The organism is Arthrobacter sp. ZGTC412 (assembly GCF_002929215.1).
Lineage (GTDB): Bacteria > Actinomycetota > Actinomycetes > Actinomycetales > Micrococcaceae > Arthrobacter.
This window is the reverse complement of the sequence record NZ_PJII01000014.1, coordinates 1-55,632: the sequence shown is the minus strand read 5'-3', so window position 1 is coordinate 55,632 and position 55,632 is coordinate 1. Positions and strand designations below refer to the sequence as shown.

At 65.1% G+C, this 55,632-nt stretch carries 55 protein-coding genes and 2 pseudogenes (1 of these 57 only partly in view); 19 read left to right on the top strand and 38 right to left on the bottom strand.

Features of this window, described 5'->3' with window-relative positions; all coding sequences use genetic code 11:
• Both CXQ88_RS15260 and CXQ88_RS15255 read right to left on the bottom strand, forming a co-directional pair.
• Positions 1-438: the 5' portion of a pentapeptide repeat-containing protein gene (locus CXQ88_RS15260; RefSeq protein WP_104044996.1), read on the bottom strand. 240 nt of this gene lie to the left of the window's left edge; 438 of the gene's 678 nt are visible here — the first part of the coding sequence; the start codon lies at positions 436-438; its stop codon lies off the left edge, out of view.
• Positions 438-899, bottom strand: a complete 462-nt coding sequence (locus CXQ88_RS15255; protein ID WP_104044995.1) for an SRPBCC family protein — start codon at positions 897-899, stop codon at positions 438-440. Before CXQ88_RS15255 ends, CXQ88_RS15260 begins: the two co-directional genes overlap by 1 nt.
• A gap of 140 nt (positions 900-1,039) precedes the next feature.
• Between CXQ88_RS15255 and CXQ88_RS15250 the strand changes: the two genes are divergently transcribed.
• Positions 1,040-1,216, top strand: a complete 177-nt coding sequence (locus CXQ88_RS15250; RefSeq protein WP_104044994.1) for a CsbD family protein — start codon at positions 1,040-1,042, stop codon at positions 1,214-1,216.
• Positions 1,217-1,350: 134 nt separating this feature from the next.
• Here the strand turns inward: CXQ88_RS15250 and CXQ88_RS15245 are convergent, their stop codons facing one another.
• The 6 genes from CXQ88_RS15245 to CXQ88_RS15220 all read right to left on the bottom strand — a co-directional run bounded on the left by CXQ88_RS15245 (position 1,351) and on the right by CXQ88_RS15220 (position 8,751).
• Positions 1,351-2,421 carry a DNA polymerase IV gene (locus CXQ88_RS15245; protein ID WP_441296484.1) on the bottom strand — a complete coding sequence of 357 codons (1,071 nt, stop codon included), beginning with the start codon at positions 2,419-2,421 and terminating at the stop codon, positions 1,351-1,353.
• Positions 2,422-2,596: 175 nt separating this feature from the next.
• The gene (locus CXQ88_RS15240) at positions 2,597-4,057 is read right to left on the bottom strand and encodes an amino acid permease (RefSeq protein WP_104044993.1); all 1,461 of its coding nucleotides are present in this window, start codon (positions 4,055-4,057) and stop codon (positions 2,597-2,599) included.
• Between the two features lie 194 nt (positions 4,058-4,251).
• The gene (locus CXQ88_RS15235; RefSeq protein ID WP_104044992.1) at positions 4,252-5,946 is read right to left on the bottom strand and encodes an ABC-F family ATP-binding cassette domain-containing protein; all 1,695 of its coding nucleotides are present in this window, start codon (positions 5,944-5,946) and stop codon (positions 4,252-4,254) included.
• Between the two features lie 149 nt (positions 5,947-6,095).
• The gene (locus CXQ88_RS15230; RefSeq protein ID WP_104044991.1) at positions 6,096-6,965 is read right to left on the bottom strand and encodes a metal ABC transporter permease; all 870 of its coding nucleotides are present in this window, start codon (positions 6,963-6,965) and stop codon (positions 6,096-6,098) included.
• Positions 6,965-7,768 carry a metal ABC transporter ATP-binding protein gene (locus CXQ88_RS15225; protein WP_104044990.1) on the bottom strand — a complete coding sequence of 268 codons (804 nt, stop codon included), beginning with the start codon at positions 7,766-7,768 and terminating at the stop codon, positions 6,965-6,967. Before CXQ88_RS15225 ends, CXQ88_RS15230 begins: the two co-directional genes overlap by 1 nt.
• Positions 7,765-8,751, bottom strand: coding sequence for a metal ABC transporter substrate-binding protein (locus CXQ88_RS15220; protein ID WP_104044989.1), 987 nt, complete (start codon positions 8,749-8,751; stop codon positions 7,765-7,767). Before CXQ88_RS15220 ends, CXQ88_RS15225 begins: the two co-directional genes overlap by 4 nt.
• A gap of 76 nt (positions 8,752-8,827) precedes the next feature.
• Between CXQ88_RS15220 and CXQ88_RS15215 the strand changes: the two genes are divergently transcribed.
• The 5 genes from CXQ88_RS15215 to CXQ88_RS15195 all read left to right on the top strand — a co-directional run bounded on the left by CXQ88_RS15215 (position 8,828) and on the right by CXQ88_RS15195 (position 13,277).
• Positions 8,828-9,589: a CPBP family intramembrane glutamic endopeptidase gene (locus tag CXQ88_RS15215; protein WP_104044988.1), complete on the top strand. Its 762-nt coding sequence runs from the start codon at positions 8,828-8,830 to the stop codon at positions 9,587-9,589.
• 63 nt (positions 9,590-9,652) lie between these two features.
• Complete coding sequence (locus CXQ88_RS15210; protein WP_104044987.1) at positions 9,653-10,093, top strand: VOC family protein; 441 nt, start codon at positions 9,653-9,655, stop codon at positions 10,091-10,093.
• Positions 10,094-10,115: 22 nt separating this feature from the next.
• A complete protein-coding gene (locus CXQ88_RS15205) occupies positions 10,116-11,069 on the top strand; it encodes a 1,4-dihydroxy-2-naphthoyl-CoA synthase (protein WP_104044986.1) in 954 nt (317 codons plus the stop codon).
• A gap of 13 nt (positions 11,070-11,082) precedes the next feature.
• The gene (locus CXQ88_RS15200; protein ID WP_104044985.1) at positions 11,083-12,327 is read left to right on the top strand and encodes an AMP-binding protein; all 1,245 of its coding nucleotides are present in this window, start codon (positions 11,083-11,085) and stop codon (positions 12,325-12,327) included.
• A 68-nt stretch (positions 12,328-12,395) separates the two neighbouring features.
• A complete protein-coding gene (locus CXQ88_RS15195; protein ID WP_104044984.1) occupies positions 12,396-13,277 on the top strand; it encodes a 1,4-dihydroxy-2-naphthoate polyprenyltransferase in 882 nt (293 codons plus the stop codon).
• Here CXQ88_RS15195 and CXQ88_RS15190 read toward each other — a convergent pair.
• The gene (locus tag CXQ88_RS15190; RefSeq protein WP_181037549.1) at positions 13,274-13,585 is read right to left on the bottom strand and encodes a DUF4229 domain-containing protein; all 312 of its coding nucleotides are present in this window, start codon (positions 13,583-13,585) and stop codon (positions 13,274-13,276) included. The genes CXQ88_RS15195 and CXQ88_RS15190 overlap by 4 nt on opposite strands.
• A 62-nt stretch (positions 13,586-13,647) precedes the next feature.
• On the opposite strand from CXQ88_RS15190, the gene CXQ88_RS15185 reads away from it, so the two are divergent.
• Entirely contained in the window at positions 13,648-14,049 is a 402-nt protein-coding gene (locus CXQ88_RS15185) for a PLD nuclease N-terminal domain-containing protein (RefSeq protein WP_104044982.1), read from the top strand.
• A 6-nt stretch (positions 14,050-14,055) separates the two neighbouring features.
• Positions 14,056-14,664, top strand: a complete 609-nt coding sequence (locus CXQ88_RS15180; RefSeq protein WP_258061911.1) for a hypothetical protein — start codon at positions 14,056-14,058, stop codon at positions 14,662-14,664.
• Between the two features lie 23 nt (positions 14,665-14,687).
• Here CXQ88_RS15180 and CXQ88_RS15175 read toward each other — a convergent pair whose 3' ends face one another.
• The 10 genes from CXQ88_RS15175 to CXQ88_RS15130 form a co-directional block, all read right to left on the bottom strand.
• Positions 14,688-16,178, bottom strand: a complete 1,491-nt coding sequence (locus CXQ88_RS15175; RefSeq protein ID WP_104044981.1) for a dynamin family protein — start codon at positions 16,176-16,178, stop codon at positions 14,688-14,690.
• Complete coding sequence (locus CXQ88_RS15170; RefSeq protein WP_104044980.1) at positions 16,175-18,061, bottom strand: dynamin family protein; 1,887 nt, start codon at positions 18,059-18,061, stop codon at positions 16,175-16,177. Before CXQ88_RS15170 ends, CXQ88_RS15175 begins: the two co-directional genes overlap by 4 nt.
• Before the next feature lie 108 nt (positions 18,062-18,169).
• On the bottom strand, positions 18,170-19,267 hold the full coding sequence (locus CXQ88_RS15165; protein WP_104044979.1) for an IniB N-terminal domain-containing protein: 1,098 nt from the start codon (positions 19,265-19,267) through the stop codon (positions 18,170-18,172).
• A gap of 165 nt (positions 19,268-19,432) precedes the next feature.
• Positions 19,433-21,505, bottom strand: coding sequence for a LuxR C-terminal-related transcriptional regulator (locus CXQ88_RS15160; RefSeq protein ID WP_104044978.1), 2,073 nt, complete (start codon positions 21,503-21,505; stop codon positions 19,433-19,435).
• A gap of 1 nt (position 21,506) precedes the next feature.
• Positions 21,507-23,570 carry an Hsp70 family protein gene (locus CXQ88_RS15155; RefSeq protein WP_104044977.1) on the bottom strand — a complete coding sequence of 688 codons (2,064 nt, stop codon included), beginning with the start codon at positions 23,568-23,570 and terminating at the stop codon, positions 21,507-21,509.
• A 153-nt stretch (positions 23,571-23,723) separates the two neighbouring features.
• Positions 23,724-24,809 carry a c-type cytochrome biogenesis protein CcsB gene (gene ccsB, locus CXQ88_RS15150; protein WP_104044976.1) on the bottom strand — a complete coding sequence of 362 codons (1,086 nt, stop codon included), beginning with the start codon at positions 24,807-24,809 and terminating at the stop codon, positions 23,724-23,726.
• On the bottom strand, positions 24,809-26,578 hold the full coding sequence (gene resB, locus CXQ88_RS15145; protein ID WP_104044975.1) for a cytochrome c biogenesis protein ResB: 1,770 nt from the start codon (positions 26,576-26,578) through the stop codon (positions 24,809-24,811). The genes ccsB and resB overlap by 1 nt, the downstream gene beginning before the upstream one ends.
• Positions 26,578-27,333, bottom strand: coding sequence for a cytochrome c biogenesis CcdA family protein (locus CXQ88_RS15140; protein WP_104044974.1), 756 nt, complete (start codon positions 27,331-27,333; stop codon positions 26,578-26,580). Before CXQ88_RS15140 ends, resB begins: the two co-directional genes overlap by 1 nt.
• A 10-nt stretch (positions 27,334-27,343) precedes the next feature.
• The gene (locus tag CXQ88_RS15135; protein WP_373637772.1) at positions 27,344-27,982 is read right to left on the bottom strand and encodes a TlpA family protein disulfide reductase; all 639 of its coding nucleotides are present in this window, start codon (positions 27,980-27,982) and stop codon (positions 27,344-27,346) included.
• A 2-nt stretch (positions 27,983-27,984) separates the two neighbouring features.
• Positions 27,985-28,665, bottom strand: a complete 681-nt coding sequence (locus CXQ88_RS15130) for a histidine phosphatase family protein (RefSeq protein WP_104044973.1) — start codon at positions 28,663-28,665, stop codon at positions 27,985-27,987.
• Positions 28,666-28,866: 201 nt separating this feature from the next.
• Here CXQ88_RS15130 and CXQ88_RS15125 point away from each other — a divergent pair, with 201 nt between their 5' ends.
• The 3 genes from CXQ88_RS15125 (at position 28,867) to CXQ88_RS15115 (ending at position 30,900) form a co-directional block, all read left to right on the top strand.
• Positions 28,867-29,415 carry a YceI family protein gene (locus tag CXQ88_RS15125; protein ID WP_104044972.1) on the top strand — a complete coding sequence of 183 codons (549 nt, stop codon included), beginning with the start codon at positions 28,867-28,869 and terminating at the stop codon, positions 29,413-29,415.
• Between the two features lie 70 nt (positions 29,416-29,485).
• Positions 29,486-29,986 (top strand): hypothetical protein, encoded by a 501-nt coding sequence (locus CXQ88_RS15120; protein WP_258061909.1) that lies wholly within the window; start codon positions 29,486-29,488, stop codon positions 29,984-29,986.
• A 152-nt stretch (positions 29,987-30,138) separates the two neighbouring features.
• A complete protein-coding gene (locus CXQ88_RS15115) occupies positions 30,139-30,900 on the top strand; it encodes a hypothetical protein (RefSeq protein ID WP_104044971.1) in 762 nt (253 codons plus the stop codon).
• A gap of 50 nt (positions 30,901-30,950) precedes the next feature.
• Here the strand turns inward: CXQ88_RS15115 and CXQ88_RS15110 are convergent, their stop codons facing one another.
• Together CXQ88_RS15110 and CXQ88_RS15105 are read right to left on the bottom strand one after the other, a co-directional pair.
• Complete coding sequence (locus tag CXQ88_RS15110; protein ID WP_104044970.1) at positions 30,951-31,655, bottom strand: redox-sensing transcriptional repressor Rex; 705 nt, start codon at positions 31,653-31,655, stop codon at positions 30,951-30,953.
• A 104-nt stretch (positions 31,656-31,759) separates the two neighbouring features.
• Positions 31,760-32,014 carry a glutaredoxin family protein gene (locus tag CXQ88_RS15105; protein WP_104044969.1) on the bottom strand — a complete coding sequence of 85 codons (255 nt, stop codon included), beginning with the start codon at positions 32,012-32,014 and terminating at the stop codon, positions 31,760-31,762.
• Positions 32,015-32,091: 77 nt separating this feature from the next.
• Between CXQ88_RS15105 and CXQ88_RS15100 the strand changes: the two genes are divergently transcribed.
• Positions 32,092-32,910 (top strand): HAD family hydrolase, encoded by an 819-nt coding sequence (locus CXQ88_RS15100; protein WP_104044968.1) that lies wholly within the window; start codon positions 32,092-32,094, stop codon positions 32,908-32,910.
• Positions 32,911-33,012: 102 nt separating this feature from the next.
• Here the strand turns inward: CXQ88_RS15100 and CXQ88_RS15095 are convergent, their stop codons facing one another.
• From CXQ88_RS15095 to CXQ88_RS15055, 9 genes are all read right to left on the bottom strand, one after another.
• A complete protein-coding gene (locus CXQ88_RS15095) occupies positions 33,013-33,111 on the bottom strand; it encodes a 30S ribosomal protein bS22 (protein WP_003792170.1) in 99 nt (32 codons plus the stop codon).
• A 190-nt stretch (positions 33,112-33,301) separates the two neighbouring features.
• Positions 33,302-33,514: a helix-turn-helix domain-containing protein gene (locus CXQ88_RS15090; protein WP_104044967.1), complete on the bottom strand. Its 213-nt coding sequence runs from the start codon at positions 33,512-33,514 to the stop codon at positions 33,302-33,304.
• A 155-nt stretch (positions 33,515-33,669) separates the two neighbouring features.
• Positions 33,670-34,815: a 3-deoxy-7-phosphoheptulonate synthase gene (locus CXQ88_RS15085; protein WP_104044966.1), complete on the bottom strand. Its 1,146-nt coding sequence runs from the start codon at positions 34,813-34,815 to the stop codon at positions 33,670-33,672.
• 212 nt (positions 34,816-35,027) lie between these two features.
• A complete protein-coding gene (locus tag CXQ88_RS15080) occupies positions 35,028-36,356 on the bottom strand; it encodes a glycoside-pentoside-hexuronide (GPH):cation symporter (RefSeq protein ID WP_104044965.1) in 1,329 nt (442 codons plus the stop codon).
• 56 nt (positions 36,357-36,412) lie between these two features.
• Positions 36,413-36,610 (bottom strand): hypothetical protein, encoded by a 198-nt coding sequence (locus tag CXQ88_RS15075; protein WP_306736966.1) that lies wholly within the window; start codon positions 36,608-36,610, stop codon positions 36,413-36,415.
• 125 nt (positions 36,611-36,735) lie between these two features.
• Positions 36,736-38,190 carry a rhamnulokinase gene (locus CXQ88_RS15070; protein WP_104044964.1) on the bottom strand — a complete coding sequence of 485 codons (1,455 nt, stop codon included), beginning with the start codon at positions 38,188-38,190 and terminating at the stop codon, positions 36,736-36,738.
• Entirely contained in the window at positions 38,187-40,223 is a 2,037-nt protein-coding gene (locus CXQ88_RS15065; protein ID WP_104044963.1) for a bifunctional aldolase/short-chain dehydrogenase, read from the bottom strand. Before CXQ88_RS15065 ends, CXQ88_RS15070 begins: the two co-directional genes overlap by 4 nt.
• 5 nt (positions 40,224-40,228) lie before the next feature.
• Positions 40,229-41,395, bottom strand: a complete 1,167-nt coding sequence (gene rhaI, locus CXQ88_RS15060; protein WP_104044962.1) for an L-rhamnose isomerase — start codon at positions 41,393-41,395, stop codon at positions 40,229-40,231.
• A 94-nt stretch (positions 41,396-41,489) separates the two neighbouring features.
• Positions 41,490-41,837 (bottom strand): L-rhamnose mutarotase, encoded by a 348-nt coding sequence (locus tag CXQ88_RS15055; protein WP_104044961.1) that lies wholly within the window; start codon positions 41,835-41,837, stop codon positions 41,490-41,492.
• Between the two features lie 150 nt (positions 41,838-41,987).
• Between CXQ88_RS15055 and CXQ88_RS15050 the strand changes: the two genes are divergently transcribed.
• Positions 41,988-43,010, top strand: a complete 1,023-nt coding sequence (locus CXQ88_RS15050) for a LacI family DNA-binding transcriptional regulator (RefSeq protein ID WP_104044960.1) — start codon at positions 41,988-41,990, stop codon at positions 43,008-43,010.
• A 20-nt stretch (positions 43,011-43,030) separates the two neighbouring features.
• Here the strand turns inward: CXQ88_RS15050 and CXQ88_RS15045 are convergent, their stop codons facing one another.
• Entirely contained in the window at positions 43,031-43,405 is a 375-nt protein-coding gene (locus CXQ88_RS15045; protein WP_104044959.1) for a DUF7793 family protein, read from the bottom strand.
• Between the two features lie 131 nt (positions 43,406-43,536).
• On the opposite strand from CXQ88_RS15045, the gene CXQ88_RS15040 reads away from it, so the two are divergent.
• Positions 43,537-44,151, top strand: a complete 615-nt coding sequence (locus CXQ88_RS15040; RefSeq protein ID WP_104044958.1) for an AAA family ATPase — start codon at positions 43,537-43,539, stop codon at positions 44,149-44,151.
• Positions 44,152-44,228: 77 nt separating this feature from the next.
• On the top strand, positions 44,229-44,438 hold the full coding sequence (locus tag CXQ88_RS15035; RefSeq protein WP_104044957.1) for a hypothetical protein: 210 nt from the start codon (positions 44,229-44,231) through the stop codon (positions 44,436-44,438).
• Positions 44,439-44,576: 138 nt separating this feature from the next.
• On the opposite strand, the gene CXQ88_RS21610 is transcribed toward CXQ88_RS15035, so the two are convergent.
• On the bottom strand, positions 44,577-44,852 hold the full coding sequence (locus CXQ88_RS21610) for a YesU family protein (RefSeq protein WP_258061907.1): 276 nt from the start codon (positions 44,850-44,852) through the stop codon (positions 44,577-44,579).
• A gap of 127 nt (positions 44,853-44,979) precedes the next feature.
• Between CXQ88_RS21610 and CXQ88_RS15025 the strand changes: the two genes are divergently transcribed.
• Together CXQ88_RS15025 and CXQ88_RS22850 are read left to right on the top strand one after the other, a co-directional pair.
• The gene (locus CXQ88_RS15025) at positions 44,980-46,248 is read left to right on the top strand and encodes a Gfo/Idh/MocA family protein (RefSeq protein ID WP_104044956.1); all 1,269 of its coding nucleotides are present in this window, start codon (positions 44,980-44,982) and stop codon (positions 46,246-46,248) included.
• A 95-nt stretch (positions 46,249-46,343) separates the two neighbouring features.
• Positions 46,344-46,547: pseudogene (locus CXQ88_RS22850) on the top strand (hypothetical protein); the annotation flags it as partial.
• A gap of 191 nt (positions 46,548-46,738) precedes the next feature.
• On the opposite strand, the gene CXQ88_RS21605 reads toward CXQ88_RS22850, so the two are convergent.
• The 6 genes from CXQ88_RS21605 to CXQ88_RS14995 form a co-directional block, all read right to left on the bottom strand.
• Entirely contained in the window at positions 46,739-47,014 is a 276-nt protein-coding gene (locus CXQ88_RS21605; RefSeq protein ID WP_146069226.1) for a hypothetical protein, read from the bottom strand.
• Positions 47,015-47,078: 64 nt separating this feature from the next.
• Positions 47,079-48,341: an MFS transporter gene (locus tag CXQ88_RS15015; RefSeq protein ID WP_104044954.1), complete on the bottom strand. Its 1,263-nt coding sequence runs from the start codon at positions 48,339-48,341 to the stop codon at positions 47,079-47,081.
• A gap of 103 nt (positions 48,342-48,444) precedes the next feature.
• A complete protein-coding gene (locus CXQ88_RS15010; protein ID WP_104044953.1) occupies positions 48,445-49,074 on the bottom strand; it encodes a Poxvirus protein I5 in 630 nt (209 codons plus the stop codon).
• A 19-nt stretch (positions 49,075-49,093) separates the two neighbouring features.
• Positions 49,094-50,011 carry a carbohydrate ABC transporter permease gene (locus CXQ88_RS15005; protein ID WP_104044952.1) on the bottom strand — a complete coding sequence of 306 codons (918 nt, stop codon included), beginning with the start codon at positions 50,009-50,011 and terminating at the stop codon, positions 49,094-49,096.
• The gene (locus tag CXQ88_RS15000) at positions 50,008-50,961 is read right to left on the bottom strand and encodes a carbohydrate ABC transporter permease (RefSeq protein ID WP_104044951.1); all 954 of its coding nucleotides are present in this window, start codon (positions 50,959-50,961) and stop codon (positions 50,008-50,010) included. The genes CXQ88_RS15005 and CXQ88_RS15000 overlap by 4 nt, the downstream gene beginning before the upstream one ends.
• Before the next feature lie 31 nt (positions 50,962-50,992).
• On the bottom strand, positions 50,993-52,285 hold the full coding sequence (locus CXQ88_RS14995) for an ABC transporter substrate-binding protein (protein WP_104044950.1): 1,293 nt from the start codon (positions 52,283-52,285) through the stop codon (positions 50,993-50,995).
• A 177-nt stretch (positions 52,286-52,462) separates the two neighbouring features.
• Here CXQ88_RS14995 and CXQ88_RS14990 point away from each other — a divergent pair, with 177 nt between their 5' ends.
• Both CXQ88_RS14990 and CXQ88_RS14985 read left to right on the top strand, forming a co-directional pair.
• Entirely contained in the window at positions 52,463-54,478 is a 2,016-nt protein-coding gene (locus CXQ88_RS14990) for a beta-galactosidase (RefSeq protein ID WP_104044949.1), read from the top strand.
• Between the two features lie 160 nt (positions 54,479-54,638).
• Positions 54,639-55,632, top strand: a pseudogene (locus CXQ88_RS14985) (HNH endonuclease signature motif containing protein); the annotation flags it as partial.

The window sequence follows — 55,632 nt, the reverse complement described above, 5'->3', positions numbered from 1 at the left end:
GGTGATCAGTACGTCGGCGAGTCTGGCGCCGCGCAGGTTGAGGAAGTCCAGCTTGCCGCCGTCGATGCGGACCGACTGCCAGCCGCTTTCATAAAGCTCGGCCGAACCCAGCCGCGGATTCCGCAACTCAACGTCCCGCCAGGTGGACCGGGCCGCCTTGAACACCGGCGCGTACAGCTCCCCCAGGATGCAGTCGCGGAACGAGGAGCCGCGGAGCTGGGTTTCATTGAAGGAGACCCCTTGGAACTCGCACTCCGCGAAGTCTGTGCCGCTCAATTCGAGGCCGTCGGCCTCAGCACGGCTGTACCGGCCGCCGTCGTACCGTTCGCCGCGGCGGAAATCCGACGACGGCTGGTCCGTCAGGTTCTCCAGCCGGACCGGCGTTAGCCTGGGCGCAGTTACTTTCGCAGCACCGGCTTTGGGAGGACGCCCGGCCACTACGGAAGCGACTCTGCTTTGGCCGCGATTTCCGCGAGGTCCTTTGTCAGGGCCTTGCGGGTGGCGGCCATGCCCATCCTGCCGAACAGAAGCATCATGAGGCGGCTCGCGAACGTCGGCTTGATGACCTCGGCACCGAAGGTGAGGGTGAGGTCAGTGCCGCCGTCGCGCGGGGCCAGGCCGAAGCGCGTGGTGTAGTCCGCGCCGCCCTGGACAGCCTTGACGGTTGTACTGCTGCGCTGGTCGGCTTCGGCCACCCACATCTCCACGGTTTCGGATTTGCCCAGCATTTTCCGGGTCTCCTTCCACCGCGTTCCCTCCCCATAAGGGCCGTCGGTGAGGAGCTGCACGGAGTCGACTCCGGACAACGTTGCCGCCGAGCCAGGGATGTCCGTAATGACGGACCAGACCCTTTCCGGGGACGCGTTGATGTGCTGGGTGAGGCTGATGCTGTGGTCCATGTTTCGAGCCTAGCCGCGGGCACGGACAATCAACAGGCGCCCCTCCCGGGCGGAAATACCGGACTTGAATTAGTAAGCAAGCTTCGTGTTAGTGTGAAAAAGCACTGTTTGATCAACGGAAACGAAAGGAGGCCACCACCATGGGCCTCGGAGACAAGATCAGTAACGCAGCAGAAGATTTCGGCGGCAAGGCCAAGGAAGCCACCGGCAACGCCACCGACAATGACCGCCTCAAGGCCGAAGGCCAGACCGACCAGGTCAAGGCCGACGCCAAGAAGGTCGGCGAAAGCGTCAAAGACGAGTTCAAGCGCGACTAGCCTCTTCCGGCGGCAGTCCTGCTGTTCCAGGCGGGCTGTAACAGAGCGAAACGGCGGCGGATCCCAAGGGATCCGCCGCCGTTCTTTTTGTCATCGAAACCTTGGCGGCAGCCCCGCGAGCCCACTGGGGCGAATCACCAGCCGCTGCGGGTGGGGGTATGCCCCTGCCGGGAGTCGTCGGGCATGGTCATTTCGGCCCGCAGCCCCAGGAGCCGGATGGGGCGATCCGGTTCAATCTTGGCCACAAGCTCAAGGGTCCGGGAGAGCACTTCCGCGGGATCCGAGGTCTCGGGGATCTTCCGGGCATACGTTTTGGTGAAAAACGGGGCGTAGCGGACTTTGAGCGTCAGCCCGATCACCGGCCGCCCCTCGGCCGCGACATCCTCCAGGACCCGCGCCGCCAACTCTTTGACGGCGTCGTCAATCTGCCCGGGCTCCGTCAGATCGCGCTGGAATGTAGTTTCCCGGCTGTGCCCGCGGGCAACCCAGGGCGTGTCATCGACGATCCGCGCGCCGTCTCCCCGCCCGAGCTGGGCATACCAGGGACCCATCTTCGGGCCGAACTCGGGGACCAGGTCATCAGGATTGGCCGCTGCGAGCTCGGCGACGGTCCCGATCCCGAGCTTTGCAAGGCGGCGCGACACCTTTGTTCCCACTCCCCACAGCTCGATCGTCGGCCGGCTGCCCATAACGTCGAGCCAGTTGTCTTCGGTGAGCCGGAAGACGCCGGCGGGCTTGCCGAACGACGTCGCCACCTTGGCCCGGACCAGCGTGTCCCCGACGCCGACACTGCAGTGCAGCCGGGTCTGCTCCAATACGGCGTGCTGCAGCTGGCGGGCGTAGGCCTCCGGATCCTTCGTCTGAACACCAACAAACGCTTCATCCCACCCGAGCACCTGCACCGTAGCGCCCGGCTGCGAGTGCAGCACCGACATGACTTCCTCGGACGCAGCGAGGTAGGCGTCCTGGTCGACGGGCAGGATGACGGCGTCAGGAACTTTCCGTGCGGCGATGCGCAGCGGCATTCCCGAGCCGACGCCGTACGCCCTGGCCTCGTAGGACGCCGTGGAAACCACCGCGCGCTCGGTCGGATCACCGCGGCCGCCAATAAGCACCGCCTTGCCCGCGAGTTCGGGCCGGCGCAGCACTTCCACGGCCGCGATGAACTGGTCCAGGTCCACATGCAGCACCCACGGTTCGCTCACACGCCCCAGTCTGCCCCGGCCGGGCGCTCCGCACCACCGTCTCCTCGGCTATCCGTTGCTCCGTAACTGCCGTTTTGAGACGCCAAAAGGGCGGTCACGGAGCAATCGATGGGGAACGCACAACGGCGGGAGTCCCCTTCGAGGGGATCCCGCCGTCGTCGTACTGCTTGGGTGATTAGCTGTAGAGCGCGTTCTTAGGCTCGTTGTTCTTTACCTTCTGCCAGCCCAGCCACAGGACCACGGCGAAGAACGGGATGGTGGCCAGGGTCCACAGGCCCAGGTAGAACACCTCGCCGGTCTTGCTGGTCATGGTGTCGAACCCGATCAGCACCGCGATGGCGAGCAGGGCGATCAGGCCCGCCCAGCTGGTCCACGGCGAACCGGGCATCGGCAGGCTGGAGGTAACGCCCTTCTTGTGGCGCAGCGCGATCTGGCTGGCGAAGATGGCACCCCAAGTGAAGATCACGCCGATGGAGGCCGTGTTGAGTGCCAGGTCGAACGCGTGGGAGCCGCCCAGCCAGATGTTCAGCATGATGCCCACCAGGTAGAACACCGCGATGGCGAGGATGGCCGCGTACGGGACGTGGCGGCGGGACATCCGGGTGAGCCACTGCGGGGCGTGGCCGTTGTTTGCCATGGTGCGGAACACGCGGCCGATCGAGTACAGGCCCGAGTTGCAGGAGGACAGGGCTGCGGTGATAACGATCATGTTCATTACGTCGCCCACCCAGGCCAGGCCCATCTGCCCGAAAACGGTGACGAACGGGGAGGTGCCCGCCACGTACTGGTCCGACGGCAGCAGCATCGCCAGCAGGGTCACGGAACCAACATAGAACACCACAATGCGGAGCACGACGGCGCGGATCGCCTTGGGCACTTCGCGTTGCGGGTTCTGCATCTCGCCGGCGGTGATGCCCACCAGTTCGATGCCGTTGTAGGCGAAGATCACGGCGTTGAGGACCAGGACCATTACCAGTGCGCCCTTGGGGAACATTCCGCCTTCGGCCGCGAAGAGGTTGGCCACCGAGGCGTTGCCATCGCCCACCTGGGCGTTGGTGACCACCATAAAGGTGCCCACCACCAGGAAGATCAGGATGGCACCGACCTTGAGGCAGGAGGCCCAGAACTCAAACTCGCCGAACGCCTTGACGCTCAGCAGGTTGACGGCCACCAGGAGGGCCAGGGCGGCAATGGCCGAGGCTTCCACGGGGACATTGGGGAAGAAGAACTGGAAGTAGAGGCCGATGGCGATCAGTTCGGCGATGCCGGTCATGCCCCAGTTGATGAAGTACATCCAGCCGGACAGGAAAGCGCCCTTCTTGCCGAACATCTCACCGGCGTAGCTCACGAACGAGCCGGAGGTCTGGCGGTACATGATGAGTTCGCCCAGCGCCCGCATCAGCAGGTAGGCGATGACGCCGGCGATGGCGTAGGAGAAGATCAGGGCCGGGCCGGTGGAGGCCAGGCGGCCGCCGGCACCCATGAACAGGCCGACGCCGATGGCGCCGCCCATGGCGATCATGGTGACGTGGCGCCTGCCCAGGGTCTTGCTGTAACCCTCGGCGCTGAGGGTGGGGTCGACGGCGGTGGATGGTGCCGTGTTGTTCTGCAGATCTGTGGGGGTACTTTGAGGCACAACGATTCCTTGTGGGTTGGGGGTTGGCCGCATCCGGAGCACTGATGCTTCCGCTCACAAATTCGGGGTTTTGCCCTATTGGGCAACCGAATGTGACCGGAATCTCTCGTGGCGCCGAAGCTTCGAGCGGCTCGTCTATCTTACAAGACGCAAAGGGGTGCTACGTGACGGGGGCTACACCGGGGTCTGCAGCGTCAGGCCGGCGCGAGCACGCCCTTGTCCATGGAGTAGCGGAGCCAGCGCCCGGAAACGGTGTTTCCGCCCGCATTTCCGCCGTCTTCCGCAGCCCTGCGGCAACGGGCAAACCATTCGCGGAGGGCACGGTCGTGGCTGACCATCACCAAGGTCCCGGCGAAGGCCGCGAGCGCCGCCTCAAGCTGCTCCACGAGTACGGGCGCCAGGTGGTTGGTGGGCTCGTCCACAATCAGTGTGCTGTAGCCGCCCAGGAGCAGGCGGGCAAGCGCAAGCCTGCGCTGCTGCCCCGCGGACAAGCTGCCGACGGGAACGTGGAACTCGCTGGTGCGGAACAGCCCCAAGCGCAGCAGGGCTTCAGCGTGCTCGTCGATGTTTCCGCCCAGCCCGGCCGCAAACGCCGGCAGCAGCCGCAGCGCCGGCCGTTGTGGCAGTTCCAGTTCCTGCTGCAGGTAGCCCACCCTTTCCGGCCGGGTCACCCGCCCCTGGGCGGGCGCCAGGGTTCCCGCCAGCACGGACAGCAGCGTGGACTTGCCGGCACCGTTCGGCCCGGTGATCAGGACTTTTTGGCCGGCGCCGGCCTGGAAGTCAGTGGGTTCAAGCCGGCCCGTAACACTCACGCCATGGACCGCCAGCAGCGCAGCCGGATCTCCGCCGGCAACGGCAGGCGCACCCTCGGAAGGCAAATATTCGGGCGCGGCAAGCCGCAAGGGCACGGGCGGCTGCTCCACCGGACTGGCTTCAAGCCGGCGCAGCCGTTCCTGTGCGTTCCGGACCTGGCTGCTGGCGGCTTTTTGCCAGGTTCCGGCCTTGAAGTCGAAGCCCATCTTGTCGCCGTCGCGCTTGCGGCCGTACCCCATGGTTCCGGCAACCGTCTCCGCCTGCCGCTTTTCGGCCTCCATGGCGTTCAGCCAGCCGTGGTATTGCTGGACCCAGCGCTGGCGTTCGGCTGCCTTCTCGCGGAGGTAGCCGTCGTACCCGTTGCCGTAGCGGTTGACCGCCCGGCGCTCGGCATCCACCTCGATGATGATGGCCGCCACTTTGCGGAGCAGCATGCGGTCGTGGGACACCACCACTAAAGTGCCGCGGTGGGCCGCCAGCCGGTCCTCCAGCCACGCTGTTCCGCGGGCGTCCAGGTGGTTGGTTGGTTCGTCGAGGAGCAGGATGTCCGCCGGGTCCGCCAGGACGCAGGCCAGCGCAACGCGCTCCTGCTCCCCGCCGGAAAGCGAACCCAGGGCACGGCTCCGGTCCAGGCCGCCCAGGCCCAACCGGTCCAGCGCAGCCTCCACCCGCGATTCGGCGGCGTAGCCTTCGCGCAACTGATACTCCGTCTGCAGCCTGCCGTAGGCTTCCAGGTCGCTGGCCTCCGCGTCAGCCAGGCCGGCCTCAAGCCGGTCCAGCTCCGCTTCGAGGGCCCGGAGCGACGCCAGGGATGCGTCAATCGCCCCGCCGACGGTGAAGGACTCGGGCAGGCCATGAGTCTGGGCGAGATAGCCCACACGGCCGCCTATGGTGGCAGACCCTTCGTGGGGCTGTTCGAGGCCGGCCAGGATCCTCAGCAACGTCGATTTGCCGGCGCCGTTTTCACCGACTACCGCTACATGCTCGCCCGCTGTGATGGTCAGCTTGACGCCGTCAAGCAGCAGGCGGTCGCCGTAGCCGTGGGAGACGTCCGAAAGGTTGATGTGTTCAGTCAAAGGAAGTCCTCGCATAAGTTCCGCAGTGTGGCTACCGGAGCTGTTGTTCGGTGCTCGACGGCGGCCCTGGATGTGGGGAACAGCCCGGCGTGGCCGGGCTGCCGGGCTAAGACTTCATCGCTCCAGCCTGCCCGCCGGGGGTCATGGCGTCAAGCAGCGGCGACGGCAACGGCCTTCCTGCGGCGGGCCATCGCCAGCCGGGTGCCGATCAGTCCTTGCCGCGGGCTGAACAGATAGACGACGGCGAACACCACTCCCTGAGCGAGGACCACCATGGCGCCGGAGGCCGTGTCCAGGTAGTAGCTGAGGTAGATGCCCGAGAGCGAACAGACGGCCGAGATCACGGGGGCGATGACCAGCATGCGCGAGAAGCGGTCGGTCAGCAGGTACGCCGTGGCTCCGGGGATGATCAGCATGGCCACCACCAGGACCACACCCACGGTCTGCAGTGCCACCACGGAGGTCAGGGCGAGCAGGCCGAGGAGCAGCGCGCCAAGCCGTTGAGGTGAGAGTCCGATGGCGTGCGCATGGGTGGGATCAAAGGCGTAGAGGGTGAGGTCCCGCCGTTTGAGGATGAGGATGACAAACGCCACCACACCCAGCACCAGGACCTGGATCAGGTCCGGAACACTGACGCCAAGCAGGTTGCCGAAAATGATGTGGTTCAGGTCTGTCTGGCTGGGCGTCACTGAGATCAGCACCAGGCCCAGGGCAAACAGCGAGGAAAACACGATGCCGATCGCGGCGTCCTCCTTCACGCGGCTGGTGTTGCGGACCACCCCGATCAAAGTCACGGCAATGAGGGCGAACACCAGCGCCCCCAACGCGAACGGGGCCCCAACGATGTAGGCCAGCACCACTCCGGGCAGCACGGCGTGGGACACCGCGTCGCCCATCAGGGACCAGCCGATCAGCACCAGCCAGCAGCTCAGCACGGCACAGACCACTGCGGCCAGGGCGGTGGTTACCAGTGCTCGGACCATAAAGTCATAGCCCAGCGGTTCGAGGAGTATCTCCATCAGTGGTTCACCCGCTTTCCGTCCAGAATCCCGCTGGGAACGTTGCCAGCGGGAGATTTAACCTCCGGCAGGTCCCGCTCCAGCACATCCAGGCCGAAAGCCATCGCCAGGTTCTCGGGCTGCAGCACCACTTCCGGCGGTCCATGCATCAGTACTTTGTGCATCAACAGGACGGCTTCGTCGCACAACTGCGGCAGCGCGTGCAGATCGTGGGTGGACACCAGGATGGTGCAGCCGTCCGAGGCGAGTTCCCGCAGTAGCCGGGTGATGGTGGCCTCGGACCGCTTGTCCACACCGGCGAAGGGTTCGTCCAGGAGCATGGTGGTGGCACCCTGCGCGATGCCGCGGGCCACGAAGGCACGCTTCTTCTGGCCGCCGGAAAGCTGGCCGATCTGGCGTCCGGCGTACGGTCCCAGTTCCACCCGGTCCAGTGCTTCATCGACGGCGGCGCGGTCCGCTTTGGACGCACGGCGGGTAAATCCCTGGTGGCCGTAGCGTCCCATCATCACCACGTCCCGCACGGACAGCGGAAACTGCCAGTCAACGTCCTCGCTCTGCGGCACGTAGCCGATGCCGCCCTGCTTGCGCGCCCTCGACGGTGACTGCCCGTTGATCCGCACCGTACCGGCGTCGGGCTTGATCATTCCCATGATCACCTTGAACAGCGTGGACTTACCGGACCCGTTCATGCCCACCAGCCCACAGATCCGGGCGGGCTCAAGGGTCAGGGTGGCTGCATCCAGTGCCCGAACCTCGCCGTAATGGACGGTGACGTTGTCCACGAGGATTGCCGGGGTGGTCATGATCCTGCTCCGGCGGTTGCGCCGGCGAGCGCCTTGGTGATGACTTCGGCATCGTGCCGGAGGAGGTCCAGGTAGGTGGGTACAGGCCCGTCCGCTTCAGAAAGCGAGTCGACATAGAGGGTGCCACCGAACTTGGCCCCGGTAGCGCCCACCACCTGCTGCATGGGCGCGTCGGAAACGGTTGATTCGCAGAAGACGGCCGGGACCTTGTTGGCTTTGACGTATTCGATGGCCCGGGTGATCTGTTGCGGGGTTGCCTGCTGCTCGGCATTGACAGCCCAGATGTAGACCTCTGTCAGTCCGGCATCCCGGGCCAGGTAGGAGAACGCACCTTCGCAGGTGACCAGGGCGCGCTGGGTCTCGGGAACTACGGCCAGGCTGGACTTCATGTGGTCCTGCACGGCCTGGAGCTCGGCCTTGTAGGCGTCACCGTTGACCTTGAAGGCCTCGGCATTGCCCGGGTCCAGTTCACTGAAGGCCTTCACCATGTTGTCCACATAGATCTGCACGTTAAGGGGCGACATCCACGCGTGCGGGTTCGGCTTGCCCTGGTAGGAGTCCTCGCTGATGGACATCACCTGCACGCCATCACTCACCACCGCGTGCGGCACGTCGAGGCCTTCGACGAACTGCCCGAACCAGGCTTCCAGGTTGAGCCCGTTGTCCAGGATGAGGTCCGCTTTGGCGGCTTTCCGGATATCGCCGGGGGTGGGTTCGTAGCCATGAATTTCGGCGCCGGGCTTAGTGATGGACTCAACCGTGAGCTTGTCCCCTGCGACATTCCGGGCGACGTCGGCCAACACCGTGAAGGTGGTCAGCACCACGGGCTTGCTGTCGCCTCCATTTCCGGCGGCGTCCCCTCCGCAGGCAGTCAGCAGCAGGGAGAGCACGACGGCGGCTGCCGCGGCGGCACGCAACGGCACCTGGCGGAGGGAGCTTCTTCGGGCGGCTACTTTGGCGCACCGAAACGAAAGTTTAGGCATACCGAATATTCTAGGCGACGCACAATTCCCCCGGCAACGTCGAACAGCCACCCCCACCCGGCGATAGGCTGAAAGTATGGCCACCGCACACCGAATACCACCCGCACCGCAGCCGCAGCTTTACAAGTTTTCGCCTCTGGATGGCGTGGCGGTCATCCTCTACGTGGCTCTTGCCGGGTTCTTCACCGTGGCCGGGGAATTGCTTGCCCCCTTCCTGCGCCAGGTTGCCCCCACGCCCGCGGCTGCCTCCTACGCGGTCAACCTGCTCTTCTATGCGTCCGTGGGCATACTCGCCATCGTAGCTGCCCGCCGAGTGATCTGGCGCGACCTCCGAGTGTTGGCCACCCGGCCGTGGTTCACGCTGCTGATGGTCCCGGCCGCCGTTATTGCCATGATGATTCTCTCCGCCGTCGCGGTGGCGGCCAGCGGCAACGTACAAACGTCGGAGAACCAGGCGGGACTGCAGGCGCTTATGCAGCAGGTTCCTGCGTGGCTGATGGTCCCGCTGCTGGTGGTGGTGGGCCCGTTCGTGGAGGAGTTCATCTTCCGCCACCTGCTGATCGGCAAGCTGAGCCGGCGGGTGAACATCTGGGTGTGCTGCCTGTTGTCGGTGGTCCTGTTCGCCGCCCTGCACATCGTGGGACAGGAAGAGGTGACACTCACCGTCCTGATGCCCTATCTGGCCATGGGCGCGACGCTGGTGTTTGTGTATGTCTGGACGGGCAGGAACCTGATGTTCTCCTACTTTGTCCACGCGGCGAAGAACCTGCTGGCAGTGGTGTTCATCTACGCCATCCCGCCGGAGTTCTACGAACAACTTCAGCAAGTTCCGGCCTGACGGCTGCCCCCGCGCTGCTGGCCGCACCTACCGCAGGAGCACCTGCCGCCGTACCTTGGTGGAATGGGACTTAACATCCAGATTGTCGTTGACTGCAGGGATCCGCACTACCTCGCCGAGTGGTGGGCCGAGTCTCTTGAGTGGACGGTGGAGCCTCAGGATGAGGGCTTTATCCGCTCCATGATCGAACAGGGTTTCGCCACCGAGGAACAGACAACCGTGCACAACGGCAAGTTGGTGTGGCGCGAAGGCTGTGCGATCCGGCCGCCCGAGGAACTCGAAGCAAAGGCACCGGAGCGGCGGCTCCTTTTCCAAACGGTGCCTGAGGGAAAAACAGTCAAGAACAGGGTGCACTGGGATGTAAACCTGGCGGGCCGGGATAAGGACGAGGTGCGCCGGGAACTTGAGGCCCGCGGCGCCACCTTCCTCTGGACGGCCAACCAGGGCCCGCATGTCTGGCACACGATGGCAGACCCCGAGGGCAACGAGTTCTGCATCAGCTGACCCCGATTACTAGACTTGGACGGTGAGCAACCAAATCCCCGCCTCGGTGTCCGACGTGTTCGATCCAACCCGCTGGCGTGTTGTGTCCGGCTTCGACGACTTCCAGGACATGACCTACCACCGGCAGGTGGAGCGGGATTCCGACGGCGGATGGGTGCGTGACCTGCCCACGGTGCGGATCGCTTTCAACCGCCCCGAAGTCCGCAACGCGTTCCGGCCTGGAACAGTGGATGAGCTGTACCGGGCCATGGACCACGCACGGATGTCCCCGGACGTTGCCACCGTGCTGCTCACCGGGAACGGCCCCTCCCCCAAGGACGGCGGCCACTCCTTCTGTTCCGGAGGAGACCAGCGGATCCGGGGCCGCGACGGTTACCGGTACGCAAACGGTGAGACCCAAGAGAGCATCGACCCTGCGCGGGCAGGCAGGCTGCACATCCTGGAAGTCCAGCGGCTCATGCGTACCATGCCCAAGGTGGTCGTCGCCGTCGTCAACGGCTGGGCGGCAGGCGGCGGGCACTCCCTGCACGTAGTCTCCGACCTCACCATCGCCTCCCGCCAGTACGGCAGGTTCAAGCAGACAGACGCCACCGTGGGCAGTTTCGACGCCGGCTACGGCTCGGCTCTGCTGGCCCGGCAGATCGGGCAGAAGGCCGCGCGGGAGATCTTCTTCCTGGCCCGCGAATATTCCGCGGAGGACATGGTTCGGATGGGCGCCGTTAACGAGGCAGTCGATCACGAACGCCTCGAAGAGGTCGCCCTGGAGTACGCCGCCGATATCGCACGGCAGTCCCCCCAGGCCATCCGGATGCTCAAGTTCGCCTTCAACCTTGCCGACGACGGCCTGGCGGGCCAGCAGGTATTTGCGGGCGAAGCCACCCGGCTGGCTTACATGACGGATGAAGCCGTGGAGGGCAAGGAAGCGTTCCTGGAAAAACGCGACCCCGACTGGTCCAGCTTCCCGCACTATTTCTAAGGCAGGACGGGCAATGAACACCGACCCCCAAGATACTGAATCGCAGAACAGCGAACCACTCGGAACTGGCTCAACCAACAGCGGCGTCCTCGATATCGATCCGGCACTGAAGGCGTTGGCCGCCGCCCTCCACGGCGAGGGCCCCGCCGTCGAACTTTCCGTGGATGAAGACGGCGCACTGGTAGTGGGCCATCTTGAAACGCCCGGCTGCGATGACGCAGTTGCCGTGGTGCGCACGTCCGGGTCCACTGGAACGCCCAAGGCCACGGTCCTGACGGTGGAATCCCTGGCCGCGTCCTCGATGGCCACTGCCCTGGCGCTGAAAGGCGAGGGCCAGTGGCTTCTGGCGCTGCCTGTGCAGTACGTGGCAGGCATCCAGGTCCTGGTGCGTTCGCTGTTTGCGGGCACCCGCCCCTGGGTGATGGACATGTCGGGCGGCTTTACGCCCGAAGCCTTCACCGCTGCGGCGCAGGAACTGACGGACAAGATCCGGTTCACCTCGTTGGTTCCCACGCAGCTTCGGCGCCTCCTGGATGCGCCGGCCCCGGAGACCCTGGCCGTGCTCCGCCGCTTTAATGCAGTCCTGCTGGGCGGCGCGCCCTCACCCGCCTCACTGCTGGCGGCCGCCAGGGATGCCGGCGTCCGGGTGATCACCACCTACGGTTCCGCCGAGTCCTGCGGCGGCTGCGTCTATGACGGTTTTCCGCTGGAAGGGGTGTCCGTCCGTGTGGAGGAGGACGGCCGCATCCTGCTGGGCGGCGACACCATCGCCGCCGGCTACCTGGAAGCGCCGGACGAGGCCGGCAGCACCTTCTTCGAGGAGGACGGCGTGCGCTGGTACCGCACCAGCGACCTCGGCAGCATCGACGACGACGGCCGGCTCACCGTTTTGGGCCGCGCGGATGACGTAATCATCACCGGCGGGATCAAGGTTTCCGCGGCGCATGTGCAGGAGGAGCTGGAAAAGTCCGACCACGTCGCCGCGGCCTTTGTGGCCGGCGTCCCGTCCGCGGAATGGGGCCAGGCCGTGGCAGCTTACGTGGCAGTGGCCGGTCCGCCGGGAGGCACAGCAGAGCCTGCAGGCCCTGCCGCAAGCGGGGAACACGGCGTCGTCCTTGAACAGGAATGGCACCGGACGCTGGGAATCCTTGCCCCCAAAACCGTGCTCGCGGCGTCTTCCCTGCTGATGCTGCCCAACGGCAAACCCGACCGCCTGGCCATGGCCGCCGAACTCAACGCCCTGCACCAGGGAAAGTAAAGTAGACCTGCACCACCCGGCAGGGCCCCATCCTGCCGCCTTCCCCAAAGTAACGCGAGGTACTGACCGTGGCTACAGCCGCACAATGGATCCAGGGCGCCCGACTCCGAACACTTCCGGCTGCGATTGCGCCGGTAGTGATCGGCTCCGCCGCTGCTTATGAAATGGATTCGTTCCTGCTCTTCAACGCCATCCTCGCGGCGCTGGTGGCCCTCCTGCTCCAGGTGGGCGTGAACTTCGCCAACGATTACTCGGACGGCATCCGTGGCACCGATGACGACCGTGTGGGCCCGCTCCGCCTGGTGGGTTCAGGAGCCGCCAGCCCGGAGCACGTGAAGCGGGCCGCGTTCGGTGCGTTTGCTGCCGCCATGGTCTTCGGGCTGATCCTGGTGGTGATCACCCAGAGCTGGTGGTTGATCCTGGTGGGCCTCGGCTGCGTCATGGCGGCCTGGGGCTACACCGGCGGCAAGAACCCCTACGGCTACATGGGCCTGGGCGACGTGTTTGTGTTTGTGTTCTTCGGGCTGGTGGCAACGCTGGGCACCACCTACACGCAGGCCGGGCAGATCAACCTGCCTGCCATTATCGGCGCTATAGGCACGGGGCTGATCGCCACCGCGCTGCTGATGGCCAACAACGTACGCGACATCCCCACCGACATGCAGGCCGGTAAAAAGACACTAGCTGTGCGGCTGGGTGACAAGCACGCCCGCGAGAGCTACGTGCTGATGCTCGCCGTGGCCATCATGCTGGTGGTAATCCTGGCCCCCGGACGGCCGTGGATGCTGATCGTCCTGCTGCTGATTCCGGCCTCCCTGATGCCAGCTTGGCTAATGATCAACGGCCGCAAGCGCAAAAGCTTGATCCCCGTACTGAAGCAGACCGGCCTGATCAACCTCGGCTACAGCCTGCTGTTCTCACTGGGCCTGGTGCTGAGCCACGGCTTCTAGGGGCGCTTGGGGTCCTTGGCATCGTTGCTGATGGTGATGTCCGGGTTGGCGTCCAGGAGCGTGTCCTCCGCGTGGGCGTCCTGGACTTCGTTGGCTGAACGGATCGGCGTGGCCTTGCCCGAGAAACGCTGGTGGATGGCCGCGGCCGCCTCATCCCGCTGCTTCTGGAAGAACAGGTAGCTCACGGCGAAAGCGATCAGTGCTGCGCAGATGACGGACATCAGCACGCCCAGTTGCAGGAGCATAAAAACCACAAACAGGGGCGCGAACAGAGCAAGGCGGATCAGGGAATATTTCAAAAAGGCCACTATTCCAGTTTAGCCGCCTCCCGCCCGAGGCCCCTGCGCCTCCTGACGATAGACTTGATGGCATGCTCCTCCGTGTGGCTTTGGCCGTCGCAGTCCTCGTCATCTTTGTGTATGGCCTCGTGGATGTGATCCGCACTGATGGACGCCTCACCCGAGGTATTTCCAAGCCGGCCTGGATCGTGGTCATGATTGTCCTGCCAGTGGTGGGCGCCATTCTTTGGCTCCTCATCGGCCGCCCTCGCAGCGCGTCCCCCCAACAGCAAAGCCAGCGCCATCCCGTCGCCCCTGATGACGATCCGGACTTCCTTCGCAACCTCGAGGCCCGCCGTCGCCACCAGGCCGAGGCGGAGCGGCTCAAGAAATTCAAGGATGACCTGGATGCCAAGCCGAAGGACGAAGGCCCCAAGGGCAGCGGCAAGGACAAGCACGAGACCGACGAGCACGATACCGACGGACTGAAGTAGGGGCGTATGGCTCAGGCACCTGACGGAGAAGAGCGGTTGCGGACCGCATCCCAGGGTGCCGCAGCCCCGCCTTCATCCTCAGGCCCGCCAGCGCCGCCGCCAAGGCCAGGGCTGTCCTATTCCGTACCGGCGCCCATCGCCGTCATTCCGGCAGCTCCTCGCAGCGTCCGGAATGCGCGGGCCCTCTGGCTCCTCGGGTTTGTGGCCGGTTTCGCCGTCCTGGTGGGGTCCTTCCTCACCCGGGATTGGCACCTTGAGCGGCTGCGCACGGTGGTGGACCAAATGGCCCCGGGCGGCGACGCCGAAGCAGTCACTACTGCCACGAACGTCGTCTTCTGGGGCAGCCTGGGTGCTGTCCTCCTGGTGATCCTGCTCGAGGCCGCGATGCTCGGCGTCGTGATGGGCCGGCAGGGTTGGGCACGCTGGGCCCTGCTGCCGCTCCTGGCCGGGCATGTCATCGTCCTGGCGGTAGCAGCGGCTTTTCTTGTGCCCGAAGGCGACGCCGGCAGTTACGTGGTGCTGCTGTGGGGACTCCAGCTCCTGCTGGCGTTCATTGGGCTGGTGCTGTTCTTTATGCCTTCAGCCAGCGCCTGGCTGAAATCGGGCCGGGACTAATTTTTTGGCAGCCTGCCGGCCCCTCACGCTGGCTGGTGGGCCAGCTGTACGGCACACTGGGCAACAACGCCCTCGCAGCTGCGGATAACCACCCGGCAGGCATCAAGGGCAGAGCGGTCGGTGAGCGGGTTTTCCGCCACTGCCCGCCACCGCTCCAGGTAGCGGCGGGCCCCGGCCGCCAGCTGTTCCGGACCCGCATCAGCTTCGAGGCCCAGACGGACGTGGGACGCGGCGCCCCATCCCCCAATGAGTCCCTCGGCTTCGTTGGCCAGTTCAGGGTCCAGGGATACGCCGGTGGTCCGAAGAGTTGCGAGCAGCAGCAGTTCACGGAACTCATGGGCGTTGACCTGCAGCCGTTCCAGGGCGGCCGCCAGATGCCCTGTCCCCTCCCGCGGTGATGTACGAAGAAGTGCTGCCACCCCCACCAAAGCGGTCCTGGCCTTCAGGGCCTCGGCGCGGGCCTGGAACTGCCGCCCCAGCATGTCGATCAGGGGATCCAATCCGCTGCGCCGGGCGAGTTCGTGCGCCAGGGGCGTGGGCTCGGCGAATCCATTGCGGATGAGAACCACTGCGAGGCGGATGCCGAACAAGCCAAACCTTTCGAGCAACGAGGCGCGGGCCGCCGTCGTCAGCTCTTCCGGCCCTGCAGCCCGCAGGAACCGGTCCGCCGAGAGCAGCAGCTTTTCCCGCTCTGCCCGTTCCATCGCGGCCAGCAGCTGCAGCGCCTCGAAGTCGGACTGGCGCAGGCTTCGGGCACTTTGCGCCAGCAGCCCGGCCACCGGGACCACCCCCAACGCCAGCTTCCGCAGGCTGTGGTCCCGGCGGTATCTTTCGGCGATCTCCCCCGCCGAGATGAGCGAATCAATCCGTCCCGCTCCCACTTCATCTGCACGGGAGAGGACTGCCAGGGCATTGACCGTGCCGGACCTCCCGGCCTCGGTGTCCTTGAACGATTCGAGGAACCGCAGATCGGAAGCGTGCATATGGCGCATCAGGTAGATGATGGCATCGGCCTCTGAAGGGGTGTCCTCCGGCGTCAGGAAACTTGTGGACCGGGCGGACACGTCTCCCGAGAGCGAGGCGATGCCGGGAGTATCGATCAGCGTCATGTCCCGCAGGCCCGGGGAGGGCCACTCCACGTCCAGCCGGTCTACCTCGTTGGACTGTACGTTGCCCAGCACGAACACCAGGCGCCCGTCCACACGTTTGACCGGAAGACGGCGCGGTTCGCCCTCCACGGGGTAAAGCGTGATCCGGGGGGTGTGGCCGTAGCGGTACCAGGTGACGATGCGCGTGCACTCCCCCGTGTCCGTGGGCGCTATCTCTTCACCGAGGATGGCGTTCAACAGGGTGGACTTTCCGGCTTTCACCATCCCGGCAACGGCAATCCGCAGTGGTTCGGCAAGCCGTTTGGCATAACCCTGCAGCGCTGCCACTGCTGCAGGATCCTCGCGGTAGACCTCCAGCGCCTCCTGGACCAGGTCCGCCGCTCCCGTAATTGTTGACGCTGTCATCCCACCGCCGCCACAGCCGACGGCGCCGCCACCATGCGGGCGGCAGCCACTGCTTCCGCGGCCTGGGACAGGGCATCCACATTTTTGAGTTCGGCCTTGATCTCGCGGATGCGGACGTCCTTTTTCAAAGCGTAGGTGGTGGCGGCTTTTTGGGCCGCGGCCACGGAATCCTGCAGGGAGCGGTGATGCTCGTCCGCGATCTCGGTGAAGTGGTCGCGGGTGGAGCGCTGCACCAGCCGCAGCCGGTCCTTCAACTGCTTGCCCACCTGGAAGGTAACGTCGTCCAGCTGCCGCCGGACAAGTGCCTTCGCTTCGTTTTGCCGACGCTTGAGCCGGGCCTCCTTGTCTTCCCGGTAGGCCTTGCGTCCCAGCAACAGTCCGGCGCCCACGGAGAGGGGGTTGATCAGGGCCATGCCGAAGATGCCTGTCAGGAGGCCAAACATCAGTACGCCGCCGTAGGACCCGCGCATGCCGATCAGCACCTTCTGCGCGGAGTTGATGCGTCCGTCGTCAAGCATGGGCATGTCGTCCACGGGGTCAAGGGCGTCTCCCGTGTCCGAGACGTGGAGAACGGGCAATGTCACTTCCTCCGCGGCAAAGTGCTCGGCAACCTGGGCTGCCAGCCACTGCGCACGCTCGTTGGTCCACACGAACGTGTCCGAGATGGCGGCAGCCGCGCATTCCTCAAGCCACTTGGAGAACTCGGGCCAGGCCGGCCCGGGATCGCCCTGGTCAATGGCGGCTTCGGCTTCGCGCTGTATCCGCCGCAGTCGGTCCCGGAGGTCATATTCCATGTCCGCGATGAGGTCGCTGATGCCGTCATTGAGCGTGATCTGCCAACGCGCGGAGCGTTTGCGGAGGTCGTCAGCTTCGGCCCGCGCCGCCTCGAGGCCGGCGATCATCTGCGGGGTCCGTTCCGGGTTTTCGAGTGCTTCAAGTTCGGACTGCAGCGACAGGCGGAGGTTCTCGCACACGGAGAGCAGGTCCTGGCTGACTGATCGCCGCTGGAGGCGCTCCGCCTTGCCCAGGATTTCGCTGCGGATGTAAGTCATCAACCCGGGGAAGCCGGACTCCGCGTTCAGTTCGCCGTCCTGCAGCCGTGCCGCTTCCAGCCGGAGGTCGGAAGAGACGGAAAACAGCGGGATGTCGGGAGCCACTTTGGCAAGGTGGCCCAGGTCGATCTCTTCGACACGCCGCCAGTCCGGATACAGGTCGGTCTTGGACAGGACACCCACGACGCTGGGGGTGATCCGCATGGCTTGGCGAAGGAAGCGCAGCTCCGGTTCCGTGTACTCCTGGGAGGCGTCGGAAACCAGCAGCATGGCGTCTGCGGTGGGGAGTGCAGTAAGGGTGGTGAGAGTGTGGGATGAGTTCAGTCCGCCAACGCCCGGGGAGTCGATGACAGTAAGACCGCCTGTGAGCATTTTCCGCGGGAGGTAAACCTCGCCCGCCACAAGTTTTTTGCTGTTTCCGGGGTTGCCCCGCTCGGAGACATAGTTTGCGAGGTCAGCTATGGGAACGGGTTGGCGCTCGACGCCGGCTTCGTCGCCGGCGTCAGCGTCGGCTTTGGGAACAAGGATGGCGGCGGAGGCGGGGTCTCCGTAGCGGACCACTGTGGGGACAGAGGTGGCAATGTCGTCATCGACAGGACATACCGAAGCGTTCACCAGCGCGTTGATGAGCTTGCTTTTGCCTTGCTTGAATTCGCCGACGACGATGACGCGGATGCTGGGGTCCTTCAGCCTACCCATCGCCTGGTCCAGGCGTTTGCGGAGATCGGCACGGTCTCCCGTGCCCACCAACTCGAGGGCTTGTTGCACCAGTCGTACGAGTTGGGCCGCCGTAATCGGTGTTGACGGCGATGCCAGTCCTGCTTCTGTCACAGCGTGTCCTCTACTCAGGTCTCGAAAGAACAGACGTTGGAGTGAGCCGCGAAGTGCCCGGCATGAGGGTTGCGCCTCCTGCCGTGCACTTGCGGTACACGGGACTGCTCAGCCGGCCGTAGCTTCTTCGCCGGCGACTGCGGTATTGACTTCGTCGATTGCCACGTCCGTATTGGTTTCCTGCGTGAAGGAGTCCTCGACTGTGAAGGAATCTTCGACCTTGATCGGGTTGAACGAATCCTCTACCTCGAGCTCGGTATTCGTTTCATTGAGGGAATCCTCCAACTCAACCTCGACCTTAGTTGTCTCCTCGTTGAAGGAGTCTTTGAAGTCAACGTTGTTCGTGGTCGCCTCTGTGTTGAAGGAATCCTCCAGTTCCACCTCCACGTCCACATCGGTGTTCGTGGACGAGTCCCTGTTGAAGGACTCATCGATCTCGACGCTCTTGTCGTTGAATGAATCGTCCACGTCGACATCCAGGTCGGTGTTCTTCGAGTGGTCGTCGTTGAACGAATCCCGGATGTTTGCGTCCACTTCAACCTCGTGGTTGAACGAGTCATCGGCATCAATGTCGGTGTTGCCAATGTTGACGTCCTCGCCGGCATTGATGGAGTTATCCTTCGAGTTATCCGAGGAGTTGTCCGTGTTGTAGGAATCCTTAATGTTGTTGGAATCCTCAACGTCCGCATCGTCACCGGCAGCAATTGCGCGGTCACCGGAAGCGACTACCGAGTCGTTGTCGAACAGCTGGTCAACATCACCCTCAGCCCAGATGTTCTGGTTGACGGACTGGTCAGTAATGGTGTCCCGGTCGTCCACGGTGGAGGTGTAGGAGTAGTTGTTTACTACGTGGTGGAGCTGCTGGACGGCGTGAGCATGGTCGTCGCCGCCGTGGTTTCCACCGCCTTGTCCGCCGCCATGGTGGCCGCCGCCGTGGTGGCCGCCGCCGGTGCTGCCGCCGCCGTTGTCATCAGTGCGGGCGCTGTTGCCGCCGGTGTTGTACTCCCGGTCAAACCGTGAGGCGTTGACGGTTACAGGTGCGAAGTCCAGGACAACCGGCAAAGCTGCATCAACATCAGCGGAGCAGACTCCGCCCAGGCCGTGGTCCTCAAGGGCCTTTTCCGGATCATTCAGGAAGTCTTGGGCGGCCTGGCGGTCCCCGAAGAGGTTCATCAGGAACTGGACGAGATCATTTGCGAGTGTCATTTGATGGTCCTCAGTCTTCTTCAAGTTTGCGGATCGCCCGGCGTCGTTACCGGGCTTGAATCAAACGTACTGTTCCCCTTGTGGACCGGGCATCGGGCCATTTCCCCGTACTGGGGGTTCCCGCGGTGGGACGTGGCAGGCCCTGCTGTTAGGGGTATTAGGGGATCACTCCTGTGGAGGGTCTTCGGGACCCAATGCCATGCGAAGCCTCGCCAGCAAGTCCGAACGGTTTTCCGCGCCGAGGCGCCGGCGCATTCGGGCAATGTGGTGCTCGGCAGTCCGGGGAGAGATGTAGATGGCCTCGCCAATTTCCCGGTACGTCTTGCCCTCCAGCACCAGCCGGGCCACTTCCTTTTCCCGTTCGCTCAGTCCCGAGTCATCCGGCTGCGTGCCGCTGGCCGCATCAGCCGCGGGGGCGCTCCGGGATTCCGGCACCCCTGAGGCTCCGTTCCCGGCCGAGCTACCTTGCGGGTGCAGGTCCCTGGCGCAGGACAGCAGGCGCACCATGTCCTTGCGTTCGGCAGCATGGGCAGCAGCGTGTCCGGCCAGCCTGGCACCTTCCCAGGGCATTCCCACCCTGCCGAGACCCCGCGCTGCCGCCTCAGCGTCGGCGGGAAGGGCCCTTCCTGCAAGTACCGACACCCAGGCCTTGCCTGCGGCTGCAAGCACCGCGGCCAGGTGGCTGTGCTGGGCGGCCCGCGCCAGCGCAGTAGCATGCGGTGCAAGATCAGATGGACTCTCACCGAGCAGTGCCGCCTGGACGGCCGCCCAGTGGAAGGGGACTGCCCAGAGCGGCGGATTATCAAGGCGTCCCAAAAGTTGTAGTGCCTCGTCGAGGTAATGCGCCACCCGCCGGGTTTCCCGCAGCCGTGCAGCCGTTATCATCAATTCGCCCCAGGGCAGCAAGCTGTAAAGGTCCACGGAAGTGTGCAGCATTGCTTCACGCGCCCGTTCCCAGGCCATAACCAGTTCGGCTATCTCGCCGTTCCGCCGGGCAAGGCCGACTTCCAGTGCTGCCCGCAGGAACTCATCCCTCGGTACCAAAGGCCAATGGTTGGCCTTTGACGCCTCATTGATCGCGAGCCTGGCGTCCTCGAGTTTGTCCTGCTGCATGGCTGACCACGCCTGAAGCAGGAAGAGCCGCGGCTTTGCGGCGTTACCGCCCTGCCCTGCGGCAGCGGCAGACCGGCACACGGTTTCCGCCAGATGCGGCTCCCCACTGTGCAGGGCAATCAGCCCGGCAAGGGCGGCCGGAGTATCCGGAAGAGGAATGGCGGCGCCGGTTGCGTTCAGCATGTCCGACGCATGAATCAGCAACGGGAGCGCCTGCTGCGGATCCTTCGCGAGTGACTCCAGAATCCCCTTTCCGGTCTGCGCCAGCGCAACGGCAAGCAGCGTGGGAGATGCCGGGGGAGCATTCGCCGGGAACAGCGATTCGGCCCCGGACCGGTTGCCGCAGCCGATCGCGGCGACGGCGGCCAGCGGCGCCGAGGGCCCCAATCTCGGGGCGCCCAACCACGTGTAGGCGTCGGCACTCCGGTCCAGCATTCCCCGCTGGGCCCACACCGCTGACGCTACGTCCACCCCGCGGCGAACGTCGGGTGGATCCGGACAGACCAGGAGGGTGTCAATCATGCGGGTGGCGGTGTCAAGGTCCCCGTCTGCTACCGCGGCCTGTGCACGGCGTGCGGCGGTTGCCATCTCGTCCGCTCCTGCCAGCAACGCTTCATCGTAGAGCTGGGCGGCCAGCGCGGGATCATGCTCCAGTGCCTTGTCGCCCGCATGCTCCAGCTCAGAAGCAACACGGGGATCTGCCAGGCCACCGCGGGCCAGCTCGCGGGCAAAGTCCCCCAGCGGCTGGCGATCTTCAACGTACAGCGTTACAAGTTCGCGCTGGAGTGAGTGCACCCTGGTTGTGGGGGCTGCGTTCAGCAGTGCATGCTGTGCCGGTCCGACGACACTTCCGTCCGGTGAGAGCAGACCGGCCGACTCTGCCCGTTCCACCAGGGCATCGACGCTCTCCACCTCGCCGCCGTCTATCTTCCGCTGCAGGTCTGCGGGCAACGGTCCGGGCAGCACGAACCCCACCGACAGTGCCAGCAGAAGTTCACGCACCGCGGCGTTCTCACCTTTGAGCTGCCGGGCCATCTGCTCGGCAACATGGGGGCTTTGGCCTTGGTGGTTCAGCTTCGGGTGCAGGAAACCTTGCACTTGCTCGCGCGTTTCATGGCCAGTCATCCTAGGCCGCCGGCTCGGAGGTGGTTAGCGGCGCAGAAGCGGGAACCGGGGCCGTCGGAGTCACGGGGTCCACGGACTGTGTCACGACCAGTGTCGGCTCCGGAGCAGGATCCACGGGCGCCGGCTCCGCAGGTGGCGGATCAGCAGGCGCCGGGTCCGCAGGTGGCGGATCAGCAGGTGGCGGATCAGCAGGCGCCGGATCAACAGCAGGCGCCGGGTCCGCAGGAGGCGGATCAACAGGAGGCGGAGTGCCTGGCACGGTACCGGGATCAGTAGTTCCAGGGACGGTCGGTTGGCCAGTCCCCGGATCAGTCCCGACAGGCGTCCCGGCGGGATCCTGGGTTCCGGGACCCGCTCCGCCGCCGGCTCCAGCACCAGGTGTGCTGCCACCGGCCCCGGCGGGTGCACCCGTGCCCGGGCCGGCAGCTGCGCCGCCATTGGTGCCGGCACCGGCTTGGCTCTTGCCTGGGACTGCGCTCGATGACGGCCGGCTGGTGGGCGAGGCCGCTACTTCGAGGCCCGCTCCGCCTGCGGGCGCAACGTTAGTGTCCAAGCCTGCTTCGATGCCTGCTACCGGAGCCCCGCCGGCTGCTGCGGCTCCCTGGCCAGGCCCGCTACCGCCGCCGCCGATACCACCCGGGGCGGATTCGGTGCCTGGGGCAGCTCCTGCCTCCGGCACAAGAATTGACGTGAGGCTGCTCAAGCCTCCCGGGCTCTGCGCGGCGGTGGCCGTGAGGACAGACACCACGGCTGCAGCGGCTGCTATGGCGGTCAGCCGTACGGCCGGCTTGGGAGCATGCGCGCCGCCGTGGCTGTGCCCGTGTCCGTGGGCTGCCCCGTCAACAGCACCAGCCGCCGTCGCGCTCTTGCGTGACCAGCTGGCCGGGCGGCCGGGAAAGTGCTCGGCAGCTGCAAGCCCCACGGCGGTGATGCCGGCTTCCGCGGGCGCCGCCGCCGTCGCTTCCTTGGCTTCGGGAACTTCCGCACGTGCCAAAACTGCTGAGACTGCTGCCCCCATGCAGATGGATGACTTCGGATCGGCGTCGACGGCTATGGGCCGGTCCAGCTGTTCCGATATCAACTGGGCAACGAGCGGAATCCGCGATGATCCACCGATGAGCAGCACGGCGGAAAGGTCCGCTGGCTTCAGTTCCATCCCGGCCAGTGATTGTTCCAGCGCGTCCACCGTGTCGCGGACTGGATCCCCGACCAGTGCTTCGAATTCCGAGCGGACCAGGCGGACCTGTTGCTGGACGCCGGGAAGAAGCACGGAAATGGTTGCCTCGCTGTCCCCGGAAAGCGCCTCCTTGGCTTCCACGCACTCCCGCCGCAGCCGGGCCAGCGCCGCGCGCACCCCTGCATCCGCCGGGTTGAGTTTTGACAGGACGTCTCCGGTGTGATCGGAGACGTAGCGGAACACTTCCGCATCAAAGTCGGCGCCGCCCAGGTTTTCGATGCCCTCCGGGCGCCCCACCAGCTCGAACCGGCGACTGCCGGCTTTCCTCAGGACAGCGGTGTCAAAGGTACCGCCGCCCAGGTCGTAGACCGCGATGGTGCTGCCGTCCTCCACTCTCACCTGGGAGGCGTAGTACAAGGCGGCCGCTTCGGGCTCGGAAATGAGAGTGACGTTTTCCAGGCCCCGTGCGGCCATGGCTGCAAGGATCACCGAGGTGCGGTGGCTGCCCCAGGCGGCAGGATGGGTGAGGACAACCTCCGACGGAGGCTCGCCCTCCCGCTCCTCGGCCCGGTGGGCCACCCAGCGTGCCATCGTGGCAAAAACGTCTTCCGGGGAAAGTGACAGCGCCCCCACTGCGATCGGTACGGAGTCGCCTACCCGGCGCTTAAATTCGCGCACCACCCGCGAGGGGAAATCGAGGCCACGGCGTTCTGCCGCCTCTCCCACCAGGATGGGACCATCCTCAGGAAAGTAAATGACGGAGGGCACAGATGTCCCGCGAAGGCCCAAGGGCAGGCTCTCGGGGGCGGGGGAAGATCCTTGGTCAAACCGGGCGATTGCAGCAGCAGTGAAACTTGTGCCGACATCAATGGCGAGCACGTAGCTCATGGGGACCTCGGTAAAACTGGTGTTTCGCCTGCAAGCTTCATTACGGACGGACTTCACCAAGGTAGCATCACCGCAGGACCGTCGAACAGCCCTGTTGCTACACCGAATTGTTATTGCCCGAAAGTATCCTTGCGAGCCACGCGTAAACCCCGTTTAGAGGCCTGAGTACGAATGCAGTCCGTTGAAAAATTGGTTGACAATGGTGAAGTTGAAGATGACACAGAGGTATCCCACGATTGACAGCCAAGCCGCCCTGGTGCCCGTCCAGCCGCGGGTTGCACGGGCGTGGAGGTAGCCTGCGTAGACAACCCAAATAACAAACGTCCACACTTCCTTGGTGTCCCAGCCCCAGAACCGGCCCCAGGCTTTTTCAGCCCAGATGGCACCGAACATCAGCGTGAAGGTCCACCCGATAAACGCGATGGCATTAATGCGGTAGGAAAGATTCTCGAGGCTCAGTGCGGACGGCACCAGGCGCATAAAGCCCAGTTTGTCCGCACCGCCGGCGGCGACGGCCTTCGACCGGCGTGCCTGGACGAGCTGCAGCGCGGACATCGCGAACGTCAGGGTGAACAGGGCGGAGGAGAGCACTGCGATGGACACGTGGATGATCAGCCAGTAGCTCTGCAGGGCGGGAACCAGGTGGCCCACGGGGGTCCAGTACGCCACAGAGGCGGCCACGAGCATGATGATGACCAGGCCCACCACGAACGTGCCGAGGAAGCGCAGATCGCGGCGGATCAGCACCAGCAGGAACACTGCGACGGCAACGAATGCACCGGTGGTGAGGAACTCATACATGTTGCCCCACGGCACGCGGCCCGCACCCAGCGCACGGGTCAGCACGCCGGCGCCGTGGATCAGCGCACCGAGGACGGTCAGGGCCACGGCCACCCGGGCGGGAGCGCGCCGCTCGCCGGCGTACCGCATGTCGGCGTCGGCGGTAACAACTCCCCCGGCCCCGTTGCCTGCTGCCTGGGCAGCTGACGACGACGGCCGTTCCGCCCTGCCCGCCGGCCCGGCGAGCTGGGACTCGCTGCGGTCCCCTGCACGGGCGCCTACCGGCACCCTGGCCGGTTCTTCGGCCTGCGCGGCCTTGAGGTCGATGGCGCGCAGGGCCTTGCTGCTCTTGGCCAGGTCCCAGGCGAATGCAATGAATGCCACCGTGTAGGTGCCCGCGGCCAGCAGCATAAAGAGCTCGCTGTACTGGCCCATCGTTTCGTTGATTCCGTAAGGCATTACTGGTCCTTTTCGGGCCCGGTGGGGCCTGCTGGGGTGGTGGCTGCGCCTGCAGTTGCGGCGGGGCCCGCGTTATTATCGCGCGCGCTGCTGGGAGTTTGTTGTGAGGGCCCGTCTGGGCCTGGCTCGGGGTCCAACTTCCATTCCTCCGACAGCAGCTTCCGCACTGCTGCGGCTTCAGCGGCGAGCCGGTGGTCCTCGCCGCGGGCCAGGAGGCCGTACTCCACCATGGTGCGGCCGTCGGCGTGGGTGCCGGTCCGGACCCAAACGCGGCGGCGGTTGACGTAGAGGGACAGAATAAGGCCGGCCACCGCGAGGAGCGCAAAGATGAGGGCGTAGAGCTGGCCCGGATTGTGGTGGATGTCCACGCCGATGTAGCGCTTCACGCCGTCGAAGCTGATGGTGCCTTTGCCGTCAGGAAGGGTGTAGCTGCTTCCGGGGGCAAGGGTGATGCCGCCGGCGTCCAGGTTCCTGGCGTTCAGGGGCGTCAGGTCCTGCACATCCAGTTCGAAGACGTTCTGCGGGGAGCCGTCGTCCAGGCCCAGGTCACCGTAGTAAGAGTTCAGGGTCAGCTGCGGGTTGAAGAGTTCGGGGTCGCCGCTGAAGGAAATCCCCTCGTTGGAGACGAAGGCCGTGGGCAGGAAAAAGCCTGCGAAGCCCAACTGCTCCGGCTTGGCATCGGGAACCTTGATCACCACGGAGGAGTAGTAGTTGTCACCCTGCAGCTTGGCCACCACCGGGCCCTGCATGGCGATGTTTCCCTCGCCGTCCCGGATGGTGACCACAGGCGCGTAGCCGTTGCCGGTGAGGTAGATGCTGGTGCCGCCCAGGGTGACGGGATCGTTGACCTTCAGGATTTCCTTTTGCGCGGGCGCATCCGGGTTTTCCTTGGTGGTCACTGCGGCGGAGAAGTCGATGGGTTGCCCCACCTTGCCCTCCGATTCGCGGTCGAAAGTGATGTCGAACTTGTCGAGCTGGACGGAGTACGGCTGGAGCTGGCCGGACTGGAAGTTGGTGCCGGGCGTGAACTGGTCGTAGCCCACCAGGGTGTTCACGAAAGTATCGCCCTCCACCAGGATCCGCTGGCCGCTGTAGCCGAACAAGCCGCCGATAGCCACGGACACCAGAACCCCGATCAGGGACGTGTGGAAAACCAGGTTCCCGACTTCCTTTGCGAAACCGCGCTCGGCGCCGAGTGAGGGACGCTCGCCGCCGCTGTCCCGGACCTCCACGCGGTAGCCGCGCTCCTTCAGCACCCCGGCGGCGCTGGAGATGGCGTCCGACGCCGGGATCCCGGCGTCGGACGGAATGACCAGGGTGCCGTACTCGGGGAGGCGGGACAGGCGCTTGGGGGTCCTCGGCGGCTGGGAGCGCATCGCCTTGTAGTGGGCGATCGCGCGGGGCACCACGCAGCCGATCAGGGAAATGAACAGCAGCAGGTAGATGGCGGAGAACCAGGCCGAGGAGTAGACGTCGTACAGCTGCAGGGTGTCCAGCAACTTGCCGTAGTCCGGGTTGTCCTTGATGTACTGGGTGACCACTGACGGGTTTGCCGGACGCTGCGGGAACAGCGAGCCCGGGACTGCCGCGACGGCGAGGAGCAGCAGCAGGAACAGCGCAGTGCGCATGCTGGTCAGCTGGGTCCAGGCCCAGCGGAGCATACCCATCGGACCCAGCGCCGGCAGCGCGGCTTCAGCCTTGGCCTCTGATACTTTGGCGCCGCCCACCGGGTCCGAAAAGTTCTTGTCTAGGTTCACACGCTCGCTCATCAGATCGGCAACTTCACATCGGTTTGGAACCAGTACTGCAGCCCGGTCACCCAGGCCCCCCAGATGCCGCTGGCCATCAACAGCCCAAGGACCACCAATATGCCGCCGCCGATGCGCTGGATGGCGAGGCGGTGCTTGCGGAAGAACGCCATAACACCCATCCCCCGTCGGAGCGCCAGGGCAATGAGCAGGAAGGGGATTCCCAGCCCGAGGCTGTAAACGAAGGCAAGGAACGCACCCTTGGCGGCGGACGAGCCACCGGAAAGGCTTAGCAGCTGGACGGCTGAGTAGGTGGGCCCGATGCACGGGGCCCAGCCAAGTCCGAACGTGAGGCCCAGGAGCGGCGCTCCCCACAGACCGGCCGGCGGTTTGGCGTGGATTTTGGCGTCGCGCTGCAACCAGCTGAAGCCACCCATGAACACGACGCCCATCACGATCACCAGGATGCCCAGGACCTGGGTGATCCAGGCATTCTGTGAGCCGGTGATGAGGGTGCCCAACTGGCCGAACGCGCCGCCGAGGAGGACAAAGATCACGGAGAAGCCCAGCACGAACAGCCCGATGCCCACCAGCATCCGGCCGCGCTTCTGGTTCTCCAGGTCCACGCCGCTTAGCCCGGTGACGTAACCCAGGTAGCCGGGAACCAGCGGCAGGACGCAGGGTGACAGGAAGGAGACCAGTCCGGCGAGCAGCGCCACCGGAATGGCAAGGAGGAGCGAGCCGTTGAGGATGGCTTCGGCGAAGGGGCTGTTCACGGGTCCGCCGCTACTCTGCCACAGCGGCAGCGATGAGGGCTTTCAGGGTGCCCTTTTGGATTTCGCCGAGGACGCGGGAGGCCACACGCCCCTGCTTGTCCAGAACCAGGGTGGTGGGGACGGCCCCGGGGGGAACCAGCCCGGAAACGGCCAGCAGGACGCCACCGTCCTTGTCGTCAAAGCTGGGGTAGGTCAGGTTGAAGGACTTGTCGAAGGCTTCCGCCGTGGCCTTCTCGTCCCGCAGGTTGACGCCGAAGAACTGCACGCCCTGGGGCTTGAATTCCTGGTGCAGCTCTTCGAGGAGGGGCGCTTCAACACGGCACGGGGCGCACGCGGCGAACCAGAAGTTCAGGACGGTGACCTTGCCCTGGAAGTCGGCGGGCGCTACTGCCTTGCCGCTGAACAGCGTGCCGTTGATCTGGACGGCGGACTTGCGGTCGCCCGCAGCGAACTCGGTGACGGAGCCGTCACCGGCCACATAGTTTTTGTTGTCCCCGGCCCTGGCCTGCTCGGCAAGGGCATCCTCCTGGGCACACGCCGAAAGGCCCAGCGTGAGCGCGGTCAGGGCGAGGCCGCCGGCAGCGAGCACGCTGCGGCGGGAGGTAACGGGCAGGCCGGGCCGGCCCTTATTGGTAAAACTGTCAGTCACTTCTAGGCTCCAGGGGTGCTGGCAGCACCGGGAAGAAGGGACGCCGCGGGCTCGCTGTAGGTGACGCGCACAAGTGCGCCGTCGTCGTCGAACACCAGCGACGTGATGGAGGTCAGCGTGCACTCACGCTTTCGCGGGTCGTGCCACAGGGGCTTGCCCTCCGCGCTGAGCCGGGTGGCCCAGATGGGGAGCTGGTGGCTGACCATGATCGCTTCCGGCCCCTCCGCCCCGAAGTCGCCGTCAGCCAGCTCGATGGCGCGGAGGCGGGCCTCCTGCGCAGCTTCCATAACCCTGGCAGCCTGCTGCTTATAGGGCTCGCCCCACGAGGGCCGCAGGGGGTTGACCAGCCGCGGCCAGTGCTTGGGCCTGCGGAGTTCAGCCTTGGAGACTTTCATGCCCTCGAAGTAATTCTCTGCCTCGATGATCCGCTGCTCCGTGTGAATTTGCAGGTGCAGGGCGTCCGACGTCGGCCGGGCAGTTTCCTGCGCCCGGTCCAGCGGGGAGGCGGCCAGGTAGGTGATGCGCGCGCCGCTTTCGGCACGCTGGCGGAAGTGCTCCGCGAGGGTCCGCGCCATCTCCTGCCCCAGCTCGGAGAGGTGGAATTCGGGCAGCCTTCCGTACAAAACGCCGTCGGGATTGTGGACCTCGCCGTGGCGGAGCAGATGGACAGTGGCTTGGGGCATGTTTACCAGTTTCTCAAAGATGGCGTGCGATCCGAAATCTTCTACATTCAGTAGAACTGAAGTTTTTGAAGAAATGTTCCGAAGCCGGGAACAAAAGATGCAAATGCATGTTTATACTGGATGCAGCAGTTAGTTGATACTTCAACAGATGAAGCTTCAACACGCACCCGACAAATAGGTAACACCCTAAGGAGCAACACCATGGCACTTCCCGCAGACGTCACCACCGGCACCTGGACCCTCGACAACTCCCACAGCGAGATCGGCTTCACCGTCCGCCACGCAGGCATCAGCAAGGTCCGCGGACAGTTCAAGGAAGCAGCAGCAACCCTGGAACTCGGCCAGGACGTCGCCGACTCCAGGATCAACGCCACCATCGAGACCGCAAGCTTCGATTCCGGCGACGCCAACCGCGACGGCCACGTCCGCGGCGAGGACTTCTTCGATGTTGAGAAGTTCCCCGAGATCTCCTTCGTCTCCAACGGCCTGGTGGCCAAGGGCAATAGCTACGAACTGATCGGCGACCTGACCATCAAGGGCGTCACCCGCCCCGTCACCCTGGAAACCGAGTTCAACGGCGTGGCCGTGGACCCGTTCGGCAACACCCGCGCCGGCGTTTCCGCCGAGACCACCATCAGCCGCAAGGACTTCGGCCTGACCTGGAACGCCGTCCTCGAAACCGGCGGCGTCCTGGTGAGCGACAAGGTTGCCATCAACCTCGAGCTCGCCTTCATCGCCCCCGCAGCGTAAATTCCTGCACACAGGATCCAGCGCACCCCGGCACCAGCTTAGGCCAGTGTTGGGGTGCAGCCTTTTAAGCATGTCCCCTGCAGACGGCAGGGCTACAGTGATGGCCATGAGCAACTTCGACAGCACCCGGCCCCGCAACGGCTTCACCGGCATGTTCTCGGTGGCGGGGCTTCCCACCGAGCTCAAGGTCGCGTTCTGGATCTGGTTCGTCGGCGGCATCCTCGGCCTTTTGGGAGGCATGCTGGGCATGCTTGCCTCGCTGGTGCTTTTTGCCGCGGCCCCCGGTGCGGCCGTGGGGGTTCTGCTGCTCATGCTGCTGGCGGCTGCCGTGGGCGCCGCGCAGATCGTCTTCGCGCTGAGGATGAAAGAGGGAAAGCAGTGGGCGCGGCTGGCCCTCACCGTCCTGACCGGCGTCACCCTTCTCCTGGCGCTTATCAATCTTGCGATGGGTGTTGGCCAAGGCGGGAACTGGGCGGGCTTCGTGATCAGCCTCGCAGCAACGATCCTGCTCTGGCTGCCCAACTCGCAGGCCTGGTTCGAAGCGGTAAGGAACAGAGGTAGCAAGGCATAGCGGGGCAACCGCCGGGCAGGGGCAGAATACCTCCCTGGAATGACTCGTATGCCGCCAGTCCGGGGGTACGGTGGACTTAAGCCATGCTGGGGGTAGGGCACAGGACCGAAACCCGGCAGCCTACCAAAACCCGCCACGCCAAAGGACAGCTCATGAGTAACCCTCCCGTCCCGCCTCCAGTGCCCAACGATCCGGAGCAGGGCAACCAGCAGCCGCGCTACGGGGACAATGCCCCGCAGTACGGACAGAACGCCCCCCAGTACGGACAGAACGCGCCTCAGTACGGCCAGTCCGGCGCCCCGCAGTACGGGGAAAATACTCCGCAGTATGGCCAGAACCCGCCGCAGGCACCGGGCTTCGGCGGCCAGCAGCCGTACGGGCAGCAGCCATACGGCCAGTCCCCTTACGCCCAGTACCCGTCGGAGCAGCCGCAGCCCACGGGCAGCAACGGCGTGCCGCAGCTGGTCAACATCTCGTTCTGGCTGCTGATCGCCTCCGCCGCGATCTTCGTCATCTCGATGCTTACCGGGCTCACCCAGCTGGACGACCCCGTATTCCGCCAGACCTTTGAGCAGCAGGTGGAGGGCACCGGAGCGGGCGTCTCCTACGAGGACATCAAGGGCGTCATCGCCGGCACCCTGGTGGTGTTTGCAATCCTCGGCGCAGGACTCTACCTGCTGGTTGCCTTCTTCGTCCGCAAGGGCAAGAACTGGGCACGTATCCTGGGGACCGTCTTCGCGGCGCTGTCCATCTTCGGCCTGTTCGGCGTCCCCAGCCTCGGAACCCTTGGCACCCTCCTGGGGATCGCCGCCATCGTCCTGCTCTACCTGCCGGCGGCTGCGCCCTACTTCCAGAAGCAGCAGCCTTTTGCCAACCCTTACGGCGGCGGCATGGGGAACCCCTACGGCCGGTAAACCATGCAATTCCCACCCTTGCGGGTGTGGGTCCCGGAACTGCCTGAAGCCTAGGCGGTCTGCCCCGGGGCCTGCGCCCGCTGTGCGTGGTAGGCCAGGATCTGCAGTTCAGTGGCCATGTCCACTTTGCGGAGGTTGACCCCCTCGGGCACCTGGAGCATCACGGGGGCGAAGCTCAGGACACTGCGTACACCCGCGGCAACCACACGGTCGCAGACATCCTGCGCCACGGCGGCCGGCAGCGCCAGCACCACCATGTTCGCTCCCGTCCGGTGCAGCACTGTTTCCAGGTCGGCCACGTCGCTGACGCGCAGCCACCCCACTTCGTTGCCCACCACCATCTGGTCAGCGTCAAAGATGGCAACGACGTCGAATCCCCGGGATTCGAAGCCGCCGTAGCGCGCCAGCGCCTTGCCCAGGTTGCCGGCACCGACGATGGCGACCTTCCAGTCATGCGTCAGACCCAGCGCCGCGGCAATGTGCCGGCTAAGGTACTGCACTTCGTAGCCAACGCCGCGGGTACCGTAGGAGCCCACGTGGGACAGGTCCTTGCGCAACGTGGCTGAACTGACACCGGAGGCTTCAGCGAGGGATTCGGAGGAGACGCGCTCCACTCCCTCGGCGAGCAGGGTGTTGAGGGCACGCAGATAGAGCGTCAGCCTGGCCACCGCTGCGGGCGGAATCTGTTTGGCCGGCGCACCCGTGGTGTCCGGAAGACCCGGGACAGCCTGGGGAGTTGGTTCCAGCGAAGCCACCAGCCCCTCCCTCGCATCGCGTTGTGACTCCACTCTAGAGCCCTCCGGCCGATGCCAACAAAGCAGCGGGCCACAAAACGTACGTGCTCACCGGCACTGCTCCCCTATTGGGCCATGGCCCGCTGCAGCACGCGTTCCAGCCGGATCTCATCGATCTTCCAGAAGTCGCGCTGCACGCCGTCCACCAGCACCACCGGGATCTCTTCGGCGTACCGGTCCTGCAGTTCCGGCTGGTGGTCCACCAACTCTTCCGTCCACTCAAGCCCCAGCGAGGCGGTAACCCGGCCCACGGCGTCGCGCGCTTCTTCGCAAAGGTGGCAGTCAGCTTTGGTGATCAGGACGACGCGCGGTGTGGCCATGACTTAACCGTAGCCCCGTTGACTGTGCCCCGCGACGCCGACGGTGTCCAGCGACTTGATTGACTAGACTCAGCCTTATGCCCGAGGAGAAATACGTCGCCGTAGTCACCAAGCCGGTTGCGGCGCCGCAGCCCGGCGAGGCGGCGTTCTTCGATGTGGACAATACCCTCATGCGCGGCGCCAGCCTCTTCCATGTTGCCCGCAAGATGCACCAGCGCGGTGCCTTCACAATTGCCCAGGCGGCCGGGTTCGCATGGAAGCAGTTCAAGTTTGTGGCCCGCGGCGAGAACATGGACGACGTCCATGCTGTCCGGGACTCCGCACTCACCCTCGCCGCCGGTATTACGGTCGACGACGTCAAGGCCCTCGGCGAGGAGGTCTACGACGAGATGATCGCCTCTCGGATCTGGCCCGGCGCAAAGGCCTTGGCCGAGCAGCACCTGCGGGTGGGCCGGCGGGTCTGGCTGGTGACTGCGACGCCGATCGAGGTTGCCACTGTGATCTCAACCCGGCTGGGACTCACCGGTGCGCTGGGTACGGTCGGGGAGATTTCGGAGGGCATGTACACCGGCCGCCTGGTGGGAGACATCCTGCACGGCTCCGCCAAGGCAGTGGCCGTCCAGGCCATTGCGGACGCCGAGGAACTGGACCTCAAACGCTGCTGGGCCTACAGCGACTCCTACAACGACATTCCGCTGCTCACCCTGGTGGGCCATCCGGTGGCCATCAACCCCGACGTCCGCCTCCGCCGCCACGCCCGCGACCACAACTGGCCGGTCTACGACTTCCGGGCCGGCCGCCGGGCAGCAACCTTCGGCCTCAAGGCAGCCACTGCCTGCGGCGCCGTCTACGGACTCTGGAAAGGCTTCGCCCGCATCCGAGGCCCCCGCGTCTAGGTAGCAAAACGACACCTACTGCTACCTAGTTGGGAGCCCAGGAAAACGAAATGCCCGCCGCCTCGGAAGGCGACGGGCATTTCTGCGCTGTTCGAAGTATCTCTACTTCTTGTTGCGGCGCTGGTGACGGGTCTTGCGAAGCAGCTTGCGGTGCTTCTTCTTGGCCATACGCTTGCGACGCTTCTTAATAACTGAACCCACGAAAGTTCCTCACAAACTAGATGCAGTACCTGTCTGATGGAAAGTGTTCGTGGACAGAGCTACGAACTGAACAACTGACAGATTCTTACAATGACGTAAAACGTTCCTTAACAGGGTACCGCTTATCGGGGCGGCTTCTGACCGGAGGGACTCCGACCGGCGGAAATACGGCGAATGCGACGGGGAAGGCTCAGGCTGTTTCCGTGTGGCCGTCCACTACGGCGCCTTTGAGGTACTGGTCCACGGCGGTTTCGGGGACCCGGTAGGAGCGGCCGAACCGCACTGCCGGCATCTCGCCGGAGTGGACCAGGCGGTAAACGGTCATTTTGGATACGCGCATGACCTGGGCTACTTCAGCCACGGTCAGGAACTTCGCGTTGGAGAAGTTCTGTTCTGCAGACATTTCCCTATTTTCCTTTGCTGACGGATGGACAACAGTCACCCCAGGTACGTGCCAATGCGGTGTTCCGATGCTGAGCCATCCACCAACCATCTCCTAGATACTCTAGATGTTCCTGTGGCAGAAGTGAAAGTAGTAACGTCCCCCTAATTGCTCCCCTATTTGGCCGTCCTGCGCTTGCGTGCGGACGCCGCCAGCTGGTCCAGCACCGGGACGGAAACGTCCCAGTCCATGCACGCATCCGTCACGCTCTGTCCGTAGACGAGCTCCAACCGGCCGGCAGCGTGCTCGGCAACATCGAGGTTCTGCGCGCCGCCCACCAGGAAGCTTTCGAGCATAACCCCGGCGATGGCATGCGCCGAAGCCCCGCCGTCCTCGAGCTGGGCACCGATCTCCAGTGCCACCTCGGCCTGGCGGTGGTGGCTCTTGCCGCTGTTCGCGTGGCTGGCGTCAACGATGAGGCGCGGGTTCAGCTGCTTGCCGGCGAGCTTGGCGGAGGCGTTTTCGACGTCGGCTGCGGAGTAGTTGGGCCCCTTGCGTCCGCCGCGGAGGATGACGTGGGTATCCGGGTTGCCGGCGGTGGCCACCAGCGCTGCCCGGCCGTCGCCGTCAATGCCGAGGAAAGCCTGGGCCGCCGCGGCGGCACCGCAGGCGTCGATGGCTACCTGGAGGTCGCCGTCGGTCCCGTTCTTGAAGCCGATGGGCATGGAAAGGCCGGACGCGAGCTGCCGGTGGATCTGGCTCTCGGTGGTGCGGGCCCCGATGGCACCCCACGAGATCAGGTCCGCCATGTACTGCGGGCTGATGGGCTCGAGGAATTCGGTGGCGGTGGGGAGTCCGAGCGCGGTGACCTGCTGCAGGAAGTGCCGTGCAGTCCGGAGTCCGGTGACCATGTCGTGGCTGCCGTCCAGGCGCGGATCGTTGATCAGGCCCTTCCATCCCACCGTGGTGCGGGGCTTCTCGAAGTAGGTCCGCATGACGATCAGCAGGTCTTCCTGGTGCTTCTCCGCCTGGCTGACCAGCCGCCGCGCGTACTCCAGCCCTGCCTCGGGATCGTGGATCGAGCAAGGGCCCACAATCACCAGCAGGCGGTCGTCCACGCCGTCCATGATGGCGCGGACTTCGTCGCGTCCGCGTTCGACGACGCCTGCCGCCCGGGCGTCCAACGGCAGTTCGGTGATGAGTTCCTGAGGGGTGGGCAGCGATGTGAATTCGCTGACGCGCAGGTTGGACGTCGACTTTGCGGTGGATTCCCTGCGGGAGTTGCCGGCGGTGATGACTGCGGGGGCTGTTGCGGTGCTCATGTTCGGGTCCTGTTCCAGATAGGAGCGGGCCCAGTCAGAACCCGCCGGAGAAACGGCGAAGGGCAGAGAATGATCTCTGCCCTGTTGGCTCTGAAGGAAAGTTGGATGCGTGTCAGTTAGACGCGGGCCCCTCCAGAGCCAACGAAAAATACGCATACCAACGGTTTGTCATGCCATGAACCATAACCGCAGCCCGCCGCGGCCGCAAAGTGTTACGTCGCGTCACGGGACATGCTGGCCACGAGCTCCGCGTGCTTTTGGTCCGTCAGTCGGTACCAGTGCATGATCCCGACGGATGCCAGCACCAGGGCCCCCGGCAGCAGTCCCGCCGCTGCCCTGATGGCGAGGGTGGCTGCGTCAGACTGCTCAGCCGTACCCGAGATGTAACCGCCCCAGGCCAGTGAGAAGGCAACCACGCCGGCCCCGAACCCCATGCCCAGTTTCCTGGTGGCAGCCAAAAGCGCGTAGTTGATGCCCTGGACCCGGACGCCGGTTTTCCACTCCCCGTATTCCACGGTGTCGGCGATCAGGGCCCACGTCACGATGCTGACCGAAGCAGAGGCAAGGAGCCCCAGGACGAGGCCCGCCAGGCCGAGCAGTGGTGCGTCCGCCGGGGCCAGGAAAACCAGCACGCCGCCCAGCGCCCCGAACGCTCCACCAACGCTGTATACCGCCCGCTTGCCCCAGCGGGCCACGGGACGCGGCATCAGCACAGCCAGCGTCAGGGTAATGACCACCTGTGCGGCGGCCATGACGGGGAACAGGTCCACCCGGGAGAGGACATCGCGGAGGTAGTAGAACTGGGAGGCGCCCGTCGCGGACGTTCCGGTGACGAATAGGACGGAACTGACACAGAGGATTACCAGCGGGGAATTTGCCTTCAGCGCTGCCATGCTCTGGCGAAGGGTGATTTTGGGGATGCTGCCGGAAACCTGCTCAACGCAGACGGTGCCCGTGAAGATGTAGAGCAGGGACCCGACGATGGCGAAAGCCAGGGTGAGCCAGGTGAAGATCTGCTGCATGTCCTGGCCGGCACCGAGGAGCGGTGCGATAAAGAAGCCAAGGGTGGCTCCCACCGACAACCCGCCAATGGTCCGCGCACCCCCGAGCCGCGCGCGGTCTTTGGCGTCCTGCGTCATGGCCCCCACCAGGCAGCCGTAAGGCACGTTGACCATGCTGTAGGTAATACACACCAGGCCATATGTGCAGGACGCGTATAGCAGCTTTATGGACGGGTCGACGTCCGGAACGTGGAACACCGCCACGCTCAGCAGCAGGGGAACGAACCCGAACATCAGGAACGGGCGGAACTTTCCCCACCGTTTGCTGTGGACCCGGTCCACGATGCGGCCCGCCGCCACATCAGTAAAGGCGTTAAAGACCCGTGCGACCAGCAGCAGGGTTCCTGCCGCCGCTGCGCCGATGCCCGCCACGTCCGTGTAGTACACAAGCAGGAACATGTTCCCGGTACTGATGATCATGCTGTTGGCTGCGTCGCCGGCGCCGTAGCCGAAAACGCTGAGCCTGCTGAGTTTCTTCATTGATTCCTTGTTCCCGCCGGGCCCGGAAACCGTTTTCTCAAGCCCACAAAAGGAACTTACCCCAAGATTTTGCGCAGAAACAGCAATTGCTTCATCCGATCGTGTTCCTGGCCGCCTTCGTGGTTGTTGAACCAGTACACCTCGATCTCCTTGGCCGCGCCCGTGCCGGATGAATCGGCAGCGCTTGCCTGTTCTCGATCGGTCTCCGGGTGGCTCTGTACCGCCTCCACCGCACGGTAGGCGTCCACGTACACCCGCCGGAATTAGTAGTCCTGCCGGCTGCCGGCACCCCGGGTCATCAGGCCCGCGTGTGCCACTTCTCCGGCGGAGGGGTGGGGATCGGCGGTCGGACGCCCGCAGGCCCCGGGGATGCCCGGGGTTACAGCCGCGAGAGCTCCGGCACAAAAACCTGCAGTGGACTGCTGCCCACCACCAGGGCACGGAGTTCTCCCAGCCCGCCGGCAACGTACCCGGCAGCGCGGGCCTGTACCAGGACGTTGCCGAGGGCTGTGGCTTCCACCGGTCCTGCTACCACTTTCCTGCCCGTGGCGTCGGCGGTGAGTTGGCAGAGCAGTTGGTTTTGGGAGCCGCCGCCTACGACGTGGACCACGTCCACGGGACGGTCGGCGAGCCGTTCGGCGTCGCGGATGGTGCGGGCGTAGCCGGCGGCGAGGCTGTCCATGATGCAGCGGGTAATGGCCGCTGGATCGTTCGGCAGTATTTCTCCGGCGCGGCGGACCGCGCCCCTGATGCGCTCGGGCATGTTGTCCGGGGCGATGAAGTAGGGATCGTCCGGGTTGATCTGCGGCCCGCCCGGGGGCAGTGCGGCCGCCGCGGCCAGCAGGGCGGGAAGCTCGGGCCGGAACCCTTCTTCCGCCCAGGTCCGCTGGCATTCGCTCAGCAGCCAGAGGCCGCCCATGTTGCGGAGGTAGCGGATGGTGCCGTCCACGCCGCGTTCGTTGGTGAAGTTCGCCTCGCGGCTGGCCTCGGTGAGGACGGGGTGCTTCAGTTCGAGCCCCACGAGCGACCAGGTGCCGGAGGAGATGTAGGCGAAGTCCTCTTCCTGTGCCGGGACTGCGGCGACGGCGGAGGCGGTGTCGTGCGAGCCGACGGCCACTACCCGGGTGTCCTGGGGCAGTCTTACCTGCGCGGCGATGGCCGGCAGGAGGGTGCCGATGGTTTCGCCGGGCTGGATCAGTGGCGGGAACAGGTCCTTCCGCAGGCCCAGGGCGGTGAGGAACTCGGTGGCCCACTCCCCCGCGACGGCGTCGAACAGGCCGGTGGTGGAGGCGTTGGTGGCCTCGGTCCGGCGCTGTCCGGTCAGGAGGAACGCGATCAGGTCCGGGATCAGGAGTGCCTGCAGCCCGTCTAGGTCCGGCTCGGTGGCCAGCTGGTAGATGGTGTTGAACTGCAGGAACTGCAGCCCGGTGGTGCCGTACAGGCGGGCCGGGTCCAGTTTCCGGTGGACGGGTTCGACGGCGGTGCGGCTGCGGTCGTCGCGGTAGCTGAACGGCTGGGCGGTCAGATCGCCGGCGGCGTTGACCAGGCCGTAGTCCACGGCCCAGGTGTCGATGCCGATGCTGGCTACCCGTTCACCCTGTGCGGCGGCGGCGGTGGCCGCCGCCGCGAGGCCCGTGAGGACCTCGGTGAAGAGGGCGTTGAAGTCCCAGCGGAGGCCGCCGTCGATCTCCAGCACCCCGTTGGGGAAGCGGTGCACCACCTCGAGATGCACATCATCCTCGGTGACGCGGCCCAGGATGACCCGGCCGGAGGAGGCGCCGATGTCGACGGCGGCGAACATACCGCCGTCGACATCTGAAACATGCGCTGTCATCGGAGGAAGGCTGCGGCCACTCCGGCGTCCACGGGGATGTGCAGGCCGGTGGTGTGGGACAGTTCGTTGCTGGTGAGGACGGCTGCGGCGTTGGCCACGTGCTCGGGCAGGACTTCGCGCTTGAGCAGGGTCCGCTGGGCGTAGTACTCGCCCAGTTTCTCTTCGTCCACGCCATACACGGCGGCGCGTTTGGCGCCCCAGCCGCCGGCGAAGATGCCGGAGCCGCGGACCACGCCGTCGGGGTTGATGCCGTTGACGCGGATGCCGTGCTCGCCCAGTTCCGCGGCGAGCAGCCGCACCTGGTGGGCCTGGTCTGCCTTGGTGGCGGAGTAGGCGATGTTGTTCGGGCCGGCGAACACGGAGTTCTTGGAGGAGATGTAGATGATGTCCCCGCCCAGGCCCTGGGCGATCATGACCTTCGCGGCGGCTTTGGCTACCAGGAACGAGCCCTTGGCCATGACGTTGTGCTGCAGGTCCCAGTCCTTCTCGGTGGTTTCCAGCAGCGGCTTGGAAATGGACAGGCCGGCGTTGTTGACCACCAGGTCCACGCCGCCGAACGCCAGCACGGCGGTGTCGATCGCGGCCGCGACCTGTGCCTCGTCCGTGACGTCGGCCTGGACGCCGATGGCAACGTCGGGGCCGCCGAGCTCGGTGGCGACCTTTTCGGCGTTTTCCAGGTTCAGGTCGGCGATCACCACGCAGGCGCCTTCGGCGGCGAGGCGGGTGGCGATGGCCTTGCCGATGCCGGACGCGGCGCCGGTGACCAGGGCGATGCGGGTGGCGTGGGACTTGGGCTTGGGCAGCCGGGCCAGTTTGGCTTCCTCCAGCGCCCAGTACTCGATCCGGAACTTCTCGGATTCCTCGATCGGGGCGTAGGTGGAGATCGCCTCGGCGCCGCGCATCACGTTGATCGCGTTGATGTAGAACTCGCCGGCCACCCGTGCGGTCTGCTTGTTCGCGCCGTAGGAGAACATGCCCACGCCGGGGATCAGCACGATGGCCGGGTCAGCGCCGCGCAGCGCCGGGGACCCGGCGTCGGCGTGGCGGTCGTAGTAGGCCTGGTAGTCCTCGCGGTAGTCAGCGTGCAGCTCGTGCAGCCGGGCGATCGAGTCCTCGATTGAGGCGTCGGCGGGCAGGTCCAGGATCAGCGGCTTGACCTTGGTGCGCAGGAAGTGGTCCGGGCAGGAGGTGCCCAGCGCGCCGAGGCGAGGGTGCTCGGCGGCTTCGAGGAAGTCCAGGACGACGGCGTCATCACTGAAGTGCCCCAGCTGGGGCTTGTCCGTGGAGGCCAGGCCGCGGATCACCGGTGCCAGGGCTGCGGCCTTGGCGCGGCGCTCTGCCTCGGGCAGGGCTGCGTAGCCCGGGAGCCTGGAACCGAAGGGCTCGGCTTTGCCGTTGTCCTTGATGTACTTCTCGGCCTGCTCAATGATCCACAGCGAGTTCTGCTCGGCTTCTTCGCTGGTGGCGCCCCAGGCGGTGATGCCGTGCCCGCCCAGGATGGTGCCGATGGCCTGCGGGTTGGCTTCCTTGATCGTGGCGATGTCCAGGCCCAGCTGGAAACCGGGGCGGCGCCAGGGAACCCAGAGAACCTTGTTGCCAAAGATCTTGGTGGTCAGGGCTTCGCCGTCCACCGCGGTGGCGATCGCGATGCCGGAGTCCGGGTGCAGGTGGTCCACGTGCGCGGCGTCCACCAGGCCGTGCATGGCGGTGTCGATCGAGGGAGCCGCGCCGCCCTTGCCGTGCAGGCAGTAATCGAACGCGGCCACCATCTCGTCCTCACGCTCAACGCCCGGGTAGACGTTCTTCAGCGCGTTCAACCGGTCCAGGCGCAGCACCGCGAGGTTCTCCGCCTTCAGCGTGCCGAGGTCCCCGCCGGAGCCCTTGACCCACAACAGCTGGACGTCCTCGCCCGTGACCGGGTCCTTCTCGGTGCCCTTCGCGGAGGTGTTGCCGCCGGCGAAGTTGGTGTTCCGCTTGTCCGCGCCCAGGCGGTTGGAACGCGAAATCAGGTCTTCAACAGTCTTGTTAGTCATGCTCGTTACGCGCCCCATCCGGCTTGCTGGCCGCCCACGCGGTCCTCATTGATCTTCTTCTGGTAACCGCTGGCTTTGAACGCGGCCAGCGGGTCCGCGGGCAGGCCGCGGGATTCACGCCACTCGGCCAGGACCGGGCGGACGTCAGTGTAAAAGGCATCGTTGAAGACGCCGTTCGCGGCCAGCACATCCCCGGCACGCTGGGCTTCAGCCAATGCTTCAGTGTCGATCAGCAGGGCACGGGCGGTCATCTCCTGGACATTCAGGACCGAGCGGATCTGGCCCGGGATCTTTTCCTCCAGGTTGTGGCACTGATCCAGCATAAGCGCAACACCGGAGTCCTTGCCGTAACCGCCGCCACGGATCACCTCAACCATGATGCGGAACAGCTGGAACGGGTCCGCCGCACCAACAATCAGGTCATCATCGGCGTAGAAGCGGGAGTTGAAGTCAAAGGAACCCAGCTTGCCCAGGCGCAGCAGCTGCATCACGATGAACTCGATGTTCGTGCCCGGAGCGTGGTGACCGGTGTCCAGGCAGACAAACGCCTTCTCCCCCAGCGCAAGTGTCTGCGCGTACGAGGTGCCCCAGTCCGGAACATCGGTGTGATAGAAAGCCGGCTCGAAGAACTTGTACTCCAGCACCAGCCGCTGCTCCTCACCCAGCGCCGCGTAAATCTCCTGCAGGGAATCAGCCAGGCGGTCCTGGCGGCCTCGCATATCATCCTGGCCCGGGTAGTTCGTGCCGTCAGCCAGCCAGATCTTCAGATCCGTCGACCCCGTGGCGTGCATGATCTCAATGCAGTCCAGGTGATGGTCCACGGCACGGCGGCGGACAGACTCATTGGACGAGGTCAGCGAACCGTACTTGTACTCATCATCCTGGAACGTGTTGGAGTTGATCGTGCCCAAGCCAACGCCCAACCCGGCGGCGTACTCCTTCAAGGCGGCGTAGTCATCCACCTTGTCCCACGGGATGTGCAGCGCAACGGTGGGAGCCAGACCAGTCAGCTCGTGGACCTTCGCCGCATCCGCAAGCTTCTCCTGCACAGTACGCGGGGTGCCCGGCGTACCGAACACCTTAAACCGCGTACCCGAATTTCCATAAGCCCACGAAGGGACCTCGATGGCAAGCTCCTCGAGCCTGCCCAGCGCCGTTGCTACGTCATTCATGATGATGGTTCTTTCCGGTGTCTTTGTTGAGCTGGGGTCTGGTTGGTATTGCTGTGTTCCGGTGCGGCCCCGCTGCTGGAGCGCGCCGTGCAAGTCAGAGGGCGGAGGACTCTGCCGCCGCGAGCTGGCTGTCAAGATTGAAGACTTCCTCAAGTACCTGGAACCCCTCGTCGGGCGCCTGGTCCGTGTCTTCGAAAAGTTTTGCCATTTCAGCCTGCCATCGGGCGTTTACGCCCGCGAGGGCCATGCGGGCCCGGGCCGCGTCGAAGTCGTCGCATTCCAGGTATCCGATCAGGAGCCCATCCTCGCCGAGGAAAAGCGAGTAGTTGTTCCAGCCGGCGGCCTTGAGCGCCCTGAGCATCTCCGGCCAAACGGCGGCGTGCCGGCGGCGGTATTCGTCGATCAGCGCCGGCTGAACCGAGGAACGGAAGCACACCCTCATTTGGAACTCTCCTGAACTCGCGAATCTTTGAATCGTTTCATTGTTACGATTCAAAGTACTCTTGAATCTGACTAGGTGTCAAGCATTCCGGGACCTGCTTCCCTACAACACCGGGAGGCATCCGCACTCGGCCCACCAGCACGGAGAATCATGAATCGCTCAGCCAGCATCAAGGACGTAGCCAACCACGCCAGCGTGGCGGTAGGCACCGTTTCGAATGTGCTGAACTACCCGGACAGGGTCTCGCAGCGGACCAAGGAACGGGTGTTGCGTGCCATCGATGAACTCGGTTTCGTCCGCAACGACGCAGCGCGCCAGCTGCGCGCCGGCCACAGCCGCACCATAGGCCTCATCGTCCTGGACGTGGGAAACCCCTTTTTCACGTCCGTGGTGCGGGCTGCCGAGGATGCAGCCGCCCTCCAGGGCAGTGCCGTGCTGCTGGGCGACAGCGGGCACGACGCCGGCCGGGAGGCAAACTACATCGACCTGTTCCAGGAGCAACGCGTCCAGGGCCTCCTCATTTCGCCCGTGGGCGATGTCAGCGAGCGCCTGGACCTCCTCCGCGAGCGCGGCGTGCCCACCGTCCTGGTGGACCGGTTGGCTGACGAGGATAAGTTCAGCTCAGTGGCTGTTGACGACGACGCCGGGGGGTACCTCGCTGCCCGGCACCTGCTGGACACCGGCCGCCGTCGGCTCGCCTTTGTGGGTGGCTCCACGTCCATCCGCCAGGTGGCGGACCGCCTGCAGGGCGCCCAGCGGGCCGTGAAGGAAGAACCGGAGGCCACGCTGGAGGTGCTGGTTTCGGAAGGCCAGACTGTCCTGGCCGGGCGAAGCGTCGGCAACATACTGGTGGAGCGGGACCGCGCCGCGCTTCCAGACGGGATCTTTTGCGCCAACGACCTCCTGGCGCTCGGAGTCATGCAATCGCTCACCATGACGCACACCCTCCGGATTCCGGAGGACATCGCCTTGATCGGCTACGACGACATCGACTTCGCAGTCTCCGCCGTGGTGCCCCTCTCTTCCATCCGGCAGCCCACCGAAGCCTTGGGCAGGACGGCCATCGAACTCCTGGCCGAAGAGGTTGAAGCCCAGCACCCCCGGCACCGCGCAGTCATCTTCACCCCGGAACTGGTGGTCCGGCAAAGTACCGCGGCGCCGTCCGCGGGCTGACCGGACTTACCGCCGGCGGACTAGCCGGCCTGCTGCAGCCAGTCCATGGACTCTGTCCTGGAGGTAAAGAAGCGGGTGGGGCACGGCGGGATGTGGACGCCCAGGAAGAAGTTGGCCAGGATCCGGTCCACCGGGCTGGAGCCGAGCAGCGCAATCCGGTTCGCCGCACACGGGATGGAGAATACGGAACGGGCTGCCCTGGTGACGTTTTCGGTAGTGGCCATGTCCACCAGCATGGGGAAAGTCCCCTCCCCTGCTATCTCGTTGACAGCTGCCATTGCTGCCTGGGCGTCCTGCTGTTCTATACGGACTTGCGGCTCCCAGATAAGGTGGATGACACCGTCGGAACGCAATTCCACGGTGCCCTTGCCACCATCAACCATTACAGGCTCCATGCCGGTCTCCCTCCAGTGCAGACTCACCTATTCTGCTCCTACTTTGACCCGGAGCCGTCCTCACCTGCTTTCACGGCCTGTCCAGAGGCTTCCCGAACCGCAGGCACAGTGCACCTCCTTATGAAAGAGACATGACACAACGCTCAAGACGACCATCCGCCCTCATTGTGGTGCTGGGAATTGATGGTGCCGGCAAGTCGACTGCCGTTCAGGGTGTGGAGGAACTCATGCCGGGCACACCGGTGCTGGTCCTGGGCAACTACTCAGGGCGCAAAACCATCTCGGCCCTGGCCCGGCGCTTCGGGTTGCCGCTGCCCGCCCAGGTGGCGGATATCGTCGAAACCGTTGTCAGGGTCTACAACGTCCTGCTCAACCACCTGCGCGCAGGGCGCTTCGACGGGCTGGTCATTATGGACAGGCACCTGTACTGCCAGCTGGCCCTCCGCAAAGCCCGGGGCATACGCCGCCGCCGGATGCTGGAAGCCCTGCTGGGAATGCTGCCAAAGGCTCAGGCCGTTGTCTATTTCGACGTCACGGCTGAGCAGGCGTACGAACGGATTGCACTCAGGGGCGAGGACCAGGAAAACCTCGACGACCTCCAAAGGTTCAGGAGAGCCTACACCGAACTGCCCTGGTATCCCGGTTTTGTTGTCATTGATGCGGGCGGCTCCACCGAAAGCAGTGCCCTGCAGCTGCAGCAGATCATCACCGGCGTATTGGAATCCAGCGCCTCCTGCCCCCAGTGACACCACTACAAAAATCTGTCGCGGCAAACACTGCTGCTGCCCTTGTGGGGCGGGGGTAGCAGAAGCAAGGATTGGTTATGGATGACCTGCGGCACACAGCGAGACACCTGCTGCAGCGGAAGGATCTTGGCCTGATCGACCTCTGGATCCTCTATTGGAACCACGGCGGGCACTGCCATCCCTTTGATTTTGATGCCTTCATTCATGACGTGCTGCCCGTCGAGTGGTTCGACTTGCACGCTCTCCAGTCCGCGGTGGAGGAACTCTCGCTGGAAGCCATTGCCTGACCTGCTCCCACGCACGCCCCAACTGCCGTGGTCGGCATTCAGCAGGGGGATGCGCCGGGGCTCATGGGCCGGGGCGGGCATAGGTGAACTTATGCCTCTCAGCGGCAATAGGTATTCGTGGTGCCCGAGGGACATTATTCAGGGCACAAACAGGAACCAGGCCGCATGGCCCAGGAACCCAACCTCCTCTACAGGAAAGAACTGCCAGCTGATCCGGATGCCGCCCGGGAACTCATCCGGGCACCAGAATGACCAGTGGGCGTGATCCCCGAACTCTTCATCGTCCAACACTCCGGACAGCCCAACGAGGGCGGCACCCTGCTGCGAGAAGAGCGTGGTGTCCGTGAGCCCGTCGGGCCAGTGCGAGCGTTCCTTCGGCTCTCGAAAATCTAGACCTCCCAGGGCGTAGGTCAAATCATTTTGAATCGTTACATAAACTGGACTCCAAGGGCGGTCGTGCCGCACACTGGAAGGCGGAAAGCGCTTGCCAACGACGGGCGCCGAATAACACCGTGCCCTGTCCGGGCGGAATTGGAGCACCATGGGAACGCCAGCCGGCACCGTCGCCGGGACCCAGCCCCGGAACCCACACGATCCGGTACCTGCCACTGACGCGCAGGCCGCGGCGGAGCCCGTGGCGGAGCACCCCGGCGGACCTGCAGCGCGGGTGGCGCTGGTAGGTGTCCACGGCTTCGGCACGCACCACCTGCAGAACCTGGAACGCCTCCAGGCCGCCGGCGTCGTCCGCCTTGTTGCTGTTGCTGACCCCAATCCCCCGGCCCCCGGCTCCGTCCCTGCAACAACCGCCGTCTTTCCCGGGCTGGCCGAACTGCTCGCGGATACCAGCGGGCTGGATTTGATTATTGTTGCCACCCCCATCCAGACCCATGCCCCGCTCGGCCTGGCAGCACTGGCCACCGCGGCCGACCTCTACCTGGAAAAGCCGCCGGTCGCGTCGCTGGCGGACTTCAGCCGGCTTTGCGACGCTGCTGCGGGCAATGGCAGGAGTGTCCAGATCGGCTTCCAGAGCCTGGGTTCCCACGCGTTGGAGGCCATCGAACAGCTCCTGGCGGACGGAACCATAGGCACCCTTCAGGGCATCTCTGCCACCGGCCGCTGGGTGCGGGACCGGGCCTACTACAAGCGGTCCCGCTGGGCCGGCAAACGCACCATTCGCGGCGTGGACGTGGTGGACGGCGTGGCCACCAATCCCCTGGCCCATGCGGTGGCGACAGCGCTGAGAATTGCCGGGGCACGCACCACGGCCGACATCGCTTCCCTGGAAACCGAGCTCTACCGTGCCAATCAGATCGAATCGGATGACACCTCGGTGATCCGGATCCGAACCAGCGCGGGACTGCCCATCACCTGCGCCCTCACACTGTGCGCCACCGAGTCCGTGGAGCCCTACGTGACCCTCCAGGGCTCGGCGGGCACGGCGGTCTTCCACTACACCGAGGACCGCCTGACGGTGGAGACAGCTGCCGGCCGTTCCGAGGAGGTCTTCGGCCGGGACGACCTGACGGAAAACCTGCTGGCCCATCGCAACACCGGGGCTCCGCTCATCAGCCCGCTCCTGGACAGCGGTGCTTTTATGCTCGTCCTGGAAGCCATTCGAACTGCCCCGCTGCCGGCGCCCATCGATGAGGCGCACTTCCGTTGGGAAGGCGAGGGGGATGCGGCACACGCAGTGGTCACCGGCATCGAGGACGCCCTGGCGCGTGCCGCCGGGCAGCATGCCACCTTCAGTGAATTGGGGCTGCCCTGGGCCGGTACCGCCCCGCACGCCTTCACCCTGCAGGTTACATGACCGCACCCCGGTCTCGGAACAGACACGTAGCGTGATGTTCAAGGGCAACTGCATGCAACCCACCTGCTGCCCAGCCCAGAGATTCGGATCCCTCCCGGGCCCGCCAGACCGGCTGCGCGGCCGTGGTTGAGGATGGCGCAGGGTCGCCGCGGTGGAGCTCCGGCCGGGTTGCCTCGGACTCGCCCGCCTTTGCTGCCTATGAGGGACCAGTGCTCGACGACGACGCGGACTACGGGAGTCGCGTCCGGGTGTGGGACGCCGCGGGTCTGCCGGGCGCCTGGTTTGCGCCGCAGCAGTTGAGCACCGACCTTTCTGACACCGGCTGGGGCGGACTGCGTACACCGTGCTCCGGGCGGCCGCGCCCCGCTGGAGGTTCTGGACAGTGCACTGCGTGTGCCCGGTACGCTGTTCCTGCCTGCCCATGCCCTGTCCTCCGATTCGCCATTGCCGGCTCCACGCCCGCGTCCGCCAATGATGCGCATTGCCGGGCTCATCGTCCGGAGCTCCAGTCCGGTGACGGCCTGCTGCTGGAACTCAGTCCCGCCGGGGACGTGGCGCTTCGCGGTGCCGCCGAGGTCCTGGCCAGCGCGAAGGCAAGCCCGGCGACTAAGGAGTGGCGTGTCCTGGACGCCTCGACGACGGCAAGGCCGTCACTTCCGTGGACGGCGTCGAGCTCCTTGTTGGTTTCCCGGCGGGCGCCATCAGTCCGGACGGCCGGCACGCAGGCGGAGACGGCAGCAAGGAGACCGCGGATTTCCGAATCCACTCCGGCACCTGGACGTTCCCTCCGGCCAGCGAAGCCTGACACCCGCAATACCCGAAAGTAGGTATCAGGCCAGTGCGCTCCTCCGGGAATGCCTCCACAGCAGAAAACCGATAACGGCGGCGGACAGCATGCCCAGCCCGCCGGTTGTCACGAGCCCCATCCGCACGCCGAACTGCTCCGTCAGCCAACCGGCCAGCAGGCCGCCGAGGGCGTGTCCGCCTAGCAAGAGGGGCAGATAGAGGGCCATCACCCGGCCGCGGATCTCCGGACCGGCCTCAAGCTGCACGGCCGTTGCGGCGCTGGTGAGGAACAGCAGGGTCATCAGGCCCACCACCACCAGCATCACAATAAAAAGGGTGAGGCTGGGCATCAGGGCCGCAACCAGCTGGGACAGCCCAAACAGGCCTGCCGCAAGCACGATCCCCTTCCGCCCCAGGCCCCGTAGGCGGGCCGCCAGCAGAGCACCGGCAAGGGCGCCGATGGCACTGACGGTGTTGAACAGCCCAAACCCTTCAACGCCGTTGTGCCACACTCGTTCAGCAAATGCCGCCAGCACTACAGGTCCGTTCATGCCGAACATCCCCAGAAGCCCGGCCAGGGCAATGATCAGCAGCAGCGAAGGCCGTTCGCGGACGTAGCGGAACCCGGCCAGGAGCTGGCCCCGGCCCCGTTCAGCCGGGATGCTCGGATGCAGCTCAGCCGGGCGGATGGCGGCAATCAGACACAGCACCAGCAGGCATAGCAGCGAGTTGGCCGCAAACGCCGCAGCTGATCCAACCTGGGCAATGACTATTCCAGCCAGGGCAGGTCCTGCCATCGCGCCCAGTTGGCCGATGGCATTGTTGATGCCGATGGCGGGCCTGAGGGCGGCGTCGCCCACTACCTCGTTGACGAACACGGTCATGGCGGGCTGGTTAATGGCCGAGGTTACGCCGAGTGCTATACAACTCGCGTACACCGCCCAGACGGTGATGGTCCCGCTGGCTGCCCACGCGGCCAGGCCAACCGCGAGGAAGGCAATGACGGCCTGGCAGGCCAGCATGATGCGGCGTTTGGGAAACATGTCCACGAGCAGGCCGCTGAGTGGTCCCACAATCAGCATGGGCAGGAACTGCAGTGCGACGGCCACCCCCACGGCGGCGGGGCTGCCGGTCAGTTGCAGCACCAGCCAGTCCTGGGCGAGCCGCTGCATCCACACACCCACGCTGCCGGTGAATACCAGTGCCAGGAAGAGACGGTAGTTGCGCTGCTTCAGGGGCTGGTACCACGGGGGCTGGCTCGTCGGAGAAGGGAGGGACTGTTCGGAACGCTGGCGGTCGGAAGACACGTCGGACTCAACTCAAATTAGTAACGGGCAGAACCAGGAAATGTTTATAGCGTGCCGTTGTTACCAGCCGCCGGTGGTGGTACTGGGGCTTAGCGGCGGTGGTTCAGGCGCGGGTGGAGCGCAGCTTTACTGCTGCGGCGGCAAGGATCAGGGTGCCGGGAACCACCACGAAGAGTGCGGCCAGCATCCACACAAACACCACTGCCCCGAAGAGCGCCGCGGCCAGCAGAAGGGACCCGCTCCAGTCCTTCAGTGACAGGGCCTGTCCGGTCTCAAGCGCGGAGCGCCAGGCACTACGGGCGTCAGCGCGGGAGCCGGCGGAGTCGGACCAGGCGGCAGCGGTACGCAGGAGCAGGATGGCCGCCCCGGCAGCGAGGATCAGGGTTGCCGGCAGGACCACTTCCCGGCCAGGCAGCTGCCCTACCCAAGCGAGCAAAAGGTTAAGGACAATCACGACGGCGGCTGCCGCCGTCGCAATTCCAAGCTTCCAGCTGCCTGGCAAGGCAGCCTTGAAAGTGTCCCAGAGGCCGCGGACAGAATCGTCCCGGCCGGAGAGGTGCCGTTCGAGATGGGCGATCCCCGCCGCATACGCGGCGGGGATCGTCACCAGCGGAATGGACAGCACCAGCACCAGCACCCCGGCCAGGAGGGTCTCGGAGAACAGCGCGAAGCGGTTTACCGGGACGGGTTCGTGGTGGTTGGGGGCGGGTGTGGTGCTGTCCATGACGCTCATTTTCTGTCTCGGTTTTCCGTTAGCCTTTGAGGCCCTGGGTGGAGACGCCTTCGACGATGTAGCGCTGGAAGACGAGGAAGAAGATCAGGACCGGGAGCAGGGCCAGGACGGACATGGCGATCATTGCGCCGTAATCCGAGGACTGGGTCTGGTCCACGAAGAGCCGCAGGGCCAGCGGCAGCGGGTATTTGTCGGGGGTGTTGAGGTAGAGCAGCGGGCCCAGGAAGTCGTTCCAGCTCCAGATGAAGGAAAAGATCGAGGTTGAGATCAGGGCCGGTTTCATCAGCGGGAGCATGATAGAGGTGAAGATCCGGACGTGGCCGGCGCCATCGATCCTGGCGGCCTCGTCCAGCTCACCGGGGAGGTTGCGCATGAACTGGACCATGAGGAACACGAAGAACGCGTCAGCGGCGAGGAATTTGCCGATCAGCAGCGGCACGTAGGTGTCGATCAGGCCGAGCTGTTGGAACACGATGTACTGCGGGATGATCACCACGTGGAACGGCAGGAGCAAGGTGGCGATCATCATGCCGAAGAAGATGCTGCGGCCGGGGAACTTGATCCGGGCGAACGCATAGGCTGACACGCTGGCCGACAGGACGGTTCCCACCACTGCACCGACGGCCAGGATCAGGGAGTTGGTGAAGAACGTCAGGGTGGATACCCCGCCGATGCCCTCCATCGCGGTGACGAAGTTGTCGAAGCTGAAGTTGTTGGACCACAGTGACGTGTTGGTGCCGCCGATCTCGGCGTTCGGTTTGAACGATGAGGCGATCATCCACAGGCCCGGGTACAGGACCACTGCCGTCAGGGCGAGGGCGACGATGTGGAAGAGGGTGCTCTTGGCGCGCTTGGCCCCGGCCGATTCGGACTTGGGGTTGTAGTTGGGCACCTGGGCGTCCGGCGTGGACTCGGTGGTGGTTGCCGTGGTTGTCATTTTGCGTCTCCGCTGTAGTGGACCCAGCCTTTGGAGGTCTTGAAGATGACCAGAGTGAGGATGCCGACGACGATCAGGAGCAGCCAGGCCATTGCGGAGGCGTAGCCCATCCGGAAGTCGCTGAAGCCGCGCAGGTAGAGGTAGAGGGTGTAGAAGAGGGTGGAGCCGGCGGGGCCGCCTTCACCGTTGGAGATGATGTAGGCGGAGCTGAAGATCTGGAATGCGTGGATGGTTTCCATTAGCAGGTTGAAGAAGACCACCGGGGATAGCATGGGCCAGGTGATGTTGAAGAACTTCCGTACCGGGCCGGCACCGTCCATGGACGCGGCCTCGTAGAGGTCCGCCGGGATCTGCTTGAGGCCGGCGAGGAAGATCACCATCGGGGCGCCGAACTGCCAGACGGTCAGCAGGATGAACATCGGCATGGTCATGGACGGGTTGCCCACCCAGCCGCCGATGTTGATGCCGAAGAGCGACAGGCCCTGGTCCACCGGTCCGGAATCGCCGAACATGGCCTTCCAGACGATCGCGATGGAGACTGACGCGCCGATCAGGGACGGGGCGTAGAACGCGGACCGGTAAAAGCCCTGGCCCTTGCGTGCGCTGTTCAGCAGCATCGCCACCGCCAGGGCCGCGGCGAGCTTCAACGGCGTACCGAAGACCACGTAGCCCACGGTCACGCCCACCGACTGCAGGAACCGTTCGTCCTGGAACATGGTGGTGTAGTTATCCAGGCCGATCCACTTGGGCGGATCGAACAGGTTGTAGTTGGTGAAGGACAGGTACAGCGAGGAAATCATCGGACCCAGGGTCAGGGCGATGAATCCCAGCAGCCAGGGCAGCAGGAAGGTGTAGCCGGCGCGGGCATCCGCCCCCCGCTGCCGCGACTTGCGCGGCAGCGGGGAGGCGGACGGCGCCGAACGCCTGCTCAATGTTGGGCTTTGAGTCACGAGTTCAATCCGTCAGTTGTGAAAGCCTGGATCAGGCGTTCTGCTTGATGAGGTCTTCGGCTTCCTTGAACCACGCGTCGGCCGCGCCGTCGATGGTCAGCTTGCCGTAGTTCAGGTCCGAGCTGACGCGCTTGAAGGAGGCCTCGAGGGTACCGAAACCGACGATGGGCGGCTCGGGGGCTTCCTTGAGGTACTGCTCGATAGACTTTTCGTAGTCCACCACGAGCTTGTCCGTACCTTCGAAGGTGGTGCCGTCACGCTGGGTCTTCGACGCCGGAACGCCGCGGGAGGTCTTGAAGATCTGGCCCACCTCGGGGTCGTTGACCATGAAGTCGATGAAGCGGGCAGCAGCATCCTTGAACTTGGTCTTGGCGCTGGCCACCATCAGCATGGACGGCTTCAGGAAGAGGCCCAGGTTGTCCGGGTCATCGGACGGGACCGGAACGAGCTTGAGTTCCTTGGCGCCGCTGTCCGCCAGGTAACCGGCCATGAAGTTGTCCCAGGTGACTTCGGTGGCGGTGACGTTAGAACCGAACGGGGACTTGGGTGCGAGCTGGGTGACGCGCTCTTCGGTGATAATGGCGGGGGTGCCGCGAAGACCGGCGGTCTGGTTCCACCACTTCTTCATATCGTCCTTGGTGAAGCCGAGCTTGCCGTCCTCGGTGAAGGCCTCGATGTTGTTCTGGCGGAGCCAGATGTTGAACATCCACCAGACACCGGTGTAGTCGGTCGAGCCGAAGATCGCGCTCTTGCTCTTGGTGCCCACCTCAGTCAGGAAGTCGTTGAATTCCTTGTAGGTCCACTTTCCTGTCGGCTCAGCGATGCCCAGGGTAGCCAGCTTGGCCGGATCGTAGTAGACGGCGAACGCGTTGGTGCTGGTGGGGATACCGTAGGTCTTGCCCCTGATCTGGCCCGAGGGCAGGAGGGACTTGTCAAAGGCATCGGTGTTGATCTTCACAGTGCCCAGGTCCAGGAGCTGGTTGCGCTGGCCGTAATCTCGCAGGTAGGAAAGGTCCCACTGCATCACGTCCGGCAGGCCGCCGCCCGCCGCTTCAGTGGCACGCTTTTGCCAGTAGCCGGCGAAGTCAGTGAAGTTGCCGTTGACCTTGATGTCCGGGTTCTTCGACTCGAACAAGGCGATTGCCTTGCGGGTACGCTCGGCGCGGTCGTCGTTGCCCCACCAGGTGTAGTTGATGGTGACAGGGTTTTCCGCAGAGCCAGTCTCGCCGGCGCTGGTGCCGCCGCCCGTTCCACAGGCCGCCAGTGCCGCGGCAGATGCGGTACCTACGGCTACGGTGGTGAGGAAATTTCTTCTGTTGATCATGAGAGCCTCCTTGCTCGATGTGTGCAACCCCAGTCGCCCAACCTACAACGTGAGTAGTGAGCTGGCTTACACGGCTTCTGAAACGATACAATATCGGCATTACCGGAAATGGGCAAGCGTTTTCCAGAGATCTGATTATCAAGCCAGTTTCATCTTCCCAGCAGACAAAGGAGTCCCATGACTTTGCAGGAAACTTCCAGCCCGGCCCGGGTTTGGAACAACATCGAAGGTATCGCCTATGGGGGCGACTATAACCCGGAACAGTGGCCGGTCAGCGTCCGGTTGGAGGACCTGGAGCTGATGAAGGAAGCCGGCGTGAACTTCCTCAGTGTGGGGATCTTTTCCTGGGCACTGCTGGAGCCGGAGGAGGGCAAGTACGATTTCGGCTGGCTGGACGAGGTGATGGACAACCTGGCCGGAATCGGCGTCAAGGTAGCCCTGGCCACTGCCACCGCCGCTCCCCCGGCCTGGCTGGTACGCAAGCATCCGGAAATCCTGCCCATAACGGCGGACGGAACCGTGCTGGGACCGGGCTCGCGGCGGCACTACTCGCCGTCGTCGGCCGTTTACCGCCGCTACGCCAGCGGCATCACGCGTGTTCTCGCCGAGCGATACAGGGACCATCCGGCCCTGGCGCTATGGCATGTGGACAACGAACTGGGCTGCCACGTCTCCGAGTTCTACGGCGAAGAAGACGCTGCAGCATTCCGCACGTGGCTTGAGCGGCGTTATGGAAGCATCGGCGCGCTCAACGCGGCTTGGGGTACTGCTTTCTGGTCCCAAAACTACGGCTCATTCGAAGAGATCCTGCCGCCCGGCGTCGCGCCTTCCACCCTGAACCCGGGCCAGCAGCTGGACTTCCAGCGCTTCAACTCCTGGGCTTTGATGGACTACTACCGCGAACTCGTTGGCGTCCTCCGGGAGGTCACCCCCGGGGTTTCTTGCACCACCAACCTGATGGCATCCAGCGCCACAAAGTCCATGGACTACTTCGACTGGGCCAAGGACCTGGACGTCATCGCCAACGACCACTACCTCGTGGCCGCCGATCCCGAACGGCAGATCGAACTCGCGTTCAGCGCTGATCTCACCCGCGGCATCGCGGGAGGTGACCCGTGGATCCTGATGGAACATTCGACGTCGGCCGTCAACTGGCAGCCACGCAACCAGCCCAAGATGCCCGGCGAAATGCTGCGCAACTCGCTGGCCCATGTGGCCCGCGGCGCGGACGCCGTGATGTTCTTCCAGTGGCGGCAGAGCTTCGCTGGCTCGGAGAAGTTCCACTCGGCAATGGTGCCGCACGGCGGGCGGGACACACGGGTGTGGCGCGAGGTAGTGGACCTTGGTGCTGCTTTGAAACGCCTCGCCCCGGTCCGCGGTTCCCGGGTGGAATCGCGTGCTGCAATCGTCTTCGACTACGAGGCCTGGTGGGCGAGCGAAATCGACTCCAAGCCGAGCCAGGACGTGAAGTACCTGGACCTGCTGCGGGCATTCCACCGGGCTCTGTTCCTGCGGGGCGTGTCCGTGGATATGGTCCACCCTTCCGCCTCTTTAGAAGGCTACGACCTCGTGCTGGTGTGCACCTTGTACACGGTCACCGACGAGGCCGCCGCACATATTGCCGCTGCCGCTTCTGCCGGGGCAACGGTCCTGGTGAGCTACTTCAGCGGGATCGTGGACGAGAAGGACCACGTGCGGCTTGGTGGCTACCCGGGAGCATTCCGCGAGCTGCTGGGCGTGCGCGTGGAGGAATTCCACCCTCTGCTGGCCGGCGGCCAGCTGAAACTGAGCGGCGGCGGGTTTTCCACGATCTGGAGCGAGCACCTTCACCTTGCCGGCGCCGAGGTGGTGCAGACGTTCACGGAGTATCCGCTGGAGGACGTGCCGTCGCTGACCCGGCGGACGGTGGGCTCCGGCGTGGCTTGGTACCTCGCCACGTTCCCGGACCGGGACGGGATCGAGTCGATCGTGGACCGGCTGCTGGAGGATTCCGGCGTTGCGCCCGTCACTGTGGCCGACCCGGGAGTTGAACTGACGCGCAGGCGTTCCGACGACGGCCACAGCTTCCTGTTTGCCATCAACCACTCACCTACACCCGGTGCGGTGCAGGCTTCCGGCGTTGACCTGCTCTCCGGCCAGCCTTTTGAAGGGGTTGTGCCAGCCGGCAGCGTTGTGGTTATTGCCGAGGACTGACTCCAAGCGGACGACCGCGTTTAGTGGTCCCGGCCTTCCGTATACGCCCGCGGCCGGGGCCGCTTTTGTGGTTGTCGGCTCCAGACCGGGGCGAGTTGCAGGTTGTCCACATGGCAACTTTTGCCAGCACTTTGTCAGTGGTCTTTGGCAGAGTTGTCCTATGGAAGCCATTGGGGATCAGCTTGCGGAGTTCGGCGGTTCTACCGGCGTGCTTACGCGGGCTGGGACCAGTTCCGCCCGTGGCTCTGGAGCGTACGACGGCGGCTCGCGCCTGAGTCTTACCGGTCACCTTCGCGTTATTCCCGACAATCCTGCCCCTCATGATGCTGGGCCGGGTGAAGTCGTACCCCTCGCCTCGGCCCCCGCGGCGGCTCACGTTGCTGAGCCGCTGAGCTTGGCGGAGGTTGGCCGGCTCCTGGCCGCTGCCGCCGCCGCAGCACCCGCGGCCCTTGCTGCGGCTGACTACGTCCAAGCCGCTAATTTCGCCGGGCAGGTTGAGGAACTCTCCCGGAGCGTGGAGTACCTGCAGGTCCTCGGTGCCGGGACTGTGGACCGCACCAGAACACAGGCCATTGCCGCCGCGGACGCCGCACGGGCCAGCCGGTCCCGGACGGGCAAGGGCTGGGTCACCGGCTGGGACAACGGTGTGGAAACCCTGCACGAAACAGACACCGCCTCGCCCGGCGAACCAGCAGCAAGTGCTCCAACTGCAGGTGACTTAGGGATCAGTAGGTCTGGGCCCAGCAGCTCCGGGGTCAGCGCTTCAATCACCAGCGTTTCAGTGGCCCGTGCCGTCAGGACCAGGACCGGGACGGCGGGGCAGGATCGGGTTGTCACGTCCCCGGCGGACGACGGGTGCGCCAACACCGCAGAGTTCCTCCGCCAGCGGCTGCGGATCGGCAAAAGCGAAGCCCACCGCCGGCTGGCCCTCGCCGCGGACATCCTGCCCGCCACCACCCTCACCGGCGACACCATCCCAGCCCCACGCGAACACCTCGCCGCCGCCCTCACCCCCACCCCCGCCACCGTCGAGGACACCAGCGACACCAACGCGGTTACCGCGCACTGTGAGGGTGGGGTCGGTCCTGCCGTGTCCTCCAAGGCCGGGACCATCATCAGCCTGACCCTGCACCGGCTCCAGCACCTCACCACAC

Excerpts from the sequence above, each read along its gene's own strand:
- CXQ88_RS15220 (WP_104044989.1), bottom strand. The coding sequence starts at position 8,751 with ATGCCTAAACTTTCGTTTCGGTGCGCCAAAGTAGCCGCCCGAAGAAGC.
- rhaI (WP_104044962.1), bottom strand. The coding sequence starts at position 41,395 with ATGAATGACGTAGCAACGGCGCTGGGCAGGCTCGAGGAGCTTGCCATC.
- CXQ88_RS15040 (WP_104044958.1), top strand. The coding sequence starts at position 43,537 with ATGACACAACGCTCAAGACGACCATCCGCCCTCATTGTGGTGCTGGGA.
- CXQ88_RS15120 (WP_258061909.1), top strand. The coding sequence starts at position 29,486 with ATGTCCCCTGCAGACGGCAGGGCTACAGTGATGGCCATGAGCAACTTC.
- CXQ88_RS15090 (WP_104044967.1), bottom strand. The coding sequence starts at position 33,514 with ATGTCTGCAGAACAGAACTTCTCCAACGCGAAGTTCCTGACCGTGGCT.
- CXQ88_RS15165 (WP_104044979.1), bottom strand. The coding sequence starts at position 19,267 with ATGACACTCGCAAATGATCTCGTCCAGTTCCTGATGAACCTCTTCGGG.
- CXQ88_RS15105 (WP_104044969.1), bottom strand. The coding sequence starts at position 32,014 with ATGGCCACACCGCGCGTCGTCCTGATCACCAAAGCTGACTGCCACCTT.
- CXQ88_RS14990 (WP_104044949.1), top strand. The coding sequence starts at position 52,463 with ATGACTTTGCAGGAAACTTCCAGCCCGGCCCGGGTTTGGAACAACATC.
- CXQ88_RS15025 (WP_104044956.1), top strand. The coding sequence starts at position 44,980 with ATGGGAACGCCAGCCGGCACCGTCGCCGGGACCCAGCCCCGGAACCCA.
- CXQ88_RS15050 (WP_104044960.1), top strand. The coding sequence starts at position 41,988 with ATGAATCGCTCAGCCAGCATCAAGGACGTAGCCAACCACGCCAGCGTG.
- CXQ88_RS15210 (WP_104044987.1), top strand. The coding sequence starts at position 9,653 with ATGGGACTTAACATCCAGATTGTCGTTGACTGCAGGGATCCGCACTAC.
- CXQ88_RS15175 (WP_104044981.1), bottom strand. The coding sequence starts at position 16,178 with ATGACAGCGTCAACAATTACGGGAGCGGCGGACCTGGTCCAGGAGGCG.
- CXQ88_RS15160 (WP_104044978.1), bottom strand. The coding sequence starts at position 21,505 with ATGACTGGCCATGAAACGCGCGAGCAAGTGCAAGGTTTCCTGCACCCG.
- CXQ88_RS15115 (WP_104044971.1), top strand. The coding sequence starts at position 30,139 with ATGAGTAACCCTCCCGTCCCGCCTCCAGTGCCCAACGATCCGGAGCAG.
- CXQ88_RS15125 (WP_104044972.1), top strand. The coding sequence starts at position 28,867 with ATGGCACTTCCCGCAGACGTCACCACCGGCACCTGGACCCTCGACAAC.
- CXQ88_RS15065 (WP_104044963.1), bottom strand. The coding sequence starts at position 40,223 with ATGACTAACAAGACTGTTGAAGACCTGATTTCGCGTTCCAACCGCCTG.
- CXQ88_RS15200 (WP_104044985.1), top strand. The coding sequence starts at position 11,083 with ATGAACACCGACCCCCAAGATACTGAATCGCAGAACAGCGAACCACTC.
- CXQ88_RS15085 (WP_104044966.1), bottom strand. The coding sequence starts at position 34,815 with ATGAGCACCGCAACAGCCCCCGCAGTCATCACCGCCGGCAACTCCCGC.
- CXQ88_RS15010 (WP_104044953.1), bottom strand. The coding sequence starts at position 49,074 with ATGAGCGTCATGGACAGCACCACACCCGCCCCCAACCACCACGAACCC.
- CXQ88_RS15250 (WP_104044994.1), top strand. The coding sequence starts at position 1,040 with ATGGGCCTCGGAGACAAGATCAGTAACGCAGCAGAAGATTTCGGCGGC.
- CXQ88_RS15035 (WP_104044957.1), top strand. The coding sequence starts at position 44,229 with ATGGATGACCTGCGGCACACAGCGAGACACCTGCTGCAGCGGAAGGAT.
- CXQ88_RS15055 (WP_104044961.1), bottom strand. The coding sequence starts at position 41,837 with ATGAGGGTGTGCTTCCGTTCCTCGGTTCAGCCGGCGCTGATCGACGAA.
- CXQ88_RS14995 (WP_104044950.1), bottom strand. The coding sequence starts at position 52,285 with ATGATCAACAGAAGAAATTTCCTCACCACCGTAGCCGTAGGTACCGCA.
- CXQ88_RS15045 (WP_104044959.1), bottom strand. The coding sequence starts at position 43,405 with ATGGAGCCTGTAATGGTTGATGGTGGCAAGGGCACCGTGGAATTGCGT.
- CXQ88_RS15255 (WP_104044995.1), bottom strand. The coding sequence starts at position 899 with ATGGACCACAGCATCAGCCTCACCCAGCACATCAACGCGTCCCCGGAA.
- CXQ88_RS15230 (WP_104044991.1), bottom strand. The coding sequence starts at position 6,965 with ATGGAGATACTCCTCGAACCGCTGGGCTATGACTTTATGGTCCGAGCA.
- CXQ88_RS15180 (WP_258061911.1), top strand. The coding sequence starts at position 14,056 with ATGGCTCAGGCACCTGACGGAGAAGAGCGGTTGCGGACCGCATCCCAG.
- CXQ88_RS15225 (WP_104044990.1), bottom strand. The coding sequence starts at position 7,768 with ATGACCACCCCGGCAATCCTCGTGGACAACGTCACCGTCCATTACGGC.
- CXQ88_RS15100 (WP_104044968.1), top strand. The coding sequence starts at position 32,092 with ATGCCCGAGGAGAAATACGTCGCCGTAGTCACCAAGCCGGTTGCGGCG.
- CXQ88_RS15185 (WP_104044982.1), top strand. The coding sequence starts at position 13,648 with ATGCTCCTCCGTGTGGCTTTGGCCGTCGCAGTCCTCGTCATCTTTGTG.
- CXQ88_RS15005 (WP_104044952.1), bottom strand. The coding sequence starts at position 50,011 with ATGACAACCACGGCAACCACCACCGAGTCCACGCCGGACGCCCAGGTG.
- CXQ88_RS15070 (WP_104044964.1), bottom strand. The coding sequence starts at position 38,190 with ATGACAGCGCATGTTTCAGATGTCGACGGCGGTATGTTCGCCGCCGTC.
- resB (WP_104044975.1), bottom strand. The coding sequence starts at position 26,578 with ATGAGCGAGCGTGTGAACCTAGACAAGAACTTTTCGGACCCGGTGGGC.
- CXQ88_RS15130 (WP_104044973.1), bottom strand. The coding sequence starts at position 28,665 with ATGCCCCAAGCCACTGTCCATCTGCTCCGCCACGGCGAGGTCCACAAT.
- CXQ88_RS15155 (WP_104044977.1), bottom strand. The coding sequence starts at position 23,570 with ATGAGCTACGTGCTCGCCATTGATGTCGGCACAAGTTTCACTGCTGCT.
- CXQ88_RS15080 (WP_104044965.1), bottom strand. The coding sequence starts at position 36,356 with ATGAAGAAACTCAGCAGGCTCAGCGTTTTCGGCTACGGCGCCGGCGAC.
- CXQ88_RS15215 (WP_104044988.1), top strand. The coding sequence starts at position 8,828 with ATGGCCACCGCACACCGAATACCACCCGCACCGCAGCCGCAGCTTTAC.
- ccsB (WP_104044976.1), bottom strand. The coding sequence starts at position 24,809 with ATGCCTTACGGAATCAACGAAACGATGGGCCAGTACAGCGAGCTCTTT.